Below are 57,671 nucleotides of genomic sequence, written 5' to 3' on the forward strand. Positions count from 1 at the left end.
TATTCCTGTGCTAATGCTCATTAAAATTTCAAATAGAAAGGCTCACAAAGCGCTTTATATTCATCCGTGTAATCGCCCTTTTCATTCCTTATCGTCAGTATATTTTTACTAACTATAGTGTTTTGTTCCTGCGTGTTCTTATAGCCATGCAATGAGGACGCGAGAGAAGATTTAATAAAATGAAAGGCGCAAAGATAAGGCGGCTTGGTTTTTGAATGTTTTATGTAAAGAATTCTCTGCAACTGGAGACCGTAAGTTTCTGCTACTTGCACTATGTCGGCGTCTAAAGTTGAAGGGTATAAACAATACATGCTAGCTCCTTCATTTAAGACCGCATTACTTACGCTGAAAAGTGTATCAGGGCGAAGGACTGATGTTTGCCTTGCCACATTTCGAGCTTTGCCTTGAGTTTTATAAGCGTTTGTATTTTTGAGCGCTTCATCAAAGTATGGAGGATTTGAAACGACTAAATCATAAAGGCAAGGCGGCTCAAATTGACAGATATCACAATGGTGAACAGAAAGCTGACGAGACCACTTAGCATTATCAAAATTAGAAGCCGCTTGCATTGCAGCGTTATCGTCTATCTCTATGGCGTCGATTTTCGATGAAGGTAAGGCTTTTTGCGCCATCATTAGCGCCAGAATGCCGGTGCCAGTTCCAACGTCTAAAATGCGTGCTGCTGAACCAACGTTTACCCAACTCCCTAAAATTAGGCTATCTGTATTCACTTTCATTGCGCAGCGGTCTTGGGCCACTGTAAATTGTTTGCAGCGAAACATAGAGGGGGTAAGGTACCTTAACGTTTGAACGCCGCGCATTTTATATCAAGTTCTAAAACGCTTCACGTTAAGGTTATGATAATTCACTACCAACGCTGCAGCGACATCATGTTTCTTGCTACATCGATAGCGTGAACCGGTCGATATTTTTTCAATGGTCCTTTCATCAGGCTTTGCCAGATAGGTGCGGTTTTTTGTGCTAGATCTTCTAACGTACGTGACTCATCTCTGTCACCAAGCAACAGGGATGGTTTTACCGCCGCAGCATTAGGCAGTTGTGGCATACGCATAATTGCATTTTCTAACTCACCTTTTACCTTCAAATAGAAGTTACTGCTTTTCGCATCGGCACCTACCGAAGATATCCAGACAAAGCTGTCCGCTCGTTGGGCACGGGTGAGCTGGGCTGCTACGTGGACGTATTCGAAATCGACGCGGCGAAATGCCTGTTTAGAGCCAGCCTTTTTAAGCGTTGTACCTAAACAGCAATACACGTGGTTTACGCTGAAATAGCCTTGATAATCTTGAAAGTAGTCAAAGTCGATAACCACAGGTTTTAATTTATTATGAGGGTCTTTAAACATACTCGAAGAAAGAGGCTTTCTAACTAAACAAGTGACTTCACTGTAACGCCTGTCCTGTAACAGCATATTTACAAGCGTTCGTCCTACTAAACCTGTCGCTCCTAGCACCATTGCGGATTTCATACGTCGCACCTTGTATCATAAATTGATATAACTACAATCAAACCTTCGACAGTCAAATATGCAGATAAAAATGAAAAAAGCCCTTTTAATTGGAGCCGCTATGCTCTCTACTGCTTTAAACGCTGAAACGCTCACAATTGAGCGTATTTTCTCCTCACCTTCACTGGATGGCAACGCCCCCCGTTCATTAAAAGTATCACCTGACGGTCAACGCGTTACATTTCTTAAAGGTAAACAAACTGACTACGAACGCTTAGATCTATGGGAATACCATATTGAAAGCGGTCAAACCCGCATGTTGTTCGATTCAAACGACCTTCAAAGCGGCGAAGAAGTGCTTTCTGATGAAGAAAAAGCGCGTCGCGAGCGTATGCGCTTATCAGGCAGCGGTATTGTTAGCTACCAATGGTCAGACGATGGTAAAGCGTTGTTATTCCCGCTAGGCGGCGACGTGTTTTATCACAAACTCGGTGAAAAAGGTGCCAAGCAGCTGCTTAATACAGACGCCTTTGAAACTGATATTAAATTGTCACCGAAAGGCAACTACATCTCGTTTATTCGCGACCAGAACCTTTATGTGAAACACATTGAATCGGGTAAAGAAACCGCCATTACCAAAGAAGGTGGCGGCAACATCAAGTTTGGTATGGCGGAGTTTGTGGCGCAAGAAGAAATGGGCCGCATGACTGGATATTGGTGGTCGCCTGATGAAACAAAGATTGCGTTTACAAAAGTGGATGAAAGCCCGGTAGATGTGATCACCCGCTCTGAAATTTATGCTGACGATATCAAACTTATCGAACAAAAATATCCCAAGGCGGGCACGCCGAACGTGTTGGTGGAACTTGGTATTCAAGACATCAGTTCTGGCGACCGCACATGGGTTGACTTAGGTGAAGATAAAGACATTTATTTTGCCCGTGGCAAGTGGATGCCAAACAGCACTACCTTTACCTACCAATGGCAAACACGGGATCAGCAAACATTAGAACTTCGCGCCTTCGATCTTAATAATAAAAAAGAAAACGTATTGCTTACAGAAACAAGCGATACCTGGGTGAACCTGCATGACGATCTTTATTTCTTGAAAGAAAAAGGCCAGTTTATCTGGGCGTCTGAGCGCGATGGCTTTAAACACCTTTACCTTTTCAACAATAACGGCAAGCTCGTTAAGCAATTAACCAAAGGTGACTGGGTAGTCGACAGTGTTGAAGCCATCGACACGGCAAACAACCTCCTGTACTTCTCTGGGCGCAAAGACACGCCGCTAGAAAGCCATGTATATAGTGTATCGCTAGATGGCGGTGATATAACTCGCGTGACTGAGCTTGGCGCATATCACAGCGCTGCGTTTAGCAAAGATGCCTCAATCTTTATCGATCATTTCTCAACCGTCAACTCACCTGCCCAGGTTAGCCTAAATAGTGCCACCGGTAAGCGAATTACCTGGCTTGAAGAAAACAAGGTTGAAGAAGGCCACCCCCTACACGCCTTTATGGATAGCTGGACAGCCCCTGAGTTTGGTGACATCACCACAAAAGATGGCGCAACCCTTAAATACCGTATTTATACACCTGATAGTGCCAAGCAAAACCCTGAGCAAAAACACCCTGTTATTGTTTACCTTTACGGCGGCCCTCACGCACAAGTTGTGACTAACAGCTGGGCTGGCAACCGTGGCTTGCTATTCCAACATTGGGTTGACCAGGGCTACGTGGTATTCACGTTAGATAACCGTGGCTCTAACTATCGCGGTAAAGGCTTTGAAGATCCTATTTACAAAAAAATGGGCTTTATTGAGGTTGAAGACCAAGTGGCAGGCGTAGAGTTCTTGCGTACCCTTCCCTTTGTTGATGCGAAGCGCATTGGCGTACACGGCCACAGCTACGGTGGTTACATGACCCTAATGACTATGTTCAAAGCCGGCGATTACTTCGCGGCCGGTGTATCAGGCGCACCAGTCACCGATTGGCGCTTGTACGACACCCACTATACAGAGCGCTACATGGGTAATCCCAATAGGGATGACGATGCTTATACGGCGTCTTCAGTATTCCCTTACGCAAAAGATCTTAAAGGCGACCTTTTGATTTACCACGGCATGGCGGATGACAACGTACTGTTCACCCACTCGACTATGCTGTACAAGCACCTTCAAGACTTGGCGATTCCGTTTGAGACTATGGATTACCCTGGCAAGAAGCACAGTATCCGTGGCAAGCAAACGGGCATTCACTTATACAAAACCATAACCAATTTTTTCAATAGAACATTGAAGCAACTATAAATTACTGAAATATAAGGGTATAAAGATAATTTATCTTTATACCCTTTTTTTTGGTTATTAAACTTTATAATAATTTTTTGCTACAAGGTTTGTTTAATTTTTTTTCATAGTGTAGGTTCAAAAGCGAGCATATTGCTTACCCACCACAAAAAATAATCAAAAAAGTGGGATTAAACAACAGGTGAAACAGAGTGGTACCTATGAAAAATAATAAATTTACCCCTTCTTTAATCGCGGCTGGCTTAGCACTTTCAAGCTTTGGCGCATTAGCAGACAACGACCGTTACATCATTCAGGTAGACAACAACGCAAAAGGCATTGTCAAAGCACTGGCAAAACAATCTGGGGCAGAAATTCACGTTGATGCCGATGGCTTTATCGCTGCGACGTTCAGCGGTAAATCTTTGAGTGACGTGAAAGGCTTACTTAACAACCCACACGTTAAATTAGTTGAAGCTGACCTAAAACGCGTCCCAATGGCATTATTTAACGATGACGCTGGGGACCCGACACAAACTCAATTAACGCCATATGCTGTTTATCAATCGCAGGCTGATCAAGTTGCATTTGATAGCAACGCAGGCATGAAAGTGTGTGTTATTGACTCAGGGCTAGATTCATCGAATGCTGATTTCAACTGGTCTGCAATTACCGGTGATAATGATGTTGGCACTGGTAATTGGTTTGAAAATGGTGGTCCTCACGGCACACACGTAGCCGGTACCATCGGCGCGGCTGATAACGGCTTTGGTGTAGTGGGTATGGCACCTGGTGTTGATATGCACATCATCAAGGTGTTTAACGCTTCTGGCTGGGGCTATTCATCAGATTTAGCACAAGCAGCACAGCTTTGTTCTCAGGCTGGTGCTAACATCATAAACATGAGCCTTGGTGGCGGTGGCGCAAACTCTACAGAAGAAAATGCGTTTAAAGACTTTGTTGCAGCGGGCGGCTTAGTTGTGGCTGCTGCGGGCAATGACGGCAATAGCGTTCGTTCTTATCCTGCGGGCTACTCGTCAGTGATGATGATTGGCGCAAACGATGCCGATAACAATATTGCCGACTTTTCTCAATATCCATCGTGTAGCTCGGGCCGCGGTAAGCGCGTTACTACCGACGAAACTATCTGTGTTGAGGTAACCGCAGGAGGCGTAGACACCCTTTCAACCTATCCTGCAGGCGGTGCATCTCTATCTGCAATGAGCGCTGACGGTGTTGGCTTTGCATCATCAGCGATGGAAAACACAGGCTCGGTATCAGCGGCGACTTACTTCCTAGGCTTAGGTGATGCGGTAGATGCTGGCGCAGCGGGCAAAGTTTGTGTTATTGACCGCGGTAGCGTGTCTTTCTACGACAAAGTGAACAATTGTGAACTATCTGGTGGTGTAGGTGCCGTTATTATCAACAACGAACCTGGCATGCTTTACGGCACACTAGGTGATACTAACAATACCTCAATCCCTGCTGTAGGAGCAGCGTTCGAAGATAGAAGCGCATTAGTTGCAGCATCTACTATCGACATTTCAATTGGCGCAAGTGACTACGGCTACATGAGCGGAACTTCAATGGCGACACCTGCTGTTGCAGGTATTGCTGCGCTGGTATGGTCAAATCACCCAACGTGTACAGGTGAAGAGATCCGTAGCGCGCTTAAAGCGACTGCAATGGACGCAGGCGCCGCAGGAAAAGACGACTTCTTTGGCTATGGTATCGCTCAAGCGGCCGATATGAATGCTTACCTTACGCAAAATGGCTGCGCTGGCGGCAACGGCGGTGGTGACAATGGTGGTGGTGATAATGGCGGCGGTGATACAGGCGGCACGGGTGATTTAACGCTTACAGCGACTGGTTACAAAGCTAAGGGCGCACAGTTTGTGGATCTTTCTTGGACTGATGCTACGTCGTCAAATGTTGATGTATATCGCAACGGAAGTGTTATTGCTACCACAGCAAACGACGGCGCGTATACCGATGCTCTTAGCTCAAAAGGCGGTGGCAGTTACAGTTACCAAGTGTGTGAAGCAGGCACAACCACCTGTTCAGCAAGTGTTAGCGTGGTTTTCTAAGCCTTTTATAGATTATGTTTCTGCCATGAAATTGCAATTATTTGCAAACCCTTGTTGAAACTAAATCTTAAAGAAAGAAACTAAAAAAGCGGGCAGTTTATTACACTGCCCGCTTTCTTTTTATTAGCCATAAATTAGCTTAGCAATAGTGCCTAGCTAAACATCTGGGTTGCTAGGTTTTGCTGTACCGCCTGCGCAGACGACGCACTCAGCTCAATCTCAATAGGATCGGCTTTACCCGACAACCAAATTTTAAGCTCAGCGTCGGTGTCAAAATGTCCTGCCGTCTCAACGATGAACTGCGTAATCGATTTGTAAGGAATAGAGTGATAGTTCACTTTGCGCCCAGTAAGCCCTTGCTTATCAATAAGAATTAAACGCTTGTTCGTGAATACACTTAAATCGCGCACTAATTTAAACGCAGAGGTCACGGTCTCATTAGCCGCGAGTATGGGCGTCAGCTCCTCTTGCACATCTGAAGCACTCGTCTCGCTTGCGTTACCCATAATGGTATCAAATAAACCCATAAGTATTTCCTTTTAGGCAGAGGCAAGTTTTACTCGCCATTGAACTCTATGCGCCAGCGGTTTGGGTTTATCTAGAGCAAAGCCTTGACCGTAGTCGACTTTAAGCTCTCTAAGCACTTCTGCGGTAGCATTGTCTACCACAAACTCAGCTACCGTTTGTTTACCCATACTGTGCGCAATATTATTAATCGCAGTAACTGTAGCATGATCAATTGGATCGTGAACAATGTTTCGCACAAAGGAACCGTCTATCTTCACGTAGTCTACGTCAAGGTGCTTAAGGTAAGTAAACGACGACATACCTGCACCAAAATCATCTAAGGCAAAGCGACAACCTAAATCGCGCAGCGTGGATATAAAGTGTTTAGCAGCACTTAAATTAGTTACCGCCGTTGTCTCTGTTATTTCAAAGCAAATCTTCTCTGCAGGTACCGACGTGCTTTGCATTCTTTGCGTAATTTTATGAAGAGCCATCTCATCACCTAGCGTTATGCCCGATAAGTTAATGGCCACTTTGCCAACGTTATCAATATGCGCTGGGTTGCTTTCAAGGGTTTTAAGGGTGTTATCCACTACCCACAAATCCACTTTATTCATTAAACCGTGGCGCTCAGCTAACGGGATAAATAATCCCGGGCTGATAAGACCGCCCTCTCTAGCGTTTAGACGAAGCAATATTTCATAATGTTGAAGGTGTCCCGCTTTATCTTCATTAGGCACATTAAGCGGCATGATAGCTTGGCTATACAATTCAAAGCCATCGTTTTGCAGCGCGTGGTGTAAGGCATGCAGTACTTGATTTTCGCTATCGTCGATAGCCATTTGGGAATCATTGTCATGAAAAACAAAGTAACGATTTCGCCCCAGATTCTTAGCTTTGTAGCAGGCGTTGTCGGCTGCTTTAATTAAGGCTTCTGCACTTTGTGTACTTTCGTTTATTTCTATTACGCCAATACTTGCACCGACGAAGAAGAGTTTATCATCGTATACAAAACGGTAATTGGAGATAGCCAACAATAGTTTGTCTAGACGCTTGGTCACCTCGTCTAAACTTTGATGACGAAATATAATACAGAACTCATCTCCACCTATTCGCGCTAACAAGTCTTGCCCGTTTACATATTGCCTGAATATGGTAGATATCTCTTTCAATAGCTTGTCGCCCGCGGGGTGACCGCAGCTATCGTTGACCAATTTAAAACGGTCCATGTCGATAAAGCACATCACGCTTTGTTTGTTCTGAGTACGAGGCATGTTTAGAAAGGTCACTTCATTGTAACCCGCGCGGCTTAACATCCTGTAATCTGTTAGCGCGGCGTGATTAACGTTTTTGCTACCCGCGTTTTGCTTACTTTCCCGATGGGTGTCGTCAAGGATCTCTCTTAACTTTTCATCAAAAGCATAACGGTTGAAAAGACCTGTCAACTGATCATGATTTGCTTGAAAGTGGACTTCTTCCTGAAGCGCTAACTCCTTGGTTACATCTCGCGCTATACCTTCAACCGCCACCAACATGCCTGCTTCATTGAGTATTGGCGTGTCAGAGAACTCCAGCGCCACCGTCTCTCCCACTTTGCTTTGATAATGTACAATATAAGGTTCAGGCTTCTCGCCACGAGCAATGGTTTGACGTATCTCAAAAGTCTCATCTGGTATCTGGCGTACATAGCGTGATTCATTCACGCAGAAATCATCCGCAGAAAAGCCAAGAATCTTTCCTATACCAGCACTCGCGTAGATAAAATTGTGCTCTACGGTTTTGGTATAAACAAAATGTCTATGCATTCCATCAACTAAGCGACGGTATTTTTCCTCGCTGCGTTTAAGATCATTTTGGACACGAAAGCGCTCGGTAACATCCCTTATTGTTAAAGCGATATTCTCCCCCGCTTTTACCACCTGAACTTTTATCCATTCTGGGCTGACTTCGTCACTTTCAATGGCAATATGGGCTTCATAAGGCACACCATCTTTATATACGTTTTGCGCATTGTTGTATTCGTTGCTTAATCCTAAATATCGCATTTGCTCTGACAGTGTCATAGAGCGCAGCACATCACACGCCCCGCGAAAGAGATAGCGGGTATATGAATTGGCTTCGACAAGTGAAAAGTCGTCTTCTATGGGCTGGTATATGAGCAGTGCATCAAGAGAGGCTTCGCTTGCGGTTAGGTAACGCTGCTGACTGAGCGATAAACTAACCGCCCCCTTCAACTGTTTGTACAGTACATAGCTGACCAGCGCTGACATAAGCAAACCCGTTAGTATGATGAGGAGCCCTGCGTTGTAAGGGCTTAGCTGTGACTGCATAGAAAGATAAAAGTCTCTTTCTAAAAAAGTAAAGGGAGCCAAAGAAACAACCGTGCCGTCGTCAGCAAATTCGCCGCTTTGAAATAGTGTGGCGTCGTCAGAATGAATTTGGAAATTAAACTGAGGGCCGACTAATTCACCCAGCATTACCTCTAATATGGTTTGAACATCAAAACCCGCTATTAAATAGCCGTGCGCTGGCTCTTGTGGGCTAATGGCTCTGCCTACCACGATAAAATGATGTTCAGCTTCTTGAGAATAAAGCAGTGTACTCTCTAAATCTTCAGACAGGCTGGAGACGTTCAATCCTAGCGCCTCCATTGGCTTCCCAATAAGCGTATTGTCAATGCGCGTCTTGATACCAGTATTGGGCGCTGTTACCCAAGCGATTTTTCCACTCGCATCAACAAACACTAACGAAGAAAAGCCCTGCTGCATTCCCATTAAAGATAGGGCTTGAGCATTAAACCAGTCCACTTGGTTTGGCTCAAAGGTAGGCCAGTTTTGCATAAGATTATACAGCGCCTTAATGCGTTCACTTGAAAACACTTCAAGGCTGATTTTTACTTGTTCGGCAACCGACTGGGCTTTAGAGACTCGGGCTGCACGTTCGTCGTTTTGAATAAAGGCGCCTGTGGATATGAAGATTAAAGAAAGAAGCAGAAATAACACCGCAGGCAGGGCGTAAATGCGATGGTTTATTTTGCTCAACATGTATCTATCTCCGAAAACTACACGCTGTATACTAAAGTAGAATTATGAAATAAATATGAATTGCCTTATACACGATGCGGTGAGGATACTGGCATAAGAGAAAAGTATCTGGCACTGTATAATACTAGTCCGCATAGATAATTACCCACTCAGCGAGAGTTAAAATAAACCCTGACAGAGACTTAAAGTAGCTTTTGCAATTTTGGCATAAATGCTAAAACCTTGTATGCATTGAAAAATAAAGAATAAAAGAGCATTCAGAAAATGAGAACACCTCCCAGCTTTGACAGTATTAAGCTTGCTTACGAGCGTATAAAACATAACGTAAAGAAAACTCCTATCGTGGAATCTTCGTTACTTAACCAATGGATGGGCAATCGTATTCTATTTAAAGCGGAATGTTTGCAAACCATCGGAGCGTTCAAAATTCGTGGTGCAATGAATTTTTTGGCCCGTTTAAAAGATGAAGGCCGTTTACCGAAGCATGTGGTTGCAAATAGTTCTGGGAATCATGCGCAGGCGGTAGCCTATGCAGCCGCTCACTTCGGTGTTAGAGCGACAATTTTTGCAAGCGAAACGATATCTCCTATTAAAGCCGCGGCCACACAAAGCTATGGTGCTGAATTGAAGCTATTTTCCACCCGCCTAGAAGCCGACACTGCGGTGAAAGAAGCATCGAAAGCGCCAGATACTGTCTGGATCCCCCCGTTCAATCACGAGGATATTGTGGCCGGGCAAGGCACCGTGGCGCTTGAGGCACTTAATGAGGTTGGTAAGGTAGATGCCGTCTTTGCGCCATGCGGCGGTGGCGGATTATTGTCGGGTACACTGTTGGCGACTCGCGCGCTGCAACCAGACGCCTTGGTCATTGGGGCTGAGCCGGCTGAAGCCAATGATGCATCAATGTCGCTTCAGGCCGGGGAAATTGTTGCTTTAGATCATGCACCAGACACCTTGGCAGATGGCGCCGCTACGCCTTCTGTGGGTGACGTTACTTTCCCGCTTCTCCAAGAACTTGACGATTTTTACGAAGTTGATGAGCTACAAATTGCTTACTGGACTCAATGGCTTCATCATTTACTGAAACTTCACATTGAGCCAACTTGTGCCATGACTATGGCTGCGGTTGCAGCATGGGCAGCAAACACGCCTTCTGGTCAAACTGCGTTGGTGATATTAAGCGGCGGAAACATTAGCCAGTCGAGCATGGCAAAAATATGGGAACGTGACTTTTTATTACAGCCCCCTATTCTCGATTTCAGCGACGCCGACGAGCTTGCAGAAACGAGCGAGGCGGAAGCGTAAAAAACTCAAAGTATAACGATACAAGTTACGCAGAATAACAATCTTAGAATAATTAAATGAAGGCAGAAAACTCCATGAACTCTACTTTACGTAAATCAAAAATGAGAAAACCATTAAGACTTGGCGCCATAAGCTCTGCATTATTCACTGCACTGTCTTTTGCAGCCATAGGAAGCGCTAGCGCGGCTACTCTCGTTGAAAATGTTAAAGGGTATACGCTTAATGAGGCTGGCGAACTTATTTCGTTCAAAAACCTTGTAATGGATGAGGGTAAAGTGGTCGCCCTGGACGTAAATAAAACAGCGCCTGATATTAAAGCTAGCATCGACGAGACTATTAATGGCGCTGGCAAAGTGATGCTGCCAGGGCTTATTGATGCTCACGGTCATTTGCTTGGCTTAGGAGCAAACTTACTAGAAGTAGACTTGCGTGAAAGTAAAAGTGCACAAGACGCAGCCAAAGCGGTTGCCGAATACGCCTTTGCAAATAAACAGCAAACTTGGATTACCGGACGTGGCTGGAATCAAGAATTATGGTCTGACAGGGCCTTTCCAACCGCTACAGATTTAGACAAGGTTGTGTCTGACAGGCCGGTATTCCTTACTCGGGTCGATGGCCATGCAGCCTGGGTGAATACTAAAGCCATGGAGCTAGCTGGTATCACTAAAGACACCAAATCCCCCGTTGGCGGCGAAATAATAAAAGACGCAAACGGCAACCCTACCGGCGTGTTCATTGACAACGCATCACTACTCATTGAAGAACATTTACCTAAAGCCAGCAATGCAATATATGAACAGCAACTCAATGCTGCAGGTGAGCACTTACTAGCAAATGGTATCACGTCAATGCACGATGCCGGCGTGAGCAGAGATGTTTACGATTTCTATTTGAAAGAGGCCGTGGAAGGTGATTTACCGGTGCGTATTTACGCTATGGTAAGCGCTACTGACCCTGAACTTTCAACGATGTTGGGTAATGGACCAATACGCGATGAAGACGATTTTCTGTACATTCGTTCGGTAAAAGCTTATGGCGATGGCGCACTAGGTAGCCGAGGCGCCGCATTGCTAGAACCCTACTCAGATGCGCCTCATCAACATGGCCTATTGCTGACACAACCGGAGGACATGACAGAGCTTTTCACTACCGTTATCGGCGCAGGCTTTCAGCTTAACTACCACGCCATTGGCGACAAAGCTAACCATGTTGCGTTGAATGAATTTGAGGCCACTTTTGAAAACATCGGCGGCAGCGAATTGCGCAATCGTATTGAGCACGCTCAAGTCATCGCTCCAGACGATTTAGCGCGCTTTGCATCGTTAAAAGTACTTCCCTCCATGCAACCTACTCACGCTACCAGCGATAAAAACATGGCTGAGGATCGCATTGGTAAAGACCGTATGAAAGGGGCTTACGCGTGGAAGACGCTTTTAGATTCTGGTATCGCATTGCCCTTAGGGTCTGACTTTCCGGTTGAATTAGCCAACCCGTTTTACGGTCTTCACGCGGCGGTTACCCGTCAAGACAGAAATAACCAGCCGGTAAAGGGGTGGTACGCCCATGAAGCATTAACTGTTAAACAAGCATTTAAAGGTTTTACGCTCGATGCGGCCTACTCGGGGCATATGGAGGATTCGTTAGGTACGTTAACGCCAGGCAAATGGGCAGACTTTATCCTAGTTGATCAAGATATTTTCACTATTGATGCCAAGGACATTTGGAAAACAGAAGTACACGCAACCTATGTGGCGGGTGAACAAATGTTTTCCAAGCAAGCACCGAAACAATAGCGTTGATTAAAGAGAAGCTAAGCATTAATAATGAGTAGTTCAAATAAAGGGCTTTTAACCAAAGGCATCGGCAGTATTGGCGCTGCCCTTTTGGTATTAAACGGGCTAATTGGGGCAGGTATTTTTGCGCTGCCCGCCAAAATGGCCGCAGAGCTCGGTGCCTTTAGCCCTTATATCTTTTTGATCTTTGGCGCGCTCATGCTTGCCATTGTGTGGTGCTTTGGGCAGTTGGCAGCCCTGTACCAGGAAACCGGTGGGCCTGTAGTATATGCGCGCAAAGGGTTTGGCGACGCCGCTGCGTTTCAAACCGGCTTTGTTTACTACCTCGCTCGCGCCACCGCTATAGCCGCTAATATGCATGTTTTATTGCTGTACGCAGGCTATATATGGCCGGAAATTAATACAGGGTCAGGTAAGTCATTTGCGATTATTGTACTGACAACAGCATTGATTCTCGTGAATATTGTCGGACTTAAAGCCGCCATGCGATCACTCGATACTATCTCGGTGCTTAAGCTGTTGCCCTTCGTGGCATTGATTATAGCGGGCTATTGGCAGCTAGACTTTTCTACTGCATTAACCAGCTCTGCTGCTCCAGTTATTCCAGCATTTGATACCATATCAGCCGGCGCCCTACTTACGCTTTATGCCTTTATTGGTTTTGAAACTGTGGTGGTGACAAGTGGCGAAACCAATTCACCGAAAAAAACAATACCTCGCGCGTTAATGCTTACTGTTTCAGGCATTGCCATATTTTATTTTTGCGTGCAGTGGCTTTATTGGCATACCGTCGGGCCGGAGAAGCCCGATAGCGCACCGCTTATCGCACTCGCCAATATGATATTCGGCGAAACCGGGGCGCTTGTTATGACCCTAACCGCTGTAGTCTCGGTTGCCGGAAACTTGCTGGCAAATATGATTTCCACATCCCGCCTTACCTATTCTATGGCGCAGCAGTCACTCATTCCTGGAAAGCTAGGTAATACACTGGGAAGGGTTCACAACAAGTTTGCAACGCCTTATTTGTCCATATTAGTACTTGGTCTTTTTGCTGGTGCTATGGCGCTTAGCGGCAGCTTTGTGTGGCTGGCTATTTCCAGTGTGCTTGCTCGACTTGTGGTTTATGCCATGTGTGTGGTCGTGCTGATAAAAGCGCAGCAGGCTTCTTTGCGTGGCGCGTCTGAGCAGAATACTCCTTTTCAACGCGCTGCAGGCTCAAAAGTCAGTCCTACAAACTTGTTAAAGCGTTTGATACCCTTTGTCGCATTTGCGGTTTGCGCATGGTCTATTGCACAGTCGTCAACCAACGCATGGTTGTTTTTACTCGGCGAATTAGCCGTTGGCGCACTGCTCTATTTTGCGCTTTTCCATTTCACTCCAAGCAACAAAGTATCAAAAGGTTAAACAGTGGAAATTCAAGTTATACCGGTTACGCCCTTTGCCCAAAACTGCTCGTTAATTTGGGACTCATCCACTAACAAAGGCGCGTTTGTCGACCCAGGCGGCGACATTGAAAAGCTTATTGAAGCTGCGACAAATAAGGGCGTGAGTATTGAAAAAATAATTCTCACTCATGGACACTTAGATCACGTTGGCGGCACTGTCGCCATCGCAGAACATTATGGTGTACCCATTGTTGGGCCTCACATTGGCGATAAATTCTGGTTAGATGCACTTATGCAGCAAAGCCAGATGTTTGGCTTTCCACCCGCTCAGCCCTTTGCACCTAACGAGTGGTTAAACGACAACGACACGATATCGGTAGGAAATTTGACTCTTGAGGTGCTGCATTGCCCGGGCCATACGCCAGGACATGTGGTGTTGGTAGAGCGATCAAGCAATCGCGTTATCGTGGGTGATGTAATTTTTGCGGGCTCAATCGGCAGAACCGATTTTCCACAAGGTAATCATCAGCAACTTATCGACTCTATCAAGCAAAAAATTATGGTATTGCCCGATGATATGACGATTTACCCGGGCCACGGACCAACCACTACCGTTGCGACTGAAAAGGCCTCGAATCCTTATGTGTCTGGCAGGTTTGGGTAGCCTAAGTACTAATAAAATGAAAAAGGCGAGGCGTTTAACTGCAGCGTCCTCGCCTTTTCGGTATTTCGTCGCTAGCAGCCTTCGTTAACCACAGGTGTCAACTCAAATTACGCTAGCTCAACCGCTTATTCGTAAGCACCACTTGCGTAGTGTAATTCATAGCTGTGGCTATAAATTTCAAGAATGTTGCCAAACGGGTCTTCCATGTAAATCATGCGGTAGGGCTTTTCACCGGGATAATAGTAACGCGGCGCCTTCATACGCTTCTTGCCACCAGCGGCAACAATCTTTTCGGCCAAGCCTTCTACATCTGGGTCTTGAACACAGAAATGGAAGATACCGGTTTTCCAATATTCAAAGTTGTTATCTGGGTTCTCTTGGTTGCTAAACTCGAAGATTTCAACGCCAACACGATCACCTGTTGAAAGATGCGCAATGCGGAATTTTCCCCAACCTGCGCCAAATACGTCAGTACACATTTCACCAATGGCCGAATCATCTTCAACAATCTCGGTGGGCTTCATGATGAGGTACCAGCCAAGTACTTCGGTGTAAAACTTTACGGCAGCTTCTAAGTCAGGTACTGAAATACCAATATGAGAAAACGTACGTGGATACGGTGTTTTTACTGATTCAGTCATCACTTACTCCTCTGTAGTGCAAGTTAACAAAATGGCTTAAGCGGCCGCCTTCTTGGCTGTTTGGGTGCCCAAATCAAAGCAAGACCAATGCAGGCTCAAATACGCGTTTGATATAGACGTTGTTACAAACCTTCTCGCTAGAAGACCATCTCGAACACCGCTTAAGTGAACGTGCATACATAGTAGCTAGACAAAGAAAAAACATGAAATTATGATATTTTCTAAATATGATAATTTAAAATTATACCTCAATGATAAATCCTATTTGGCTAGACACCTTCGTCACTTTAGTAGAAACGGGGAACTTTACTCGCACTGCAGAGCAACGCTTTATGACTCAGCCGGGAGTAAGTCAGCACCTTAAAAAACTTGAAGAGGTATGCCAGTGTGAATTAGTAGTCCGCTTAGGAAAAGGGATTCAGCTTACTGAACAGGGCCAGCGTGTTTACCACTACGCCAAAGAGCAGCAGTTAAAAGAACAAAATTTTATTGCCAGCTTAAAGTTTGACGCCCCTTTTGAAGGTAAGTGCGTTGTGGCCTGCTCAGGTGCAATTGCTCAGCGTATTTACCCCGCTCTTTTGGTACTGCAAAAACAGCATAGCGGGCTTAACATTCATGTGGAAGTCGCGCCTCGCCGCACAATTTTATCAGGCATATCGAACAATACGCTTGAACTTGGTATTGTGACAAACCAGCCAGAGAGCGAGGATATACATAGCGAATACTTAGGCGAGGAAGCATTAGGGATTATACTACCCCGTAGCTTATCGAGTGCGCTTGAAGAAAAGTCTTCAAACTCATCTAAAAACGAGCAACGCGCTACTCCGCTTGCTAATGCTAAGACACAACGCTTATCTAGAGATGGAAACCTTGAACTAAATGATACGAGCGCTTTAAAAGACATTATCAACACTTTAGGGCTAATCAATCACCCCGATGCGATACATTACTTACAGCGCTACTTTAATGATTGCGGAGAACCTGAATTAGCTAACGTTAACCCGAATAAGCTGCCTCATGCCGGCTACATTAACCAGCTTTCGCAAATTCTGCTGCCGGTAAGCGAAGGACTGGGTTTCACCGTGCTCCCCACCAGCACGCTAGACTTTGTTAGCTTTGCAAACAAACTCACTGTATACAACGGAACAAACGACGTAACCGAACCTCTTTACAGCGTTCAAACCGCACACAGCGAACTGCCCGCCCGCTACCAAGTAATAAAACGAGCCATCAAACAAGTATTGGGGTGAAGCCTGGGGGTCAGAGTACATTATTAAGTTGGATTGCCAACCAAGCACCAAGCTTTTTGATAGTGGAGCCATGAAAGTTACTCTGACCCCACAATTCGTAATTAGTCGTGAAGCGACGGATCGGGCGCTACCATTTCTGCTTCTCTTTTATGTTCAGGCACATCCACTTTACCCGAGGCAATGACTTCCCCCTCCTGCCATAGCTTCCACTCGCCCCGTTCGTAAATATCCCACTGCTCGTCATTCGTTAGTGGTTCGGTAGCAATAATACTTACCACATCCTTTGGCGTGGTTTCTGCTGCAAAATCAATTTCCACCTCAACATCGCTTAAACAAGCGGGCCCAAACGGTGCTCTTCGGGTAATGCTAGCTAACTTTGTACTACAGAAGGTAAATAGCCAGTCGCCGTTACTCAGTAAGCAATTAAATACTCCTTGCTGAGCATACTCCTTTGAAAGCGCCACCAGCGTTTCAGCTAACTGCTCTGGCATAGCGTCTCGGGGGAGGTTTTGCCTGACGTTATTCATAATATCGCAGAAAAGCTCTTCGCTATCGGTATCCCCAACTGCTTCGTAAACACCCGTCCGGCGCGAGAAATTAGGTAGTTGTCCGTTGTGCGCAAATACCCAATATCGCCCCCACAATTCGCGGGTGAAAGGATGTGTGTTAGCTAAATTGATGTTGCCCACATTAGCTTGCCGTATATGACAAATAGCATTTTTGCTCTTTATGGGTAGCTTAGAAACGAAGTCGGCAATAGGCGATGTGGCGCAGGGCTCAGGGTCGTGAAACATTCGCACGCCTTTACCTTCGTAAAAGGCAACACCCCAGCCATCTTTGTGCGGCCCCGTTTCACCACCGCGGCGAGTTAGACCGGTAAAGCTAAAACATAGGTCAGTGGGAGTGTTCGCACTCATACCTAAAAGTTCACACACAGCGTTTATTACCTCTAGCAGTTATCTCATAAAGTACGTTGAGAATACGCAAGCTATCACGTTGAATCAATTCGACATTGGTTAGGATTACTACTTTTTATCGAAGATACGAGAGTTATGGGGTCAGAGTACATTAGCTAGAAAAATACTCTGACCCCATTATTCAGTTTTAAGCTGATAATGCGGTGTCTTGTTGTGGCAGTCTAATTTTCATTAAGGCCGATGGTTCGTCAATGCTGAGATATAACGTATCCATTTGCTCAACAAAGGTCGCTAAACCCGCGTAATACGTTTGTTCTGAAACAAAAGTAAGCTTAACGTTTGCGTTGCCTCTACCGAAATGGAAATGTTCTTGTGTTGAAGCTGCCGTCCAACTACCTGTTTCTAGTTGTTGAATGTTTGAAAGTGGAATAACGGTCATCCCCCACCATGAATTGTTCACCATGAGCTTATCTTGTATAAGATAGACTGAGTAATGCTTGCTAACTCTGTAATTAGCAATAAACATCACGATAAGGTAAAACACCAAGGTTGCTACAACAATGGCAACTGTTTCACTCCACAGTGCAATGGCGAGATAACTTGCATACGTTGCAATGACAAGGGCGATACATACGAGTGACACATGCCACCATTGTGCAGACCATAAACGCAGGTTTGCTAAAACGGGAACATGGTTTCTACTAAAACGAGGTACGGCGTAGTACCAACTAGCTGGCTCATGAGCAAACATAAGTGCCAACTCTAGCTTCTTTGCTTCTTTTGACCCATTTTCATAAACATTATCGCCTTCGTATTGTTCCAGCATATGTATTCGCGGGTCACCAGAGAGCTTTCGAGCCCCCCATAGCGCTTTAACTATCGTTCCCAGAAGGAGAAGCTCAATTACCATCAATACGGCAATAATCGGGTATTTAAGATAAGTAATGAACTCAAAGTAATAGGCTAACTGCTCAGGGTAGTTATAGCGTGCGACCAAACTACTTAAAGAAATAATGAGTAATAATTTCCATAGCGCTTGTTTGCCAATTTGGATGATCCAGAAATAGTAAAGCGCAGGCAAAAAGACAAAATATGCCAACGTAACCAGTACGGTATTACGCCACTGTGTGTTTGCCCAAATACTTTTAAGGGAGAAGGTTATTTCAGGAAGGGTCGCAGGTAAAAATAACGTGCCCACATAAAAGCAGACAGCAGCGACTATTAGAAAAGCGATTCGGTACTTAACGGGCTTACGCATAATTCATCCTTGATGCGTTAAACAAGCTGGTTGAGAACCCAACCAGCGTTACGCTATACCATACTCGATATGTAGCAGCACAAAAAGAGTGAGTCGTAACAAAGGTGTAAGAAAATATTTAAGTCATGGAGTCAGAGCACATTGAGTAGTGAAGGAAATGTACTCTGACCCAATTTTTTAAGCGGCTTCTATTTTTGTTGTGTCTTCAAGCTCTGTATCGCTGCCTCGGGTATCGCTTTTTGTTTGGCATGACTTGTCTGTAGTTTGGCTGTCGCGTACGTTCTTTTGTACCGTGATGGCTGCAAACAGGCTAAGCGTAAACGCCATGCCGAAAAAACCTTTCTCACTTAATAAAAGCTCGGCGTTCAGCAATCCGATAACTAACAATACAATGGCTGACCCGGTAGCTACTGCTGAAGCTAAAAAATATGCCTTAGTTGTAGGTACACCTTCCATGTTATCGCGTACCGTTTTTTGTAAGCTCACCACAGAAAACAAGCCAAATAACATAATGGTGAAGTAATAACCCTTTTCATTAAGCGCCATTGGGGCATTGTAAAGGCCGATAAAATAAGCGCTTACACCCACAATTAGGGCTGCCAGTGAAGCTATGCGAAATGCTTTCGTTGGTTTATTCTGAGTCTGCATTGTTAAATTCCTCGATAATAGTTGTCTCACCGTTACTCGCAAAAATAACTGCCTTTTCCGATAAATCATATTTCTGCATGTAACGAGCAAGGCTTCCAAATGTAGTGGTTTCCACCTTACGACCGTGATCGGACAGCGTCACCCCGTCGCTGAACATACTCGCCAAGCCAAGCTTTGCACGGCTCATGTTGACTTTTTGCGGCGTAAAATGTGCTTTTGCATTAGCTTTGAGCTGGGCTGTATCTGTGGTTGAGTACACCGCAGCGTTCAGCACATCTAATGTGTACTCGGTACAGTTTTGACGTTCGCTGTTAAACGGATTAGCAACCACTGAATAGCGTGGGTTATGCAGCAATTTTGCTTTATCTTCACTGTACATGCTTATAAGCGCTTGCTGCACTGGAATCGAGGGGATAATAAGGCCCGCTTCGAGCGCATAAGCACTCCAGAAAAAATCCACAGGGTAATCGGTAACTAGATAACTTACGTCTTGTTCATCAGCGTCTTGATACAAATTATGGATTGCATAACCTTTCGCTGTCTCTCCACTATCTAGCTGTATGCTTGAATAGATAGCAATGGCAGTGTGCGTGAAGCGAATGCCCTCCGGCATGTCTTCAATAGGTCTACCTCGTCTTGCTATAATAAAAGCGCGAGCACCTTGGCTTGCCGCATACTTTTCTACTTCTTTAGAAAAAATGGCAATGGCTTCTGGTGAAAACGAAGGTTTTCCGTGCTGCTGACTACCTGCCAAAGCTTGATTAGCGTTGGCAGTAAGTAGCACCAAAGCCACAGCCATTGAATACAAAAACGTTTTCATACTCTTCCCTGCTTAGATTTTCTCGACTTGCACTGAATAAGACCCACTTAAACCGCTCACTAATTTTTATGAAGTACTAGATGCACAACGCTTCGCTGTAGCAGTTTTTTACAAAGCTACAGCAATTTTTATAGCTTCCAGTCGCACTCCAAAGCGCTAGCAATTAATCACCGTTAGCGTTTAGTTGTGGTGGTAGTTATCGTGGTCGCTGTTGTGTTAGTTGTCGCAACGACTTTGTTTGGTGCTGGGTCTGCAGTAATGATTGTTTCGGTAATCACCAACGGCTGGTTATTATTAAAAGAGGAATGATGGCTAGCTCCGTGAGAACTGCGACTACTCTCGTCAATCACACTTTCAGCAACGGCGCTTCCCGCAACTACAGCACTGCCGGTTAGTATCACGGGAACAGCGACTACTGCACTCGCTACCGATGCTGTTGTTGCCAAGCCTTCAGATGCAGCAAGCGCGCTATGCTTACTGGCTTTGCCACTGTGGTCGATGGAATCATCTGCCATTACAGAATGAGTAAGAAGCGCACTACTTAATAGTGCAGTTAACATCAATGTTGAACGCGAATTTTTCATATCACTTGCTCCTAGTATGTAAAGGCGAGATGTGCCTGAACATGTTCTACACTAGAACCAAGAATAAATTTCGTAAACCACAATCGCTGATGTAGTATTAAATTACACCACAAGTATAAATATTTAATACCATGAGCCAAATTAATCTTGTTTACGACACGCTTAAGCAATGTTTACGAGAGCAGCGATTTACTTACAAACAGATCGCACAAAAACTGAACGTAAGCGAGGCAAGCGTAAAACGAAATTTTTCTCTACAGGCTTTCAGCCTAGATAAACTGGAACAGATTTGTGAATGCCTAAATTTTTCACTAAGCGACCTTTTTAGCCTGTCGCAAAAGCAGCAGGAAAAAATTTCCCAGCTGTCTGAACAACAAGAAATGGAGCTACTTGCCAATCCAAAATTACTGCTTGCGGCAGTATGTGTGCGTGATGGCTGGCGCTTTTCGGAAATAATCAAGCACTATGATATTTCTGAGGTAGAGGGCATTAAGCTAATGACCACCTTAGACAAACTTAAGCTTATAGAACTGTTACCGAATAACCGCTACAAGCTACTTATTGCGCAAAATTTTCGCTGGATCCCCGGCGGCCCGCTAGAGAAGTTTATGGAACAGGAAGTGATGGTGAAGTTTATGGATCCGAAGAAGAACGAACCGTGGATGTTTCGCTTTTACTTGCGAGGGCGCTATTCACAGAGCTCGGTTTCTATTATTCAGCGGCGTTTAGAGCAGCTTAGGCAAGAAGCAGCTAAACTGAGTAGCGAAGATAATGACTTACCTATTGAAGAGCGCCAACATGTGGGGTTACTTATGGCCATGCGGCCTTGGGAGCCTTCGCTTTTTGAAAACATGAAGCGAAAATAACCCCTCGAAGTATATTTGGGGGTCAGAGTACATTTCGTAGAAAAGTACTCCGACCCCACGGGCTTAGAGAAATGTACCCTGCCCCCGTTATTAAGAGGCGCTTCTTGCCTGTGTGGTATCTGGTACTCTGTTGGACAGCAGCAGGTATACGACACTGGCGATTATTAACCCTACGAACCACGCGTAGGCGTAAAGCGTATCGAAAATGGCTGGTACGCTGTCTACAAACCCTGCCGCGTGCATAAAGCCGGGTATATTAGGCAAAACACCAATGACAAGTGCAGCCACACCCGCCATGTTCCAACCGTTGTTCGAACCGTATTCACCTGAATGTTGAAACAGCGCATCAATGTTTAACGTCGATTTTCTTAAGATGAAATAATCAGCAATTAAAATACCCGCAATAGGTCCAAGTAGTGCAGAATATCCCGTAAGCCAGGTAAATAAATAACCTCCCGCGGTTTCAAGTAGCTTCCAAGGGAAAATAGCCACGCCGATACCTGCTGTTATATAGCCCCCCATTCTAAAGCTAATTTTAGACGGTGCCATGTTTGAAAACCCATAGGCAGGTGCTACCATGTTAGCCGCTAAGTTGGTGGTTAACGTCGCAAGCGCTAACGCCGCTAATGCAAACACCACGCCCATGCCTCCCATTCGACCAGCGAGAGCGACAGGGTCCCAGATGGCTTCGCCATAAATGGTAACCGTTGCCGAGGTTACCGCTACCCCGATAAAGGCAAACAATGCCATAGGTAACGGCAAGCCAATGGCTTGGCCTAACATTTGGTCTTTTTGTGATTTAGCGAAGCGTGTGAAGTCAGGTATGTTGAGCGCCATGGTAGCCCAAAACCCCACCATAGAAGTAAGACCTGCGAAAAACGCTGGCCAAAACTGCCCTTCTTTGGCACCACCTTCCACAAATTGTGACGGCGTGGATAGCATTTCACCAAAACCACCCGCCTTAATGTATGCCCAAGCAAGAAGCGCTAGGCCCATTAAGATCAAAAATGGTGCAGCGAAGGTTTCGAGCCAGCGTATAGACTCGGTACCGTGTTTTATAAATACCAAGTGCATCGCCCAGAAGGCAAAGAAGCATAACGTTTGAGTGATATCTATTCCTAAAACAGGGAGTGTTTGACCTACAAAGGCATCGCCGCTAATACTGTTTAAAATAACGTAGATGGCACTTCCCCCCACCCAAGTATTTATTCCAAACCAACCACATGCGACGAGACCTCGTGCTAACGCGGGTATTTTCGCCCCCTTGGTGCCAAACGCACTGCGCAGCAATACCGGAAAAGGTAAGCCGTATTTCGCGCCCGCGTGGCCAATTAACATCATGGGAACGAGCACGATGATATTGCCTAACAGCACCGTAATCACCGCTTGATACCAATTCATGCCTTCAGATACTAGGCCGGCAGATAAGAGATAAGTAGGTACGCACACCACCATGGCGACCCACAATGCCGCATAGTCTTTCCACCCCCAGGTTCTTGTTGCTTTGCTGGTTGGCGCTAAGTCTTCGTTCCATAAATCGCCATCGTAATGGGAAGGTTTTGTCATGGGTTGATTGTTGGTGTTATCCACGATCTCTTTCCTTGTTGAGTTTGTAGTGCTCATAGTGACATTTAACAAACGTTGCTTCTTGATAAAAAGTCGCTCTTCGCGAAGTCGTTTACTCACGTTTAGCTTATTAAATACAGCGTCTTTGCCTGTAAAACTGAAAGAAAAGCAAAAACACTGCCGTTTCGCGTGCTTTGATAAAGCTATACCTACATACCGTTTTGTACTTTTAGTATCTCTCCTAGTCACGCATGTTTTTTGGAGCTAAATTTGGCGCTTTATTCAATAGGAATAAAGCGCATTACTACTCAAATTAAAAATTACGCCTTACCGTTACGCCATAGGTTCTTGGCTTCGCATAGGATATTTGGCTGGTCCCATAAAAACCCGTCACGTCAAAGCCAATCAGTTCATGGTCTGAGTCGAACAGGTTGTCTACGTAGGCAGCTAAGCTCCATTTGTCTTGTCCGTCAACCCAAGTTAAACGGGTATCGGCAGTGGCATAGCTATCAATTTCATGAGCGGTAAAATTACGCGCGTTGTGAAAGGTTTCTGATTGATAGCTAGCTGACAACTGCGCTGCCATATTGCCGTTAAAGGCATCCCAGTTATAGCGAAGCATGGCAGACGCCTGAAATTCGGGGGTAAATGGCGGCGTTGTATCGGCAAAGTAACCTGAAGCCACTTCTAAATCTTCAACCACCGCATCGGTATAAGAGAAATTCACCATGACATCTACGCTGTCTGCTGGCGTTAAAAAGACCTCTAGTTCCACACCACTAAATGACGCTTCTTCATTGGTAACCACACCCGCGTTATTTACCCACGAAAACGATTGGTAATCGCTGTAGTCATAGTAAAAGACATTGGCATTAAACACGCCACTTCCCTGCATAAAGCTGTGCTTTAAGCCAGCTTCGTATGAAGTCAGCTCTTCAGGTTCATAAAAGCTAAATCCACCTGATAATGGTGCATTGAAACTGCCCGCTTTTACACCTCGATTTATACCGGCGTAGTAAAGACTATTGCCCACGCTATACTCTAATTGGAGTTTAGCTGACCATAAGTTTTGATCGTTTTGTTCATCCATTACCTCTAACGAGGCCGTGCTAGTATCAATTTCTATAATGCGATCGTTGGTATTTTCATTTTGATAAACATTACCCAAAAAGTCTTTGTTCTCGCGGGTATAGCGCAAGCCGCCCACTAAAACAAGGTCATCGGTTAAGCTATAGTCTACCTGTCCGAATACAGAGTAAGAATCAGTTTCAAGCGATACTAACGTATTGTTTTCTTCGCCACCTAAAAAGAAGGTAGTGGGTGAACCCGCTAACCCTTGACGGTAATCCGTATCGATAGAAAGGTAATAGAGCCCCCCAACCCACTTTAAATCTGCGGTTTCACCTGAGAAACGAAGCTCTTGGCTAAACTGTTCTATGGTGCTGTTAGATTGAAAGATGAGTTCTGGCGATGCCGTTTGATCGGAATCAAGGCCAACGGTACGCTTAAATTCTTTATAATCTGTCATAGCAAAGAAGTCGAAGTCTTCGAAGGCATAGTCTAACGTTGCCGCGAGGCCTTTTGATTTGATTTTGTTTTGATCGTCAAAGGCGAAGTCTTTGTTTACCTTATTGCCCGAACCGTCAGGGTCGAAGTTACCGTTGAAATCACCACCTTGAACGGGGCGGAAGGGGTCGCCGTTAAAGTTACCGTCTACACAAACGCCGGCTTGAATAGTGTCGCAGCCTAGCGGGTCATCGGCAGCGTAAATTACATCTATCACATTGCCATCAGCATCTTTTATCTCGGTGGTATTAACCACCTGATAAGGGCCTTCACTTTTTGTGGTATCAGACCAGTTACCGCTAAGAAGCAACGAGCCTTCCTCGCCAATATCAAACAACAGCTGGGCGCGGAACGCTTTGGTATCATCGTTGTAGCCGTCTTCCCCGCCGCCCACTGACCCCAAGCGCGTATCGGGCGCTGCGCCGTCTTCATAAATATTTTCGAGTATTTCACCTTGCTGATTGGTGAACCCAGAAAGGCGACCGTAAATGCCCTCTGCAATTTCACCAGAAATAGCACCTTCAAAGCGGTATTGGTCAAAGCGAGCCGCAGTGAATTCCCCGTAACCTTCTGTATCGGCGGTAGGTTTTGCAGTAACGGTATTAACCAAGCCTCCGGTGGCGTTACGGCCAAACAAGGTGCCCTGCGGGCCTTTGAGTATTTCTATACGGGCTACATCAAATAAGCCGAAGGTTTGCGCTTGGGTACTAGCAAGATATCCTCCGTCTACATAAACCGCTACCGGCGCTTCGGCCAAATCGGCGTAGTCGTTTTGCACCACACCTCGAATATTAAAGATAGCGCGCTGGCCACCAATATCACCAGCTAGCGACACACCTGGGGTAAAGGCGATAAGCTCGGTACTGCTTTCAAGACCTAAAGCCTCTAGCTGCTCTCCTGAAAAAGCGGTGATAGCGATACCCACATCGCTTATATTCTCGTTGCGCTTTTGCGCGGTAACTTCAATACTTTCCCAAACATTCTCTGCAGCAAAGGCCGCTGGCGCACTCAACGCCATCCCAACGGTTAACGCCAGCAGACGCTTGTGTGTGTTTAACGTATGCATGTTTTACTCTCGTTTATAGTTCTTTTTAACAAGCCTTGCGGCGGTGTTGTCCCGATATTTTTATAAGAGTAACGGTCGACGTGAACTGCTTATCGATTGCCACTAGGGTGCAAACCTAAGGCAGGACTGGAGAGGAACTGCCAAAGGTTTGCGGGTTTAAATTGTTATTATTAATGGCTTAGTGTTAAGCCTGGTTCCAGGCGTAATTTGTTGTGCTTTTTCCCAGCTAACGTTAGCTTTTACGACAAGATTTACTTAGCGAACTAACCGTTTTTTCGAAAAAACGCCTTGCTAGCTAGGAAAAGAAAAGCTCACTCCTTCTCGAACGCCACTTGAAGGCCAACGCTGGGTGATAGTTTTGCGCTTGGTATAAAAGCGAACGCCGTCTGGGCCGTATGCATGAAGGTCACCAAACAGTGAACGCTTCCATCCGCCAAAACTGTGATAAGAAACGGGTACCGGCAGCGGTACGTTAATACCTACCATGCCCACTTGAATGTTGTCAGAAAAGTAACGGGCAGCTTCGCCATCCCGTGTGAATATGCAGGTGCCGTTGCCGTATTCATGCTCGTCGATGAGCTGCATGGCTTGCTCCATACTTTCAACCCGCATGACTTGCAATACAGGGCCAAAAATCTCAGCCTTGTAGCTGGTCATTTCCGGCGTGACGTTATCGATAAGGGTTGCGCCCAAGAAAAATCCGGTTTCATAGCCTTCAACGGTGGGGCTTCGTCCATCCACCACCACGTTAGCGCCTTGCTCAGCGGCACTGGTGATATAACCTTCTACTTTCTCTTTGTGCTGTAGAGTAATAAGCGGACCAAAATCGTTAGATGCATCGTCAAATGCCCCCACTTTCAAGTCTTTCATGGCTGTTTGCATTTTATCTACAATTTTGTCGGCCACCTCATCGCCCACCGCTACCACTACTGATAACGCCATACAGCGCTCGCCGGAAGAACCGAAAGCTGCGCCAAGCAACTGGTTTACCGCGTTATCAATGTCAGCATCTGGCATAACAATAGCGTGGTTTTTAGCACCGCCTAAGGCTTGGCAGCGCTTGCCGTTCGCGTTTGCTTTTGAATAGATATATTCAGCAATAGGCGTAGAGCCTACAAAACTCACTGCTTTAATGCGTTCATCATCAAGAATTTGATCAACGGCTTCTTTATCGCCATTCACCACATTAAATACGCCATCAGGTAGCCCGGCTTCTTTGAGTAGCTTAGCTAAGAAAATAGCGCAGCTTGGGTCGCGCTCTGAAGGCTTGAGTACAAATGTATTTCCGCACACTATGGCAAGCGGGAACATCCAAAGCGGCACCATAGCGGGAAAGTTGAATGGCGTAATGCCGGCAACCACACCAAGGGGCTGAAACTCACTCCACGAATCGATGCTAGGCCCAACATTCTTACTGTGCTCGCCTTTAAGCAACTGTGGTGCACCACAGGCAAACTCTACGTTCTCGATACCACGCTGCAGTTCTCCTGCCGCATCGTGGCTTATTTTTCCGTGCTCCGCGCCAATAAGCGCGGTTATCTCTTCAGCATGCTCTTCCAGTAAACTTTTGAATTTAAACATGATGCGAGCGCGCTTGCTAACCGGGGTATTCCGCCATTGAGGGAACGCTTGCTGTGCGCTCACAATGGCATCGTTCACCGTGGCTTTCGATGCCAGTAAAACCAGTTTTTCTGCTTCCCCCGTTGCCGGGTTATAGACATCTTGCATGCGCCCTTTCGGCGTGCAGGTTTCACCATTTATAAAGTGGCCTACTACTTTCATTTCAAATCTAATCCTTTAGTTATGCGTCTTTACACGCGCTGTGATAGCCACGCTGATAATATAAAAGTGCGTCGGCCTCTGGGTCTTGCTTAATGTCTACCACCTGACAGAAAAGCACATCGTGTGTGGCCACACTTTTTACATCTGTGATAATGCAGTCAAAGCTAACCGCCGCATCCGCTAACCGCGGGCAACCGGTTGCAGACTCTACCCACTCACCAATTTCAAAGCGTTCATTCATGGGCGCTTTGCCACCAAAGGTATTAGAAATAGATTGATGCTGCGAAGTCAGCGTGTTGATAACCAAGTGCGTGCTGTTTTTAAACACCTGATGCACAGAGGCGCTTCGGTTTAAGCACACTAGCAGTGTGGCGGGATTATCGCTTACGCTGCACACCGCTGTGGCGGTAAAGCCTGCTCGCCCCTCTGGGCCATTTGTTGTAACGACATTTACGGCTGCCGCTAAGCTAGACATGCCTTGACGGTATGCCTCTGGGGTTACCGGGGGAAGCACTTCTGTTACTGCGTTTTTTATTGCGGTAATAGTCATACGTATATCCTTTTTCGTTAGCGTTACAGTATTTGACAAGCTTGTTCGAAGCTTAAGCGAGGCAAACGTTTATGGACTTTCTCGCCGTCGCCATAGCCGATGTTCAGTAAGAAGTTCACCTTCCACGTGCTATCTGAAAAGAAAGTCTCGTTGAGTAATTTGGGGTTAAAGCCAGACATGGCACCGGCATCGAGCCCAAGTGCGCGGACAGCGCTAATTAAATACGCGCCCTGCATTGAGCTGTTTCGCATCGCCGTTTCATAAGCCGCTTCTGGGCTTGAGGTAAACCAGCTCTTAGCGTCTGCATAAGGAAATAGCGTAGGTAATTCTTCATAGAACTCTTCATCATAAGCCACAATAACCGTACAAGGGGCTGTCATGGTTTGCTCAACATTACCGCTTGAAAGACAAGGTTTGAGTTTCTCCCGCCCTTCATCTGACGTAATAAAAACAAAGCGCGCCGGGCTGCAGTTTGCCGATGTCGAGCCTACTTTCACTAAGTCATAAAGCCGCTTTAGCACGGCCTCATCTATCTTTTTATCTAGCCAGGTGGTGTGGGTGTGTGCATCACTAAATAGCTGGGCTAGACCACTTTCGCTAATAGGGTCTTTTGTTCCAATTTCAGTTGTCTCTGATACCGTCATTTCAAATTCTTTCCAGTGTTTTAAGTTGTTCGACAAAGTCTTAAATGACTTTGATAGCAACGCTTGTGTAGGAGCACGGCTTGCGACTACGCTACGCGCTGCAAATATTCCAATACCAATTTATTAAATGCATCAGGCACAGTAATGCTTGAGGCATGACCGCCATATTCCATCACCGACAGTTCGGCATTAGGCATGCGGTCTACTAACATCTGAGAGCGCTGCCAGGGCACTAGGGTGTCGTCTTTGTTCGCCAGCGCAAATGTTGGGGTGGTGATGCCCTTTAACTTGTCATCAATATCAAACGTGCTAAGTGCGCCAATACGAGCAAGCAAGTTATTCACGTTGGGAAAGTGGTTAAGCAAGTGTGCCTCTTCCTCTTCCAAGTGCTCGGCGTTTTGGGCTATCCAGTCAGGCGGAAACAGAAGTAACGCCTGTAGCTGTAGGTACATATCTTTTCTATCTGCTGCCAATAAGGCTTTGCGTATGTCAAAGCAGCGCAGCGTGTGCGGGTTTGGACTACTCCATGCGTTTACTAGAACCATGCTTTTAAGCAAATCAGGCTGAGTTAACGCAAGCTGAAGCCCTACCAAGCCACCAAGCGCGTGACCAACGAAGTGACATTGCTGCACCTCAAGTTTTTTCAGCAGTACATCGAGTTCATCCGCCATGTGCAAAATGCTGTATTCACTGCACAAATCAGCCTCGCTCTTATTGGTACCAAGCTGGTCGTAAGTGATTACTCGGTAGCCTTGGGTAAAGTCAGCCAATTGGGGCTGCCAAAACTTAGCTGCGCCACCTAGCCCCGAACTAAAAACAACGGTTGGCGCATCTGGCGACGTTAGCCCGTGAATTTCGTAATGTAACTTGCTGCGCATTTCGCTTTTCATACTGGTGCCGCCGGCCTGCATTTCAGAAGGCATAGAGCTCACCTACATAGAACCAGTGGGCACAGTTAGCGGGGAGTCCAAACATAACCGCTTACCCTATGTGCGCGACAGAAGCGATTTCTATTAAGGCTTCTGGCTTTACCAGGCCAACCTTAATGCAATAGCGCGCTGGCTTTTCACGCGGGAAGTATTCGGCATACACTTTGTTTACCGCCGCATAGTTGTCCCAATCCGTAATGAAGATAGAGTTAAAGGTCACATCTTCCATGGTGCCACCGGCTTCTTGAATAACGCTTTTGATGGTTTCTAACACGTGGCGTGTTTGCGCTTCGGCGTCGCCCACGTGAACCACGTCATTGTTTTCGTCAAACGGTAACGTACCCGACACATATAAAATGTTGTCAGCCATAGACCCTGGAACAAAAGGGGCTATCGGTGTAGACGTACCTGCTGGAATAATCGCTTTCTTTGGCATGTTTTCATCCTTCTCGTTGCGCTATCTATGCATAGCTACTTTGCTTAGCGCTTATAAATGGTTTCTTTCAATTTGTGCTTAGTGCTTTACCGCGCTGCTTTGTTGTACGTGGCGAGCCTTGGCCAATAAAACACCGCCTAACTCGCCCCCTCAAACACTTCACAGAACTGGGCTGTGGTAGATACCCATCCGAAGAATGTTTGAATATTAAAAAGTGAGGCCTCATGTATTTCAGGAGGGCCGGCTTGATAGGCTGCATCAGCAAGTACTACCCCAAAGTACTCTAAGTGAAATCCATCGCGTAAGGTGGATTCCACACACACATTGGTGGCAATGCCGGTAAACACCAGGTTACGGATACCGCGGGCCCGCAGCATGCTGTCTAAATTGGTGTTGTAAAAACCGCTGTAGCGGGTCTTCGGAATAACGATATCGCCCTCTTGCGGTTTTAGCGCATCCACAAGCGCATAGTCCCAAGTGCCTTTGGCAAGCAAACTACCCTTAAGTTCTGGCTGTTTGCGCATGGTTTTAAGGGCATTCGATTTGTACCAGTTCGGTGAACCGGGGCCGCCAGCCTCTTTATAATCGGCATCCCAACCGTTTTGTAAGAAGACTACCGGCATACCTGCAGCGCGAGCGGTATCCAGCACCTTGACGGTATTGGCTATCACAGGTTCGGTCGTTGACACATCAAACCCAGCCTTATCTAAATACCCGTTTTTGCTAGCGTATGCGTTTTGTAAATCCACTACGATAACGGCGGTCTCACTGGGGTTTAACGTTAAAGGTTCAGGTTTAGCGGGCAATACAGGCTGCCCGGTTTGGCGTTCCTGAAAACAGCCTGATACTTCAAACACATCACCGGTTGGCATTAAGCAGCTCCTGATGTGTTTAGCAGGTGCTGGCGCGACTTCATCAGTGGCTGAATTTTAGTACCGAAGTCATCCATACCTTTCAAGAAATCATCAAACGTGAGCAGTACCCCTTCACAACCCGGAACTGTCGCGATTTCATCGAGCATTGAAGCTACCGACTCATACGAGCCAACTAGCGTTCCCATATTCAGGTTAACTGCAGACGTGGGGTTGGTCATATCGCGAATGTTAGTGTCTTTGCCCGACTTCTTATCAGCGGCACCTTGGGTTGCCATCCAATCTAAAGCCGACTGATCTTTTCCGTCTTTATAGCTTTCCCACTTTGCCATGGCTTTTTCGTCGGTTTCATCAGCAATGACCATGATAAGTACCGCAGAACCTACGCTACGACCGTGTTTTTCAGCTGCTTCGGTTAAGCGCGCTGCAGTGGGTGCGAATGCGGTGGGCGTATTCACACCTTTGCCAAAGCAGAAGTTATAGTCGGCGTGGCGGGCAGAGAAATCCATACCCGCGGCACTTTGGCCCGCGCAGATAAGCGGTATCTTACGCTGAGGTTTAGGCAGCATTCGGCAGTCATCCATTTGGAAGTGCTCGCCTTTAAAATCACTTTTCCCTGTTTCCCACAGCTCTTTAACCACCGTGATGTATTCATCAAGGTACTCATAGCGATTACCAAAGAATTCGTCGCCAGGCCACATGCCCATTTGGGAGTACTCGGGCCGCTGCCACCCGGTAACTAAGTTCACGCCAAAGCGGCCGTTAGAAATGGAATCGATAGTGGTTGCCATACGCGCCATAATCGCTGGCGGTAAAACTAACGTGGCGGCTGTGGCATATAGCTGAATTTTTGAAGTAACGGCAGCAAGACCGGCCATTAGGGTGAACGATTCTAAGTTGTAATCCCAAAACTCCGTTTCACCCCCAAATCCTCGTAACTTGATCATCGAGAGTGCGAAATCCATATCGTACTTTTCAGCCTTCATCACAATCTCTTTATTAAGATCGAACGTTGGTTTGAACTGAGGTGAATTTTTAGAAATTAACCAGCCGTTGTTACCAATCGGAATAAATACACCAATATCCATGTTGTTCCCTCTGCTTGTATGCGTTTTGAGCGGTTTACCCCGCTTTTTTTAAGGTTGCCGAATTCAAAACAGTGAAGTGGCAGTATGCCTAGTGAACAGCATAAAGCAGGCCAATCCATTAACCTTTTATTTATCATAGGCTTAATAAAATCCCAAAATTGAAATTAGACCTGTTGGTTCATTTTGGAACATCAAGTCCAGTGCAACTGAACTTAATTGGTGCATTATTATGCAAATGGGTTTATGGCAAGGAAAACTCCGCGTAAACTAGGCTCCAGATCGCAGAAATCCGATTAAGAAGAATTGAGAAGTGAGTAAATCTGAAGGATACGTAAGTACAAAAACAGCGAGAGCATTTAGCCCTACAACCCAAAAGCGACGTGAAAAGGCGCTCTTAGAAAAGCGCACGCGCATTATGGATGCAGCGCTATCTCTGTTTGCAAAAAACGGCGTAAGCGGTACGACGGTAGAGCAAGTCTCTGAGTTAGCGAATGTCTCCAAGAGTAACTTACTCTATTACTTTAAAAGTAAAGACGGTCTTTACTTATCGGTAATCACCCACCTGCTGGATGTATGGTTAACGCCATTGCAAAGCTTTTCTGCAGATCAAGAGCCCATTGAAACACTCAGTGAATACATAAAAGTCAAACTTGAAATGTCGAGAGACAACCCCGCCGAATCAAAGCTTTTTTGTATGGAAGTGGTGCAAGGTGCCCCCCTGCTGTTAAAAGAATTAGAAACGCCGCTTAAAGCATTGCTGGATGCAAAAAGTGCCGTCATCAACGAATGGATTAATGCCGGCAAGCTAAAATCTGTCGACCCCATACATTTGATATTCAGTATTTGGGCCATTACTCAACACTACGCTGATTTCAGCGTGCAGATAAAAGCTGTTACCGGAAAAGACCTAAGCGATCCCGCTTTCTTCGATTCCACGCTGAGTAATATTCAGCATATTATCTTAGACGGGTTAAAACCCGCGTAGCGCTTGGTTAGTTAATTGTGTAGAGGTGAGAAGCCATAGTTAAGTTAGCCGTATAGGGTAAGTGCTAGGTCGTTTGGAAATCTATTTGCCGTTACTTACAATGGCAATAGTGATGAGTTCTCTTTTAGAAAACATTCAAGGCGCTCAACACATGTGATAGCCACGCCACCGTAACGCTTTTCAATCAACTGTAAATCATAGAGCTTAGTTAACGACTTATGCGCGGTAAGTACTGTAACACCTAACCTTTCCGCATAGTCGCTTTGCCGCAAGGGCATAAAAACCTGCTGAGACGTGAGGTAAGATTGATAAATAAGTTTGGCTAACTGAACGTGAGTAGGCAAACGTCGAATATCGTCTAACCTTTCTAATGCAGCGTGAAGCTTTATTGCCAGTGAACGGGTGATGAATTCAGAAATCGCGGGGTGCTGACTGATTAGCGAACGAAAAGCGGGCTCTGGCACTTGTATTATTTTGCATTCCGTTAACGCTTGTGCGTGATGCGTTCTTGCAAGTGATGCATAGAGTGTGAATTCCCCGAACGTATCCCCCTTTCTTAACACTGTAGTAATTTGATAGCTACCGTCTAAACCATAATTACCTACCTTTATCTCTCCTGATAAAACAATAGACAATCCTTTGTTTCTGCTTCCCCTATCGTGAATCGCCGAAGTAGCCGCGTAGGCTCTTACCGTTCCAAAAGATAGGCAAATTTGAATGTAATCGTCAAGCATAACGGTTTGCTGTATGCCGTGAATGTAAGACATGAAGGAAGAATCTATATAAGTATATATTCTTAAATGTTAACGCAATGTAAATTGCTCGGCAACATTCAAATAGCAGGTAATACAATAATGAATTATCAGTGGGCAATTTTGGCGGTGTTCATCACCTTTGCGCTGTTGGAAGCAAAAAACGGTAGGCTATTTAAAAAGGCCAGCGAAGTCAGTGATGATGGGAAGGTAGAGCTTATCGGTACGTTGCTTTTGTTTGTGGTAACCCAACCTTTTGTTCTGTTTAGTTCTGCCGCCATCATGGCATTAGCCTTTCCTCAGCTTCAAGGTGCACTTGCCGACTCGCCAGTCCTGATACACATCGCGTTGCTATTGATATTCGATGACATGATGCAATACTGGTGGCACAGGCTTTCGCACTCAACCCGATTTCTCTACAACTTACACCGAGCCCACCACAACGCCAAATATATGAGCGTTCGCATCATCTATAGGAACAACTTTTTCTATTACTTATTTATGCCATCGCTTTGGTTTTCTGGCGCGCTAATCTATATGGGATTGGGTTGGACCTACGCCCTTTATTTAGTGGTTAAGCTTACTGTGATAACTGGCGCTCATGCAGAATGGAAGTGGGATAGATTGCTATATCAAACACCATGGCTACATCCGATTGCTTGGGTGGTAGAGCGCACTATATCAACGCCATCTACACACAGTGCCCACCATGGCTTAAAAGGGGATGATGGCATTACCAATTACAAAGGTAATTATGGAAATCTGTTATTCTTTTGGGATGTGCTATTTGGTACCGCTAAAATCACGCGCCAATATCCTGCGCAATACGGCATAGAGGGCATGTTTTACGCTAACTGGAAAGAGCAACTGATATGGCCGCTATATAAGACGCCGAGAAAGCCAAAGCAGGTAGAAGCTCAAACCGCCAGTGAGGATTTACCTGCCCTTGACTCAGAACCGCAAACAATGCACCAGACAGCGAAGAACAATGCTTAATGTGACGTTAAAAGATTGTAGAGGTAGAGTCATAACTCTACCCCCATAATCTAATAAGTTCGTGATAAACTAACCGCTCAAATTGAGAAAGAGCAGCGATACGTTATGAACCAACAACCCAACAACCCGCTTCACGGCCTAACGCTTGAGAAAATCGTCACGCAACTTCACGAACGATATGGCTGGGATGGGTTGTACTACCGTATCAAAGTGAACTGCTTCAATAACGACCCTTCTATCAAATCATCCCTTAAATTTTTAAGAAAAACACAGTGGGCAAGAGATAAGGTCGAACAATTGTATATTCAGACCTTTGTCAATTAAGCGCTATCTCGAACTGATAGTGATAGTCTCTCCAAGGCAGTGTGTATTTGAACAATGGCGGCGTCATCCATGAGTCTGTACCCGCAACACCACGCTGCTTAAAGTCAATATTGATAAAAGCATTTGGCTTAACCGGGATTTCATGTGGGTGTAGTCCGGTTTTTTCCGTTGTGTCGTAATCCAGCCAATCTGTGTATTGCGCATTAAAGCCTATCAATGGCCTGCCTTTGAACGTAATAGACGGCGTCTCTGCATTACTTTTTTCAAAGAAACTCACTTCGTAAACATCCGCTCTATGTCCGTTTTCTTGAGGCCTCACGTAGCCATGGCTTAATTCAGCAATGGGCATTGAGTATCGCCCAAAAAATGCAGAGCTTTTGCGATCCCAGTAATTTTCGTGTGGACCACGGCCAAACCATGACGCACTCTCATAAGTGTCGACGAGCTCTAAGCGATAACCAATTCTAGGAAGCGCTGGGTAATATTGGTTTGGTGCGGCGAGAAACCATGCATCAATCAGTATATTGCCTTCATCCGTCAGGGTATATGTTGTGTGGTATTCACTTTGTACGGTAGGAAAACGGTGTTTCGTTACAACACTTATGGCCCCGTTTTCTTCTTTTTTAATTATAGAAATTAATTCAGCATGTTCAGCAACGTCAATCCAAACCTTACTTTTTTGCGGGAATCCCTCACCGAAGTCGTTGTCGGTTGGCGCTCGCCAGAACCAAGGGATCATCGGCGTTTTCAATACCTCTTTTCCTTTCTTCTGCACTGAAGAAAGCCACCCCGTATTTTTGCTCACCGTGTATTCGTAATCTTTAAAGCGAAGTATCAGTGCAGCACTTCTCTCTTCAATACCGCCATTTGACTTAACAGCCCCTTTTTCGTTATTTTGAAATGGTTGCGACAGCTGTATTTTTGCAACCACATCTCCTTTTTTACGACCTAGGGAGTCTGATTTTTTAACAAAGTACAGATTAGTGTGATAACGATTTTCATTTTTCATCTGTGAGATGTTTGGAATGGCTATTGTCGCGCTCTCGCCTGGTGGTATTGAGAGCGTTTCAACTATTCCACTTTGAAGCACCTGTCCCTGTTCAAGCCTTTCCCATCTGAGATAGACATCGTCGAGCCCGGTAAAGTAACGACCATTTCTGATAAGAACCCTGTCAGCACGACTAGAATCCCACTCTGCAAATATGTTTTGATAAATGTGTTGCACCTCATAGGCGTGAGGATGCAATTCGCGATTAGCGGTGAGTAGACCATTTGCAGAAAAGTTACCGTCGTGATACTGACCTGCTTTTTCAAAATCACCTCCATAACCTTGATATTCGATCCCTTCATTTGTTGTGGTGGTTATCGTTTGGTCTACCCAGTCCCAAATGAACCCGCCTTGTAACGATTCATGTTTATAAATGAGATCCCAGTACTCTTTTAAATTCCCAACCGAATTTCCCATAGCGTGCTGATATTCACACAGTATCATAGGCCGGTCACTGCCTATCTCAACGAAACTCTGCATGAGGTCAAGCGAAGCATACATTTGGGCGTAGACGTCGGTATGAGGACGCAGTTGCGCTTGCTCAAACATGATAGGGAGCGATGTTCGTTCTTTAAGCCAGTGATATAAGTATTCGGTGTTGTCACCATCTCCACTTTCGTTACCCGGTGACAACATCACGACAGACGCATGGTTCTTACTCGCCTCATACATATTGCGAATACGATCCACATACGCGTCTCGCCACTCAGGCATGTTGACCATGTGATTTTCAGCAATATAACTGTGCCCTTGATTTGCGGCGCCTACGCCATGCGACTCAATGTTCGCTTCATCAACAAGATACATTCCATATTCATCAGCTAAGGCGTACCATAGAGGGTGATTCGGATAATGTGAGTTGCGCACCGCATTTATATTGAGCGACTTCATTAGTGTAAGGTCTTTTCGCATCGACGCTTCTGAAATCACATGGCCGGTGAGGGGATCATGTTCATGACGATTTACCCCTTTGAACAACACAGGTTTGCCATTAATCAGGACGTTGCCTCCTTTCAGTTCGCTCGTCCTAAACCCTGCACGAAGCCACACGACCTGTGTGACCTCTTTCGCTTTATTCAGCAGCCTTAGCCTCACCGAGTAAAGTGCGGGAGACTCATGGCTCCAGAACTGTACCCCTTTTACAACCGTCGGCTGAACGATGGCGACAGACCTATTTTCTTGACTGCTAATCGGCTGGTTATCGCGTAAAACCAAATCACCGCTTTCATCATAAACAGTGAAATCAACCATGCTGTTGCTGGCTTGATTCCCTACTATAGAAACCTCTGCTCCAAATAACCCATTTTGATAATCTGTCGTGGTCGTGGTAGTTAACCTGATATCTTGGATGCGTGTTTGAGGGGTCGCATAGAGATATACATCTCGTTCAATACCGTTTAGTCGCCACATATCCTGTAGCTCTAAATAACTGCCATCCGACCATCTATAAACTTCAATAGCCATAGTGTTCTGCTTGCCTGGAACGATGAATTCTGTGATATCAAATTCAGCGGCAGTTTTACTGTCTTGAGAATATCCAACATATTGCCCATTCACCCACAGTTTAAACGCTGATTTTACAGCGCCTAAATAGGCAATAACGGTTTTTCCATTCCATTCTTCAGACACCTCAAAAACCCGTTTATATCGCCCCGTTGTATTGGTGTCACGAGGGATTTTATTAACCGTGAGCGGATTCTCATCAGGTGCAAAATCGGCTCGCATATTGACGTAATTAGGCACGCCGTAGCCGTTTAAGGACCAATTTCCGGGCACCTGTATAGTGCCCCAATCAGCTGTTAAGGCGTCGTTTTCGTAAAAACGCGTAGCACCGGTAAAAGGCGACGAAGACAGTTGAAATTGCCATACACCGTTTAAGTTCAAGTAGTTTTGGGCGTCCCATGGTGTGTAGACGAATTTATTCGGGTCTTGAAAAAAAGAAAAAAAGTGTGATCGTGCTGGAAGACGATTCTCTTGCACAATTGTGGGGTCCTCCCACAGCGCTTGAACTTCTTCGGAATAAAGATGATGAGAAAATACGCTTACAAACGTAAAAAAAAGCAGGATTACTTTCCTAGGTAACGTCTTAATTTTATTATTTTTTAGCACACGTTTTCTCCACCATTGTTTGAAATTTCATTATAGGTAAACGTTTACCCCAGGTAAAGCCAAGTGTGAAGGAAATGTAAAAAAAGCGGCCTACGCCGCTTTTCTCTTTTGATTGACACGACTACGCGTCTTTATAGAGCGTTTCTATCCACTTCTCTTCATTAATGAAGTTCCAGCTCCAGTCAGCCCATTTGTCGTCTAAGCCCATCGCTTTAACATCTTCAAGGGTTTTGCCGCCTTGTTTAAGCGCTTTGACGTAGTCAAACGTTTCGGTGATCATGCTCAAAAACGCGGTGTATTCCTGCTTGTTGCTCATATCACCGTGACCAGGAATAATGACGGTGTCATCATCAATTTTGGCTAGCAGTTGTTTAACTGAATCCATATAACCTTCTACGTTTCCACCTGCACCTTGGTCAATGTAAGGAAAGCGTCCGTTGAAGAATAGGTCTCCTGTGTGCATTACATTAGGTTGCTCAAACCACACTACACTGTCGCCATCCGTATGCCCTACTGCTAAGTGCATCACGTGAAGGGTTTCACCATTAAAGTAAATTTTAATTCCATCTTCATAAGTGATAGATGGCAGCGCTTCTGGCTTTATTTTCTCGTCATTAGCTAAGCGAACACGCACATTTTCGTGCGCCAGAATGGTCGCGCCTTTATGGCTGTGGAAAAACGCATTAGAGCCTGTGTGGTCGCCGTGATAATGCGTGTTTATCACATACTTTGGCTTGTCACTCCCGAGCTCACCAAGCTGGGCCGCTATCTTTTCTGCAAGCGGCGCAAATTGATCGTCGATGATCAAAACACCGTCTTCCCCAGCAGATACGCCGATATTTCCACCTGCACCTGTAAGCATGTGCACAGAGCCCTTAATTGCCGTCGCTTTAACTTCGACATCGGCAAACCTATCTTGTGCGTTTGCAGTGTTAATTGTTGAAAAAACAAAAGGGCTCGCAGCAATAAACCCAGCCATAATGCGTGCGCTAAAACGAGGTGCAGTTTTCATTATTATTTCCTTGAAAGAAACCTGTTTATATAAGACCTCTTACACTATGACTTAAATTCACAATTAGATCATTTTTTCATCATCGGGAATATTGCCGACATAAGCAAAACGGGGGAGTGTTTCTCCGTCTTTTTCAACCGACTCAACAAACATATCTAGGGGACGAACCCAAAGCGCTTTCTTACCGTAGCATGGGCGGTATACCACTAGCTTACTTTCATCTTCTGAATGGGTAGCCACTTCGTATACATCGTATAAGTTCCCTTTGTAGTGCTTATAGCGACCGGGGGTTTTAAGTTGTTTTGAGTCCATAATGTCCTTCGGTAAAAGTAGAGTGAAATCGTAAGGGTGTATATGTTGAACGCTTTTTTGTGTAGCACCATCGTGTTGAGTATAACAAGCGACTGGGGTAAGGCTATAGCGCATGAGTATTTAACAAAAGCCTGTGGTGTATTTCACCTAACCCTGTTCAAAAGGCAACACCAACTGCTGTGTTGATTGGTCAGCGGCAAGGCCTATATGCACGCCCACAAGTCGAATCCCCCGCCCCGTTGCCCGCTCAAAGGCTTCCTGCATGAGTGTACGAAAATACGCTTCATCGAGTGTGGCACAGCGGTGTTCTACCGTAGTTAGTTGGAAGTCGTTAAACTTAAGCTTAACGCCCTGCGTGCGAATACGTACCGGTTTACCCGTTCGCTTCTTGTGATTTTCCATTCGCTCTTGAAGCTTCTCAAACAGGTGCGGCAAAAAATCGAGGCACTGATCGAACGTGTGTATATCTTCGTTTAACGTGCGTTCTACGCCGATAGACTTGCGTTCACGAGATACGGATAGCTCACGCTCGTCGATCCCGTGAGCACGCTCCCACAGCACACTGCCAAATTTACCCAGCTCTTTTTGAATGCGCTCAAAAGGGTATTGGCGAACATCGTCGCAGGTATTAAGCCCCATACGCTGAAGCTTTTGCATGGTGACTTTGCCTACGCCCGGTATTTTCTTTAGTGGCATGTCGCGTACAAACTCATCGAGCTTATCAGGAGTAATAACACAAATTCCATCGGGCTTGTTTTCATCGCTCGCCACTTTAGCCACAAACTTACAGGGCGCCACTCCTGCTGAAGCGGTAAGGCCTAGTTCGTTTTGTATACGAGCACGTATCTCTTCAGCTATTAATGTAGCACTGCCACCACAAAACTCACTGTTGGTAACATCTAGGTAGGCTTCGTCTAATGATAGAGGCTCAATGAGGTCGGTATAGTCAGCAAATATCTTACGTATTTTTTGCGACTCAGCAGCGTATACATCCATGCGCCCTTTCACTAGAGTGAGGTTAGGACATAGCTTTAAGGCATACGCTGTAGCCATAGCTGAGCGCACACCAAATTTACGGGCGGGATAGTTACAGGTAGAAATAACCCCTCGACGGTCGGCACTGCCGCCTATCGCAATGGGAATATCGCGCAAGGCTGGGTTGTCGCGCATTTCAACTGCGGCGTAAAAACAATCCATGTCGACGTGGATAATTTTTCGCATTACCTGCCTTTGCTATATCGCTACAAACGTAAAACTGTACAAAAAGACAGTATATTACTAATTGCGTTGAATTACACTATCTCCTTGGGGACTCTAGATAGAATTAAAGATTCAAGCATATGATTAACGGCTTTATGAAAATGCATTCTGTGTCGGTTTACCTGGCTAGATAAAGCCAAATTTTACGTTTGTTTCTTTACTCCAGAAGAACATGGCCTTGCTGGTACAAGTATCGCACTGGTGAATATCTTACTGTTCAGCTCGATACTTCTGAAAACATAGTTGATGAAAGGGATAATTATCCATATTACAACGCAAATAACAGGATAATTATCCGTATTAATATACAATTTATGGGAAAATAATCCCTAGCGAGTTGAGTATGGCAAGTGTAGCTGGTCACAAAAAACTATTTCCCAAACAAAAGAAGATCCTCACCACTTTTGGTGAAGACTTATTTCTGGCTATGAAACGCCGAGAATTCACCAAATCATTGGTAGCCGAACGTACAGGCTTAGATCCTAAGACCATCACTAAAGTATTCAACGGCGACCCTGGTGTTGCTATTGGCGCTTACTTAAAAGTGATGGCGGTATTCGGCATGGAAAGTAACTTTGCTGATATAGCCGGGCACGATGAGTTGGGAAGTAAACTTCAAGACATGAAGTTATTGGAGAAAAAGCGATGAGTCGAGTAACTGCTGAAGTTTATGCTTCTTGGTTACTAATAAAAGAGCCAATTTTGGCTGGCTACCTTTTATTTCAGGAAACATCACGAGGTGGCGTTTTTAGCTTTGAATACGATAGTGATTTCTTAACGTCTCCGTTTCGCATGCAGCTCGACCCGTCATTAGCATTAACTTCGGGAAAGCATTATAACGATAGAAGTGATAAGAACTTCCGCGTGTTTCTAGATTCTTGCCCAGATCGTGGGGGCGAGTTATTGATGAAACAGCGTGCAGCTCTCGATTTTAAAAATGGCCACAGAGAAACCGCTAGGATGACTTCAATGGACTATTTACTTGGCGTTCATGATTCCTACCGGATGGGAGGTTTACGATTCAAAACATCTCCAGAAGGCAATTTCTTAGATGATAATGCTGAGTATGCCGCACCACCAATGGCATCACTTAAACAACTAGAATATGCCTCGATGATGATCGAAAACGATGAAAACATTGATAGTAACGAGTATTACCATTGGTTAAGCATGCTCATTGCGCCAGGCTCTTCATTAGGTGGTGCTCGCCCTAAAGCGTGCGTGCACGATGACAACAATGATTTGTGGATAGCCAAGTTTCCCAATAGTAACGACACTATAGATGTCGGCGCTTGGGAAATGGTCTGCCATAAGCTAGCCCTTGATGCTGGCATTGGCATGTATCCATGTGATATTCAAAAGTTTAACTCTACTCATCATACGTTTATCACTAAACGATTTGACCGAGATAAAGGTCAGCGAATACATTTTTCATCAGCCATGACTCAACTTCAATACTACGACGGCAGAGGCGAAACAGAAGACGGGAGTTACTTAGGGCTAGCAGAATTTTTAACAGTAAATGGCTCGCAAACTCAAAAAGATTTAGCGCAGTTGTGGCGCCGTATTGTGTTTAATATTGCGGTATCTAATACCGATGACCATTTACGTAATCACGGCTTCTTGCTAACAAAAAAAGGCTGGGCACTATCACCTGCCTATGATTTAAACCCGTCTATTGATAAGACCGGCTTACACCTAAATATAGATGACATGTCAAATGAGCTAGATTATGGTTTGGCATTTAGTGTCGCTGATTACTTTAACTTGAAAGAATCTGAAGCTAAGAAAATCTATGACGAAGTGATGCTCTCAGTGAAAAACTGGGAAACTGTTGCATCTGGCATCGGTATTAGCAGGCAAGAGCAACTTGGAATGCAGGAAGCATTTAGGGTTTAGAATAATTACAAGATTAAGCTTAGAGTGAACAGAAACAAAAAAGCGCTGTCGATTTACTCTAACAGCGCTTTTAAACCTTAAACCAACGATGGGTGAAGCATTACAAAATTTGGTTCTGCTTCCACTCGTTTAGTTTTTTCTGGCGGGCTTCTTCTTTTTCCATGCGCGACTTTTTACGGTCACACGGTTCTGGACAGTCACAGGCTTTTTCAATACCTAGTGCACCTAAGCCACCACAGCTTCCAGAGATTGATTTTTTCTGAAAAAGGTAACCTACGGCCATTGCCAGTACCATTGTGAGAAAGAAACCAAAAGCAAGAATGAATGTAGACATTGCTACCCCCTAATTATGAACTGTGACCAGTTTATCAAATTCTGGCGACGCATACTCTTCAAATCCGTCTTCCGTGCGACGAATGAGAAATACAGCAAGTTGTTCTTGCTCGGCAACCGCTATCGCCTGCTCCCACCCCATTACGTTAAACGCCGTAGCTAAACCGTCTGACGTCATTGAAGAAGGATGTACTACCGTGACCGAAACCAAATTATGAGAAATTGGTTTTCCCGTTGTGGGGTCGATTAGGTGCGAGTATCGAACACCGTCTTCTTCGTAGTAGTTACGATAATCGCCTGATGTGGCTACTGCGTTAGTACCAATAGACACCACTTTCTGAACAGCACGTTCAGTGGTAACCGGTTTTTCAATAGCAATAAGCCATTCACTGCCATCACCACGCTCACCTTTCACACGCATTTCACCACCTATTTCTACAAGGTAGTTTTCAATACTGTGCTTTTCAAGGATCTCAGCCACCTCATCAACGCCGAAACCTTTAGCAATGGTCGACAAATCCACATACAGCATAGGATGGCTTTTCTTTAAGCCCGTCGGCGTGGTTGATAGCTTCTTATATCCCACATACTCTCGAATCTCGTCGATATCTGCCTGGCTCGGTACTTTTTCAGGACGCTTGGTTGGGCCAAACCCCCATAAGTTGACCAATGGGCCAACGGTTACATCGAGCACGCCGCCACTAAGGGTTGCCAAGCGTAGTGCCTCGTTCACCACAGTTAGCGTATCTGGCGACACAGCAAAGTTATCGGTATAGCGATATTGATTGAACCGAGATAGTTCTGATGTTGGATCATAAGTCGACATCATTTTGTTCACCTCTACGAGGCGAGCGTCTATTTCAGCCTGTAAGCTTTCTACCGGCGTTTCAGCTACAAGGTATTTTACATTGTAGGTTGTGCCCATAGTTTGGCCCTGAAGGTGCACTATAGGCGTTTTGTCATCGCTACAGCTTGCTAGTAAAAGAATACCTATAGCAAAAAAAGCGAGAAAAATTCGAATAGCAAATCGAATCACATTGTTGTCCTTACTAACATGTACACCGCCATAAAGGAGTGATGTACGTTGCGCGTGAAGCTTATACAAAAAAGGGGCATACGCCCCTTTCTATATTGCTTGTTAGCTTGGTAGATTAACCACCGAAGTCATCCAGCATGATGTTTTCGTCCTCAACACCCATATCTTTCAGCATGTTGATTACGGCCGCGTTCATCATAGGTGGTCCACACATGTAGAACTCACAGTCTTCTGGAGCAGGGTGATCTTTCAAGTAATTCTCAAGAAGTACTTGGTGAATGAACCCTGTGTAACCTTCCCAGTTGTCCTCTGGCTGAGGATCAGAAAGTGCTACATGCCACTCAAAGTTGTCATTTTCCGCCGCTAGCTCGTCGAAGTCTTCAGTGTAGAACATTTCACGAAGTGAACGTGCACCGTACCAGAAGCTCATCTTACGCTTAGACTTCAGGCGACGAAGCTGATCGAAGATGTGTGAACGCATTGGAGCCATACCAGCACCACCACCTACGAATACCATTTCATTTTCAGTTTCTTTCGCGAAGAATTCACCGAATGGACCAGAGATAGTCGCTTTGTCACCTTCTTTCAGGCTCCAAATATACGATGACATTTTACCAGCAGGTAGGCTTAGGTTATTAGGTGGCGGCGTAGCAATACGCACGTTCAACATAATAATGCCTTCTTCTTCCGGGTAGTTCGCCATTGAGTATGCACGAATTGTCTCTTCGTCTACTTTAGACTCGATGTCAAAGAAGCCAAAACGCTCCCAGTCACCGCGGTACTCTTGAGGAATTTCAAAGTCTTTGTACTTAACATGGTGCGCTGGTGCTTCAATCTGAATATAACCACCTGCACGGAAAGGTACACTTTCACCGTTAGGAATTTTAAGCTTAAGTTCTTTGATGAAGGTTGCTTTGTTATCGTTAGAGATAACTTCACAATCCCACTTCTTAACACCAAATACCGACTCTTCAAGTTCGATTTCCATGTCTTGCTTAATAGCAACCTGACACGAAAGTCGACAGCCCTGACGCGCTTCACCTTTGGTGATGTGGTCTAGTTCAGTTGGAAGAATTTCACCGCCACCTGAGTGTACATCTACACGACACTGACCACATGAGCCACCGCCACCACAAGCAGAAGATACGAAGTAACCTGCGTCAGCTAGTGCACCAAGAAGTTTGCCACCCGGTGCAGTTTTGATTGCCTTGTCTGGGTCACCATTGATAGTGATAGTTACATCACCACTTGGTACCAATTTAGACTTGGCAAACATAATGATAAATACTAGCGCCAATACGATGGCAATAAACATGCCGACGCCAAGAAATATTTCTACGTTATTCATTTATATGCTCCCGAGCTCTATTACAGCTGAATACCAGTGAATGACTGGAAGCCAAGTGCCATTAGGCCAGCGATCATGAATACAGAACCAAGACCACGAACACCATCAGGCATATCAGCATACTTCAGCTTTTCACGTACTGCCGCTAGCAATACAATTGCTAGTGCCCAGCCCATACCACTACCAACGCCGTAAACGATGCTTTCAGTGAAGTTGTATTCACGCTGTACCGCAAACGCCACACCACCGAAGATTGCACAGTTAACGGTAATTAGCGGAAGGAAGATACCTAGTGCGTTGTAAAGCGCAGGGAAGAACTTGTCTAAGCTCATCTCTAGAATCTGTACCAACGCCGCAATAACACCGATAAACGTTAGGAAGTTAAGGAAGCTTAGGTCAGCTTCGGGGAAACCTGCCCATGCTAGTGCGCCTGGAGCAAGAATGTTTACATAAATAACTTGGTTAACAGGTACAGAGATACCTAGTACCACGATTACTGCAACACCAAGACCCATAGCAGTTTTAACTTTCTTAGATACCGCTAGGAATGTACACATACCTAAGAAAAGTGATAACGCCATGTTCTCAACGAAAATTGAGCGAACAAATAACGACAAATAATGTTCCATGACTTACTCCTTAGGCTCTACTTGCTCTGGACGGATAGTACGGATAAACCAAATCATACCGCCGATTAAGAAGAATGAGCTGAATGGTAGGATCAACAAACCGTTACCCTGATACCAGCCACCGTTTTGAACCAGTGGAAGAATTTCGAAACCCAAAATAGTACCGAAACCAAATAGCTCTTTAATTGTACCAATAACAATTAGAATGAAGGAGTAACCCAAGCCGTTACCAATACCATCAAGGAAGCTCATCAGAGGTGGGCTCTTCATGGCGTAAGCTTCAGCACGACCCATTACGATACAGTTAGTAATAATCAGACCAACGAATACCGACAGCTGCTTCGATATTTCATACGAATACGCTTTCAGAATTTGGTCAACAACGATTACCAACGATGCAATGATGGTCATCTGGATAATAATTCGAACGCTAGATGGGATCTGGTTGCGAATTAGTGAAATAAACAAGTTTGAGAACGCTACAACGCTGGTAAGCGCTAGCGACATTACCAATGCTGTTTCCAGCTTAGTGGTTATTGCCAGTGCTGAACAGATACCCAATACCTGTAGGGCGATCGGGTTGTTGTCCAGGATTGGCCCAAAGAGGGCCTTTTTCATTTCTTTAGTATCTGCCATGAGACTTCCCTTATGAACGCCATGCTTGGTTCTTCAGGAACTGGCCGAAGCCTTGCTCGCCTACCCAGTAACGTACTGTGTTTTCAACACCGTTGCTGGTTAGGGTTGCACCTGAAAGCGCATCGATAGTGTGAGGATTGCTAGGGTTAGCATTTTTCACTACGCGAATAGCAACTTCGCCATTTTCGTAAAGCTCTTTGCCGTCCCATTTGTCCTGCCAAGCAGGATTTTGCACTTCACCACCTAGTCCTGGCGTTTCTTTTTGCTGATAGTAAATAAGCTCGCGAACCGTTTGGCCGTCTGCATCTACCGCTAAGAAACCGTACATAAGATCCCAAAGGCCGCTGCCGTGTACAGGGAGGATGATACGAGAAACATCACCTGCGTCGTCGCGAACTAAGTAAACACTGGCCACGTTAGGGCGGCGTTGGAAACCAACATTGCTGTTAGTTACCTTAGTGCTGTACTCAGTTTCTTTGGCTGCTTTATACATATCGTAATCTGGCTTTGGCGCTTCAACAAACGTGCCTTCTTCAAGATTTACATAACGCTGTTCTACTCGCTCGCTGTACGTGCTTTCAATTGCGCTATTGCTCATGCCCATTTCGTAAAGGCCTGCAGCATTAAGAATGTTACTCTTTTTATCAAGAGCAGCGTTTGTTTGTTGTAAAGTGCGAAGGCCAACAGCCGCGCCAGAAACAACAATTGAACAAACTAAACATACGGCAACAACAATACCTACCGTTTTGCCTAAAGATTCTTTCTTAGCCGACACGTGCTACCCTCCGCTTGATATTGCTTTGTGCGACGAAATAGTCGAACAGTGGCGCCCACAAGTTAGCAAATAGAATTGCTAGCATTACACCTTCAGGGAAGGCTGGGTTTAGGACGCGGATTAGTACCGTCATGAAACCAATGAAGATACCGTAAGCCCACTTACCTTGGTTTGTGAACGACGCAGAAACCGGGTCTGTCGCCATAAAGAACATACCAAAAGCAAGACCACCAACAACAAAGTGCCAGTGCGCAGGCATTGCAAACATCGGATTAGTATCGCTGCCGATTAGGTTTAGCAGGGTTGCGAAGAACGCTACACCAATCGCTACACCAGCAACAATGCGCCAGCTTGCTATACGCATGTACATGATGAACAAGCCACCAAGAATAATAGCAAGTGTTGATACCTCACCCGCAGAACCTGAGATAGTACCGATGAAGCTGTTCATCCACTGATCCATGTTCGCGTAGTCAAGGTTGCCAGAAGCCGCTTGGCTTAGAGACGTTGCACCAGAATAACCATCTGCCGCTACCCATACTTGGTCACCTGAAATTTGTGCAGGATACGCAAAGTAAAGGAATGCACGGCCAGACAATGCTGGGTTAAGGAAGTTACGACCTGTACCACCGAATACTTCTTTCGCAATGACGACACCGAAGGTAATACCTAGTGCAACTTGCCATAGAGGAATAGTAGCTGGAAGTGTTAGTGCGAACAGTACCGATGTAACGAAGAAACCTTCGTTAACTTCGTGCTTGCGCACAGACGCGAACAATACTTCCCAAAAACCACCAACAATGAAGGTAGTGGCATATATAGGTAACCAGAAACATGCGCCGTAGAAGAACATGCCTAGCACGCCAGCGTTCGACAAGTCACCGCCAAGAGCAGCATACAGGCCCGCTTGCCACGTATCAGGTAGTGTTCCTGCACCAGCAGCAATTGCTTCTTGTGCTTGGAAACCGATGTTATACATACCAAAGAACATAGCTGGGAATGTTGCCATCCATACCATGATCATGATGCGCTTAAGGTCAATGCTGTCACGCACGTGCGTGTTAGCTTTGTTTACTTTACCCGGAGTATAGAAAATGGTCGCCGCAGCTTCGTAAAGCGCATACCACTTTTCATGCTTACCACCTGGTTCGAAGTTTGGTTCGATCTTTTCTAAATACGCTTTTAAACCCATGACTTAACCCTCTTTCTCTATCGTGGTCAAACAGTCGCGTAAGATAGGAGCGTAGTTGTATTTGCCAGGGCATACATAAGTACACAATGCCAAATCTTCTTCGTCCAACTCTAAGCAACCCAACGTCTGAGCACCGTCAGTATCACCAGAAATCAGGTCCCTAAGCAGAAGCGTAGGAATGATATCTAGGGGCATAACGCGTTCGTAATTACCAATTGGAACCATAGAACGTTCAGAACCATTGGTAGTTGTTGTCATATCAAATGTCTTGCTGCCACTTAGATGACCTAAGTAAGCACGAGTCACTGAGTGCTTATCTGAACCTGGAGTTATCCAGCCAAATAGCTTTTTCTCGCGACCTTCTTTTAGTAGTGAAACTTGGGTGTGGAAACGACCAAGGAAGCCGTGAACGCCCATCGCTGTAGTACCGCTAAGTACAGAACCAGAGATAACACGTACTTCACCGTCTACTTGCTCGTTTGCAGTTAGCTCGGTCAAGTCTGCGCCAATTAACGTGCGCACTAGGCGTGGATTGGTTGCTGCAGGACCTGCAAGTGAAATAACACGACGGTTATCTAGCTCGCCAGAAGTCAGCAATGCACCAATGGCCATAACGTCTTGGTAGTTGATGTGCCAAACCGTTTTGTTCATGCCGGCTGAATCAAGGAAGTGGATATGAGTACCCGGTAGGCCCGCAGGGTGAGGACCGCCAAATTCTTCAACATCAACTGCCGCATCGCCAGTAGCAACAGAAGCACCTGCCGCTTTACAAACGTAAGTCTTGCCGCCGCTCAATTGCGTTAACGCTTTAAGACCATTTACGAAATCGTCTTGGCGCTCAGCAATAATCACAGCAGGATCTGCTGCGAGTGGATTAGTATCCATTGCTGTAACGAAAATTGAACTTGGAACAGAGTCTAGCTTTGGAGATTTGCTAAATGGACGCGTACGGAACGCTGTCCACATGCCTGACTCTACAAGGATTGACTGAAGCTGCTCACGTGAAGCGTTCGCGATCTGGTCAGCTGCAATTTTTTCAAATGTCACAGCATCACTGCCGTTTACTTTGATAACTACAGACTGAAGAACACGTTTTGCACCACGGTTAACCTCTACCACTTCACCCGCTGCTGGGGCAGTGAACTTAACGCCAGGGTTCTTTTTGTCTTCAAAAAGTACCTGACCTTTCTTCACTACATCGCCAACTTGGACGTGCATGGTAGGGCGCATACCCACATATTCTTCTCCCAGAATGGCAACGCGCGTTGCAGCAGATGCATCAGCAATCTCCTGCTTTGGCGCTCCCTCAATTGGGAGGTCGAGACCTTTCTTGATTTTTATCATATGTAATCGCACTACTCTAATAGAAATACCCTTTTGCATGACCGCAGAAATCCGGCCTGTCAGCATGCAAAAACGCACTATTAACAGGTGTAGAACACCTTTTCGTTGTTGATTGATGGAACTTGCTGCAATTGCTACGGTCAGCCTGTTATGAAGCCGTAACGCATAATTCCTTTTGCGGACGTTTAATTCGCCCTTTCTTTATAGACCACCAGCAGAAATTAACACTTATTATTATTGCTATTGTACTGCAATCGCTACCGCTGTTTTGGTAGAGACAGAAAAGGCCCCTACTTAATTTCGGGATTTTAGCATTAACCCATACGTTTGTGCCACGCTATTTAAAGATAAAGACAAATTTTTCTACAATTTAATGTAAACCTTTGGTCTAACTCATTTACATTTTGTATTGCTCATTCATACAGCAACCTGTAATTAGGCGAAAAAAAGCCGTCGAATCAGACGGCCTTTTGTCCACAAACATTAAGTTAATTAATAGTAAGGTCGGGGGGGTTACCACTTAACTAATGGGTCAACATCGCTGTCGTAATCCACGTTTTCTAAATCAAAACCAAATAACTTCAAGAACTCATGGTGGTAGCCTTTATAGTCACTTAAGTCATGAAAGTTCTCTTGTGTTACTTGGTCCCATAGCGCTTTAATTTTTGCTTGGGTTGCGTCGTTAGTTTCTTTACCGTCCATACGGAAGCGATTCTTTTCATCTAACGTAGGCGTGCTGCCAAACAGGCATTGTGTGAACAATCCAAAAATCTGTTCAATGCAACCTTCGTGCGTCCCCTCTTCTTTCATCACCTTGTAAATCAGTGAAATATAGAGCGGCATGACAGGAATAGCTGAACTTGCTTGCGTTACCAGCGCTTTTAATGAACTCACATTTGCCTGGACAAACAGTTCGCTGTTTTTGCCAATGATGGCCGCGGCGGCGCGGTCTAGGTCTTCTTTCGCTTTTCCTATCGTCGCCTGACCATAGATAGGCCATGTCAACTCTTTACCGATATAGGTATATGCGGTGGTTTTACAGCCTTCAGCGAGTACATCTGCGTCGCGTAAAAAGTCCATCCAACGTTCCCAGTCTTCGCCACCCATTACTTTGATAGTATTTAGGATCTCGTCGTCATTCGCTGGCTCTAGCGACACATCGTGTACTTTATCTTTATCGGTATCGTAAGTTTTGGTGGTATATGCCTCTCCCACCGGCTTTAGGGTAGATTTGTAGGTGATACCTGTTTCTGGGTCGGTTCTGCGCGGGGAAGCAAGACTATAGATAACCAAGTCAACCTTGCCCATTTCACTTTTTATTTTTTCGATGGTTTCATTTTTAATCTCATCAGAAAACGCATCGCCATTGATGGTGTCAGCGAAAAGGCCTTTCGCTCGGGCTTTTTCGTGAAACGCTGCCGTGTTGTACCAACCCGCAGTGCCTGTTTTGCGCTCTGTTGGTTCTTTTTCGAAACACACACCCAGCGTTTTGGCACCATAGCCAAATGCAGAAGTAATGCGCGATGCTAGACCGTAACCCGTAGAACTACCAATAACGAGTACATTTTTAGGGCCTTCGCCTAAGTCACCTTTTGATTCCACATAAGCAATTTGTTCTTCAACCGCTTTTGCACAGCCTACTGGATGCGCGTTTGTACAAATGAAGCCTCTCACTTTAGGCTTGATAACCATAATAATTTTCCTTATTTGAGCGTGGGGCTATTGTAATGCCGAAGCCACTGATAACAACTCGGAGCAGATGAGACGCCAGCATATCGCATACATCTCGTCACACCAACAAAACTTGGTCACTACACGCGTTCGGATCTAAAGATGTGTAATAGATAAAGGGACATTCAACAACGACAAGACGATAGTTAGTCAGCATAGAACTTACAAGTATTTATGGGAAAGTTAAGGAAAGGAATAGGGCAAGAAACGGAGAAAGCTGAGCTTTACAGGAGTGCTGTTGAGCACTCCTGTAGTGGTGTTTTTAACCTAGAACATCGAGTAGTTCTACATCAAATACCAATGTGCTGTATGGGCCAATAGCTGCGCCAGCGCCTTGTTCACCGTATGCTAGGTCGTGTGGTACATATAAACGATACTTAGCACCTGCTTTCATAAGTTGGAGGGCTTCGGTCCAACCTTTAATCACACCACCAACAGGGAATTCAGCTGGCTGACCGCGCTCGTAAGAGCTATCAAATGTTGTACCGTCAATAAGTGTACCGTGATAGTGAACACGAACAGTACTAGATGCATTTGGTGTTTCACCGTCACCTTCTGTAATTACTTCGTATTGAAGTCCAGACTCAGTTACCGTTACTTCGTCACGCTTCGCGTTTTCTTCAAGGTATTTTGTGCCTTCTTCAATAACTGCTTTGCTCGCTTCTTCTTTAGCCGCTTGCATACGCTTATGAATTTCGCCAAACGCATCACGTAGCGTATCGTTGTCAACTTGAGGGGCCTGACCCGCAAAAGCGTCTTTTAGGCCAGCAACAACCGCATCGATCGCTAAACCGTCAAAAGGGTTTGATTGCAATTGTTGACCCATTTGAAAACCAATGCCGTAACTTGCTTGGGTTTCTACTGTATTGAATGTATCAGTCACAAGAACTCCTGAAATTAAATTACAAATGCAGTACAAATTTCAAACAAACCGCATAATGCGAAAATGTTTCTGCATTTTCCGACGCAAGAGTGTATCACACCATAAAATATCTTGCTTTGAGCAATGTTAATTAGGGTGCAAAAGTATCAAAATGTTGTAAATTATAACCGAAAGTGGTTAGACAAGTCGCAAAGGACACAGTATGGTTAGCCCATATATTTAGGAGGATAGCATGCAAACACACTACGATGCTGAACTGAAAGATACCGTTCGATACCTAGGAAAAACCTTAGGTGAAACAATCAAAAATCAATTGGGTCAAGAGTGGCTAGACCGCATTGAAAAGATTCGTAAAGGCGGCCGAGCCTCTTATCAGGGAGACGCTGCATGCAGTGAAGAACTGAAAGAAACTTTCAAAACAATGTCTGACAGCGATTTGTTGACTGTTGGCCGTGCCTTCGCACAATTCTTGAATTTGGGTAATATTGCCGAGCAAGAGTACAACGCGGCAATGAATGTCGATGCATCAATTGATGCTCTGTTCAAACACCTAGATAAAGCAGAACTTACCGCCGATAAAGTACAAGATGCGGTAGCAAAGCTAAACATTGACCTTGTACTGACAGCGCACCCAACTGAGGTAACGCGCAGAACACTTATTCACAAGCACAAAGAACTCGCCGACTGTCTTCAAGCAGTGCATCAGGCGTCGCTTAATGATGTAGAGCGTAAGAAAATTGAAACGCGCATCGCCGATTTGATTGCACAGGCTTGGCACACAGAAGAAATTCGTTCGGTGCGCCCTACGCCCGTTGATGAGGCACGCTGGGGTTTTTCTGTTATTGAAAACTCGCTATGGGAAGCCGTACCTGACTTTATGCGCGAGCTTGACGATCGCTTGAATGAAGATTACGACGTATCGCTGCCACTTGATGCGTCCCCTGTTCAGTTTAGCTCGTGGATGGGTGGAGATAGAGACGGTAACCCGTTTGTTACTTCAAAAGTCACCGAGCAAGTATTGCTGCTTGCGAGAAAACGCGCAGCTAAACTTTTCGCGTTAGATCTCGATCGTTTGCAAGTTGAACTATCAATGTACGACTGTAACGATGAGCTACGCGCCAAAGTAGGCGATGCAAACGAACCTTACCGCGCCCTACTTCGCCCGTTGGTAGATAAGTTCATTGCTACCCGCGACGGCATTGCCGACTATTTAGCCGGCAAGAATCCAGACACGTCTAACTGGATTGAAAGCGACGACGAGCTTATCGAGCCGCTAATGCTTTGCTACCAGTCGCTATTAGAATGCGGTATGCAGGTTGTAGCAAACGGCCTTCTACTGGATACTATCCGTCGTGCACGCGTATTCGGTATTCACCTTCTGCGTCTTGACGTACGTCAGGACTCTGAGCGTCACGCCGACGTATTCAGTGAACTTACTCGTTATCTTGGCCTTGGCGACTACGCACAGTGGAGCGAGGCTGACAAGCAAGCTTTCTTATTGCGAGAACTTGGCTCTAAACGCCCACTATTCCCTGCCCAATGGGACGCGTCTGATGACGTAAAAGAAGTGCTAGATACCTGTAAAGTGATTGCCAAACACAGCAAGCACGGTTTCGGTATTTATATTATCTCCATGGCCAGTGAGCCATCAGATGTATTGGCCGTTCAGTTACTACTTCAGGAAAGCGGTGTAGATTGGCCAATGCCAGTCGCGCCATTGTTTGAGACGTTAGACGACTTAAACAACTCACCTGATGTCATGCGCAAACTTCTATCAATCGACTGGTATCGCGGTTACGTGAAAGGTCGTCAGTTTGTGATGATTGGTTATTCTGATTCAGCAAAAGACGCTGGTGCACTAGCAGCAGGCTGGGCACAGTACCAGTCACAAGAAGCGCTTGTAGCCATTGCTGATGAATTTGACGTAAGCCTGACCCTATTCCACGGTCGTGGTGGTACGATTGGTCGTGGTGGTTTGCCTGCACATGCAGCTATCTACTCTCAGCCTCCTGGCTCACTAGATGGTGGCTTCCGTGTAACAGAGCAAGGGGAAACCATTCGCTACAAGTTCGGCATGCCGAAACTTGCTAAGCGCAGCTTGGGCATCTACGCCAGTGCCATTATTGAAGCCATGCTGTTCCCGCCCCCGGCACCTAAAGAAGAATGGCGAGAGCTTATTACCGCAATGGCAGCGCAAGGTCGTGATAACTACCGTGCAACTGTACGACACGATGAAGAATTCGTACCTTACTTCCGCGTGGCAACACCTGAGCAAGAGTTAGGTAAACTACCACTAGGTAGTCGCCCTGCGAAGCGTAAGCCACAAGGCGGCATTGAAAGCCTACGTGCTATCCCGTGGATTTTTGCTTGGGCACAGACTCGTTTGGTACTTCCAAGCTGGTTAGGCGTTATGCGCGCTATTGATAGCGTGAAAACGCCTGAAAACGAAAAAGTCGTTAACGAGATGTTCAGCGAATGGCCGTTCTATCGTTCACGTCTTTCAATGCTGGACATGGTATTCCACAAAGCCGACCCTCGTATTAGTGAAGCTTACGACGACCGCCTTGTACCTAAAGAGCTTAAACACTTTGGTGAAGCCCTGCGCACGGAACTTAAAGATAGCATTTCATCGTTACTGGCCATTACTGGCGAAAAAGACATTATGGCTAACGACCCGCAGGGTAAAGAGTCGATGGAAATCCGCGCTGCGTATTTACAACCTCTACATTACCTGCAAATTGAGCTTCTTGACCGTATCCGTAAGGCCGGAGATGAGTCGCAAAATACCAGCTTAGAGCGAGCAATGATGGTTACCATTGCGGGTATTGCCATCGGTATGCGTAATACAGGTTAAATACGCTTATTCAGTAAACCATAGAAGCCCGCTTAGTTTAACGTAGCGGGCTTTTTTATTGCGCTACTGAAAATGTACTGCTAACCATTTGTTGATTTCCCGTTCCACCTCATCGCGATAGAAAGTTAAGCTGTGATCGCCGTTGTCGTAAACTACAAGCTTATGCGAGTGATTATTATCTTTTAGCTGCTGTGCCGCCTTAAGTGAATGTGAAATATCGACGCGCACATCAGCACTTCCGTGCACTAACAAAATAGGCACATTCGGATTTAGCTCATTAATCCATTTTACTGCAGAGCGCTCATCGAGGGCTTTCGTTTGATTCTGCTCCATATTTGGAACAAGTTCATTAAGCAGCGCCCGCATATCTGGGCGACGTGCCACAGTGGTATGTAAATCAGAGGGGCCTGCTACAATAACCGCGCTAACAATGTCGCTTGTGTTCTTGCGAAGCGCCTGCCATGTCATCATGCCGCCACGACTAACGCCATATAGGGCTATCTTATTGGGGTCGGCATTAGGTAGCTGTTTGGCTATTTCAATCAGTCGCAAAACGTCGTTAACATCTGCGCCGCCAAACTCATCTTTCCCTTGGCTAAATTTAGCGCCGCGATAGTTACTGGCCAAGACAATATAACCCTGTTCGGCGAGCGGCATTAAACGCTCAACAACGGCTATGCGCGTTACATTATGCTTATGGTTACCACCGCGATTATAGATGATCACTGGTAACTTTTTGTCGCCAGCATGCTTTGGTAACACCATAACACCTGAAATCTTCAAACCATCCGATTCATACTCAATCCATTGCGCACTTGTTGTCTTTATAAGCGCATTGAATTTTTTAGGATTTACCGCTTTTTGCCATCTATCCACATACGCTACGTTTTGATTATTGCTTTGTGCTTGCGCAAGCCACGCCTCATAATTTTCGAAGGGCAATGCATTGCCTTTTAACGTAAGTGTTTTAGGTAATTGAGTAAAAATTTGGCCTGCTAATTGCGCTTCATCATTGGCTTTGTTAAAAGCCTCATCCGTCGCGTTGGCATTAAAACAAAATGCAAAATACATAATGTGAAGCAAAACGTTACGCATCATAGACGTCATAATACATCCTTGTTTAATTCGAATAGAACCGTTGAGAGTGACTAGTAAATAATGAAATACTTTGCGACTCAACAGAATATGAATATGATTAGTAACAAAGTTTGTCACCCTATGCATTAATGGACTAAATATGCGCACACCTCTCTTGATACTCTTCATCACTCTGCTTTCACTCAGTGGCCGCTGTTTTCCCAGTAATATGGAGTTACCTTTCGGTCTGTGGGAAGGCATTAGTGAAGATGAACTCACATTCCGATTACTTCAAATAAATGAAAGTGGCGAACACAGCTTTTTTGAAATAGCCATTCCAGGTGGCTTAAAAAGAGTGCGTCGCACGCCATTCAACAATGAAGACATTGCTTGTATAGAAAACAGGTGCACTATAAAAACTATTATTGAAGGCGATGTGACGCGCACGATTACGGTGTCTCCCTATTTAGATAGGGGCTTGAAGGCACTTGAGTCGAGTTTCAAAGGTGAAGAGAGTTACACATCTCACACGTATCACCTGGTAAAACAAGACGCAGAATCTACGCCTCGAAAATTCCTCGAAAAACGTGGGAAGCTAATTGTTGATGCAGAGCAAAATACAACTGAACACCCTTTTGGCACTTGGATTGGTGTTATGCAGTATTTGGACAAGCCTGAATTAGCATTACTGCAGCTAAATGAAAGTGAGCAAGGTTCATTACGGGTTTATAGAAAGGGCAACAAAACCTTCAATGAAGTGCAATCAAGCTTTTCTGCTAGCGATATGAGCATTGATGGCAAAGTGATTGAAATTGAAGCGTCACACACAACTTTTGCATCAAACATCATCCTGTTTGTGCAAACAGACAACATGATTTCTGGCTACACCTACGCAATTCATAAGGGCTATCCAGCAGCCATGGGCGCAATAAAGCTGTACCGCATAGAGCCAGCCAAAGCACACTAATTTTCTTAGGTGGTAAACTAATGAATAGCTGCTATGTGATGCTTTCAACAAGCACCGCTTTACGTAGCTCTCCTGTTCTGAATGTGCAGTGGCAAAGTCTATAAACACGCCACAAAAAAAAGCTGGATAGGTAAGGTCGTAACAGA

General features: G+C 45.4%; 50 protein-coding genes. 15 read left to right on the plus strand and 35 right to left on the minus strand.

Features of this window, described 5'->3' with window-relative positions:
* Positions 1 to 20 precede the first annotated feature (20 nt).
* A complete protein-coding gene (locus tag JC525_RS08135; RefSeq protein WP_332874088.1) occupies positions 21 to 821 on the minus strand; it encodes a tRNA1(Val) (adenine(37)-N6)-methyltransferase in 801 nt (266 codons plus the stop codon).
* Between the two features lie 47 nt (positions 822 to 868).
* The gene (locus JC525_RS08140) at positions 869 to 1,489 is read right to left on the minus strand and encodes an NAD(P)H-binding protein (RefSeq protein WP_198815375.1); all 621 of its coding nucleotides are present in this window, start codon (positions 1,487 to 1,489) and stop codon (positions 869 to 871) included.
* Between the two features lie 70 nt (positions 1,490 to 1,559).
* On the opposite strand from JC525_RS08140, the gene JC525_RS08145 reads away from it, so the two are divergent.
* Together JC525_RS08145 and JC525_RS08150 are read left to right on the plus strand one after the other, a co-directional pair.
* The gene (locus JC525_RS08145; protein ID WP_198815376.1) at positions 1,560 to 3,776 is read left to right on the plus strand and encodes a S9 family peptidase; all 2,217 of its coding nucleotides are present in this window, start codon (positions 1,560 to 1,562) and stop codon (positions 3,774 to 3,776) included.
* A 200-nt stretch (positions 3,777 to 3,976) separates the two neighbouring features.
* Entirely contained in the window at positions 3,977 to 5,842 is a 1,866-nt protein-coding gene (locus JC525_RS08150; RefSeq protein WP_198815377.1) for a S8 family serine peptidase, read from the plus strand.
* A gap of 152 nt (positions 5,843 to 5,994) precedes the next feature.
* Here JC525_RS08150 and JC525_RS08155 read toward each other — a convergent pair whose 3' ends face one another.
* Together JC525_RS08155 and JC525_RS08160 are read right to left on the minus strand one after the other, a co-directional pair.
* Positions 5,995 to 6,369, minus strand: coding sequence for a PH domain-containing protein (locus JC525_RS08155; RefSeq protein ID WP_014950757.1), 375 nt, complete (start codon positions 6,367 to 6,369; stop codon positions 5,995 to 5,997).
* A 12-nt stretch (positions 6,370 to 6,381) separates the two neighbouring features.
* On the minus strand, positions 6,382 to 9,393 hold the full coding sequence (locus JC525_RS08160; protein ID WP_198815378.1) for a sensor domain-containing protein: 3,012 nt from the start codon (positions 9,391 to 9,393) through the stop codon (positions 6,382 to 6,384).
* A 264-nt stretch (positions 9,394 to 9,657) separates the two neighbouring features.
* On the opposite strand from JC525_RS08160, the gene JC525_RS08165 reads away from it, so the two are divergent.
* The 4 genes from JC525_RS08165 (at position 9,658) to JC525_RS08180 (ending at position 14,540) form a co-directional block, all read left to right on the plus strand.
* Positions 9,658 to 10,698, plus strand: a complete 1,041-nt coding sequence (locus JC525_RS08165; protein ID WP_198815379.1) for a serine/threonine dehydratase — start codon at positions 9,658 to 9,660, stop codon at positions 10,696 to 10,698.
* Between the two features lie 101 nt (positions 10,699 to 10,799).
* Positions 10,800 to 12,491, plus strand: a complete 1,692-nt coding sequence (locus tag JC525_RS08170) for an amidohydrolase (protein ID WP_198815380.1) — start codon at positions 10,800 to 10,802, stop codon at positions 12,489 to 12,491.
* A gap of 30 nt (positions 12,492 to 12,521) precedes the next feature.
* Positions 12,522 to 13,895, plus strand: a complete 1,374-nt coding sequence (locus JC525_RS08175; RefSeq protein WP_198815381.1) for an APC family permease — start codon at positions 12,522 to 12,524, stop codon at positions 13,893 to 13,895.
* Positions 13,896 to 13,898: 3 nt separating this feature from the next.
* Complete coding sequence (locus JC525_RS08180) at positions 13,899 to 14,540, plus strand: MBL fold metallo-hydrolase (RefSeq protein WP_198815382.1); 642 nt, start codon at positions 13,899 to 13,901, stop codon at positions 14,538 to 14,540.
* Positions 14,541 to 14,665: 125 nt separating this feature from the next.
* On the opposite strand, the gene JC525_RS08185 is transcribed toward JC525_RS08180, so the two are convergent.
* Positions 14,666 to 15,181 (minus strand): lactoylglutathione lyase family protein, encoded by a 516-nt coding sequence (locus JC525_RS08185; protein ID WP_198815383.1) that lies wholly within the window; start codon positions 15,179 to 15,181, stop codon positions 14,666 to 14,668.
* A 251-nt stretch (positions 15,182 to 15,432) separates the two neighbouring features.
* Here JC525_RS08185 and JC525_RS08190 point away from each other — a divergent pair, with 251 nt between their 5' ends.
* The gene (locus tag JC525_RS08190; protein ID WP_198815384.1) at positions 15,433 to 16,431 is read left to right on the plus strand and encodes a LysR family transcriptional regulator; all 999 of its coding nucleotides are present in this window, start codon (positions 15,433 to 15,435) and stop codon (positions 16,429 to 16,431) included.
* Between the two features lie 101 nt (positions 16,432 to 16,532).
* Here the strand turns inward: JC525_RS08190 and JC525_RS08195 are convergent, their stop codons facing one another.
* The 5 genes from JC525_RS08195 to JC525_RS08215 all read right to left on the minus strand — a co-directional run bounded on the left by JC525_RS08195 (position 16,533) and on the right by JC525_RS08215 (position 20,658).
* Positions 16,533 to 17,366: a class II glutamine amidotransferase gene (locus JC525_RS08195; RefSeq protein ID WP_198815385.1), complete on the minus strand. Its 834-nt coding sequence runs from the start codon at positions 17,364 to 17,366 to the stop codon at positions 16,533 to 16,535.
* 169 nt (positions 17,367 to 17,535) lie between these two features.
* Complete coding sequence (locus JC525_RS08200; protein ID WP_198815386.1) at positions 17,536 to 18,606, minus strand: hypothetical protein; 1,071 nt, start codon at positions 18,604 to 18,606, stop codon at positions 17,536 to 17,538.
* 177 nt (positions 18,607 to 18,783) lie between these two features.
* The gene (gene yiaA / locus JC525_RS08205; RefSeq protein ID WP_198815387.1) at positions 18,784 to 19,254 is read right to left on the minus strand and encodes an inner membrane protein YiaA; all 471 of its coding nucleotides are present in this window, start codon (positions 19,252 to 19,254) and stop codon (positions 18,784 to 18,786) included.
* Positions 19,238 to 20,074 carry a DUF2145 domain-containing protein gene (locus JC525_RS08210; RefSeq protein WP_198815388.1) on the minus strand — a complete coding sequence of 279 codons (837 nt, stop codon included), beginning with the start codon at positions 20,072 to 20,074 and terminating at the stop codon, positions 19,238 to 19,240. Before JC525_RS08210 ends, yiaA begins: the two co-directional genes overlap by 17 nt.
* Before the next feature lie 173 nt (positions 20,075 to 20,247).
* The gene (locus tag JC525_RS08215) at positions 20,248 to 20,658 is read right to left on the minus strand and encodes a hypothetical protein (RefSeq protein WP_198815389.1); all 411 of its coding nucleotides are present in this window, start codon (positions 20,656 to 20,658) and stop codon (positions 20,248 to 20,250) included.
* A 131-nt stretch (positions 20,659 to 20,789) separates the two neighbouring features.
* On the opposite strand from JC525_RS08215, the gene JC525_RS08220 reads away from it, so the two are divergent.
* A complete protein-coding gene (locus JC525_RS08220; RefSeq protein WP_198815390.1) occupies positions 20,790 to 21,524 on the plus strand; it encodes a helix-turn-helix domain-containing protein in 735 nt (244 codons plus the stop codon).
* A gap of 90 nt (positions 21,525 to 21,614) precedes the next feature.
* Here JC525_RS08220 and JC525_RS08225 read toward each other — a convergent pair whose 3' ends face one another.
* From JC525_RS08225 to rutA, 9 genes are all read right to left on the minus strand, one after another.
* Positions 21,615 to 23,114 carry an NCS1 family nucleobase:cation symporter-1 gene (locus JC525_RS08225; protein WP_198815391.1) on the minus strand — a complete coding sequence of 500 codons (1,500 nt, stop codon included), beginning with the start codon at positions 23,112 to 23,114 and terminating at the stop codon, positions 21,615 to 21,617.
* A 289-nt stretch (positions 23,115 to 23,403) separates the two neighbouring features.
* A complete protein-coding gene (locus tag JC525_RS08230) occupies positions 23,404 to 25,722 on the minus strand; it encodes a TonB-dependent receptor (RefSeq protein WP_198815392.1) in 2,319 nt (772 codons plus the stop codon).
* A gap of 291 nt (positions 25,723 to 26,013) precedes the next feature.
* Positions 26,014 to 27,504, minus strand: coding sequence for a CoA-acylating methylmalonate-semialdehyde dehydrogenase (locus JC525_RS08235; protein ID WP_198815393.1), 1,491 nt, complete (start codon positions 27,502 to 27,504; stop codon positions 26,014 to 26,016).
* Between the two features lie 19 nt (positions 27,505 to 27,523).
* On the minus strand, positions 27,524 to 28,054 hold the full coding sequence (locus tag JC525_RS08240) for a flavin reductase (RefSeq protein ID WP_198815394.1): 531 nt from the start codon (positions 28,052 to 28,054) through the stop codon (positions 27,524 to 27,526).
* Between the two features lie 23 nt (positions 28,055 to 28,077).
* Positions 28,078 to 28,698 (minus strand): malonic semialdehyde reductase, encoded by a 621-nt coding sequence (locus JC525_RS08245; protein ID WP_198815395.1) that lies wholly within the window; start codon positions 28,696 to 28,698, stop codon positions 28,078 to 28,080.
* An 86-nt stretch (positions 28,699 to 28,784) separates the two neighbouring features.
* The gene (gene rutD, locus JC525_RS08250; protein ID WP_198815396.1) at positions 28,785 to 29,621 is read right to left on the minus strand and encodes a pyrimidine utilization protein D; all 837 of its coding nucleotides are present in this window, start codon (positions 29,619 to 29,621) and stop codon (positions 28,785 to 28,787) included.
* A 58-nt stretch (positions 29,622 to 29,679) separates the two neighbouring features.
* Positions 29,680 to 30,063 (minus strand): pyrimidine utilization protein C, encoded by a 384-nt coding sequence (rutC, locus tag JC525_RS08255; RefSeq protein ID WP_198815397.1) that lies wholly within the window; start codon positions 30,061 to 30,063, stop codon positions 29,680 to 29,682.
* Between the two features lie 137 nt (positions 30,064 to 30,200).
* Complete coding sequence (rutB, locus tag JC525_RS08260; RefSeq protein ID WP_233095067.1) at positions 30,201 to 30,935, minus strand: pyrimidine utilization protein B; 735 nt, start codon at positions 30,933 to 30,935, stop codon at positions 30,201 to 30,203.
* Positions 30,935 to 32,023, minus strand: coding sequence for a pyrimidine utilization protein A (rutA, locus tag JC525_RS08265; RefSeq protein WP_198815398.1), 1,089 nt, complete (start codon positions 32,021 to 32,023; stop codon positions 30,935 to 30,937). Before rutA ends, rutB begins: the two co-directional genes overlap by 1 nt.
* A 310-nt stretch (positions 32,024 to 32,333) precedes the next feature.
* On the opposite strand from rutA, the gene rutR reads away from it, so the two are divergent.
* Positions 32,334 to 33,008, plus strand: coding sequence for an HTH-type transcriptional regulator RutR (rutR, locus tag JC525_RS08270; protein WP_198815399.1), 675 nt, complete (start codon positions 32,334 to 32,336; stop codon positions 33,006 to 33,008).
* A 95-nt stretch (positions 33,009 to 33,103) separates the two neighbouring features.
* On the opposite strand, the gene JC525_RS08275 is transcribed toward rutR, so the two are convergent.
* The gene (locus tag JC525_RS08275; protein ID WP_198815400.1) at positions 33,104 to 33,775 is read right to left on the minus strand and encodes a Crp/Fnr family transcriptional regulator; all 672 of its coding nucleotides are present in this window, start codon (positions 33,773 to 33,775) and stop codon (positions 33,104 to 33,106) included.
* A gap of 87 nt (positions 33,776 to 33,862) precedes the next feature.
* On the opposite strand from JC525_RS08275, the gene JC525_RS08280 reads away from it, so the two are divergent.
* Positions 33,863 to 34,756 (plus strand): sterol desaturase family protein, encoded by an 894-nt coding sequence (locus JC525_RS08280; RefSeq protein ID WP_233095068.1) that lies wholly within the window; start codon positions 33,863 to 33,865, stop codon positions 34,754 to 34,756.
* Positions 34,757 to 34,861: 105 nt separating this feature from the next.
* Positions 34,862 to 35,080, plus strand: a complete 219-nt coding sequence (locus JC525_RS08285; RefSeq protein ID WP_198815401.1) for a VF530 family DNA-binding protein — start codon at positions 34,862 to 34,864, stop codon at positions 35,078 to 35,080.
* On the opposite strand, the gene JC525_RS08290 is transcribed toward JC525_RS08285, so the two are convergent.
* The 4 genes from JC525_RS08290 to dinB all read right to left on the minus strand — a co-directional run bounded on the left by JC525_RS08290 (position 35,073) and on the right by dinB (position 40,782).
* Positions 35,073 to 38,108: a glycoside hydrolase family 2 TIM barrel-domain containing protein gene (locus JC525_RS08290; protein WP_332874089.1), complete on the minus strand. Its 3,036-nt coding sequence runs from the start codon at positions 38,106 to 38,108 to the stop codon at positions 35,073 to 35,075. The two genes, JC525_RS08285 and JC525_RS08290, sit on opposite strands and share 8 nt — an antisense overlap.
* Before the next feature lie 250 nt (positions 38,109 to 38,358).
* Entirely contained in the window at positions 38,359 to 39,249 is an 891-nt protein-coding gene (locus JC525_RS08295) for an MBL fold metallo-hydrolase (protein ID WP_198815402.1), read from the minus strand.
* A gap of 63 nt (positions 39,250 to 39,312) precedes the next feature.
* Positions 39,313 to 39,561, minus strand: coding sequence for a DUF1653 domain-containing protein (locus JC525_RS08300; protein WP_198815403.1), 249 nt, complete (start codon positions 39,559 to 39,561; stop codon positions 39,313 to 39,315).
* 147 nt (positions 39,562 to 39,708) lie between these two features.
* The gene (gene dinB / locus JC525_RS08305; RefSeq protein WP_198815404.1) at positions 39,709 to 40,782 is read right to left on the minus strand and encodes a DNA polymerase IV; all 1,074 of its coding nucleotides are present in this window, start codon (positions 40,780 to 40,782) and stop codon (positions 39,709 to 39,711) included.
* Between the two features lie 382 nt (positions 40,783 to 41,164).
* Between dinB and JC525_RS08310 the strand changes: the two genes are divergently transcribed.
* Together JC525_RS08310 and JC525_RS08315 are read left to right on the plus strand one after the other, a co-directional pair.
* Positions 41,165 to 41,470: a transcriptional regulator gene (locus JC525_RS08310; protein ID WP_198815405.1), complete on the plus strand. Its 306-nt coding sequence runs from the start codon at positions 41,165 to 41,167 to the stop codon at positions 41,468 to 41,470.
* Positions 41,467 to 42,720 carry a type II toxin-antitoxin system HipA family toxin gene (locus JC525_RS08315; protein WP_198815406.1) on the plus strand — a complete coding sequence of 418 codons (1,254 nt, stop codon included), beginning with the start codon at positions 41,467 to 41,469 and terminating at the stop codon, positions 42,718 to 42,720. Before JC525_RS08310 ends, JC525_RS08315 begins: the two co-directional genes overlap by 4 nt.
* Before the next feature lie 100 nt (positions 42,721 to 42,820).
* Here the strand turns inward: JC525_RS08315 and nqrM are convergent, their stop codons facing one another.
* From nqrM to JC525_RS08365, 10 genes are all read right to left on the minus strand, one after another.
* The gene (nqrM, locus tag JC525_RS08320; RefSeq protein WP_014950791.1) at positions 42,821 to 43,054 is read right to left on the minus strand and encodes a (Na+)-NQR maturation NqrM; all 234 of its coding nucleotides are present in this window, start codon (positions 43,052 to 43,054) and stop codon (positions 42,821 to 42,823) included.
* 9 nt (positions 43,055 to 43,063) lie between these two features.
* On the minus strand, positions 43,064 to 44,089 hold the full coding sequence (locus JC525_RS08325; RefSeq protein ID WP_198815407.1) for an FAD:protein FMN transferase: 1,026 nt from the start codon (positions 44,087 to 44,089) through the stop codon (positions 43,064 to 43,066).
* A gap of 115 nt (positions 44,090 to 44,204) precedes the next feature.
* Complete coding sequence (gene nqrF, locus JC525_RS08330) at positions 44,205 to 45,437, minus strand: NADH:ubiquinone reductase (Na(+)-transporting) subunit F (protein ID WP_198815408.1); 1,233 nt, start codon at positions 45,435 to 45,437, stop codon at positions 44,205 to 44,207.
* Positions 45,438 to 45,457: 20 nt separating this feature from the next.
* Complete coding sequence (gene nqrE / locus JC525_RS08335; protein ID WP_014950794.1) at positions 45,458 to 46,066, minus strand: NADH:ubiquinone reductase (Na(+)-transporting) subunit E; 609 nt, start codon at positions 46,064 to 46,066, stop codon at positions 45,458 to 45,460.
* Positions 46,067 to 46,069: 3 nt separating this feature from the next.
* Positions 46,070 to 46,702, minus strand: coding sequence for an NADH:ubiquinone reductase (Na(+)-transporting) subunit D (locus tag JC525_RS08340; RefSeq protein ID WP_014950795.1), 633 nt, complete (start codon positions 46,700 to 46,702; stop codon positions 46,070 to 46,072).
* Positions 46,703 to 46,712: 10 nt separating this feature from the next.
* Positions 46,713 to 47,477, minus strand: a complete 765-nt coding sequence (locus JC525_RS08345) for a Na(+)-translocating NADH-quinone reductase subunit C (RefSeq protein WP_198815409.1) — start codon at positions 47,475 to 47,477, stop codon at positions 46,713 to 46,715.
* On the minus strand, positions 47,467 to 48,669 hold the full coding sequence (locus tag JC525_RS08350; protein WP_198815410.1) for an NADH:ubiquinone reductase (Na(+)-transporting) subunit B: 1,203 nt from the start codon (positions 48,667 to 48,669) through the stop codon (positions 47,467 to 47,469). The genes JC525_RS08345 and JC525_RS08350 overlap by 11 nt, the downstream gene beginning before the upstream one ends.
* Before the next feature lie 3 nt (positions 48,670 to 48,672).
* On the minus strand, positions 48,673 to 50,013 hold the full coding sequence (locus tag JC525_RS08355; RefSeq protein ID WP_198815411.1) for a Na(+)-translocating NADH-quinone reductase subunit A: 1,341 nt from the start codon (positions 50,011 to 50,013) through the stop codon (positions 48,673 to 48,675).
* Positions 50,014 to 50,526: 513 nt separating this feature from the next.
* Positions 50,527 to 51,705, minus strand: coding sequence for an enoyl-ACP reductase FabV (gene fabV / locus JC525_RS08360; RefSeq protein ID WP_198815412.1), 1,179 nt, complete (start codon positions 51,703 to 51,705; stop codon positions 50,527 to 50,529).
* Between the two features lie 301 nt (positions 51,706 to 52,006).
* Entirely contained in the window at positions 52,007 to 52,627 is a 621-nt protein-coding gene (locus JC525_RS08365) for an FKBP-type peptidyl-prolyl cis-trans isomerase (protein ID WP_198815413.1), read from the minus strand.
* Between the two features lie 232 nt (positions 52,628 to 52,859).
* On the opposite strand from JC525_RS08365, the gene ppc reads away from it, so the two are divergent.
* Positions 52,860 to 55,481 (plus strand): phosphoenolpyruvate carboxylase, encoded by a 2,622-nt coding sequence (gene ppc, locus JC525_RS08370; protein WP_198815414.1) that lies wholly within the window; start codon positions 52,860 to 52,862, stop codon positions 55,479 to 55,481.
* 63 nt (positions 55,482 to 55,544) lie between these two features.
* On the opposite strand, the gene JC525_RS08375 is transcribed toward ppc, so the two are convergent.
* Positions 55,545 to 56,588, minus strand: coding sequence for an alpha/beta hydrolase family protein (locus JC525_RS08375; RefSeq protein WP_198815415.1), 1,044 nt, complete (start codon positions 56,586 to 56,588; stop codon positions 55,545 to 55,547).
* 130 nt (positions 56,589 to 56,718) lie between these two features.
* Here JC525_RS08375 and JC525_RS08380 point away from each other — a divergent pair, with 130 nt between their 5' ends.
* Complete coding sequence (locus JC525_RS08380) at positions 56,719 to 57,525, plus strand: hypothetical protein (RefSeq protein ID WP_198815416.1); 807 nt, start codon at positions 56,719 to 56,721, stop codon at positions 57,523 to 57,525.
* Positions 57,526 to 57,671 lie beyond the last annotated feature (146 nt).

Origin of the sequence: Alteromonas sp. IB21 (assembly GCF_016405965.1) — a bacterium.
Taxonomy (GTDB): Bacteria; Pseudomonadota; Gammaproteobacteria; order Enterobacterales; family Alteromonadaceae; genus Alteromonas.

Coding starts and splice junctions, on each gene's coding strand:
- JC525_RS08140 (WP_198815375.1), bottom strand. CDS start 1,489: ATGAAATCCGCAATGGTGCTAGGAGCGACAGGTTTAGTAGGACGAACG.
- JC525_RS08355 (WP_198815411.1), bottom strand. CDS start 50,013: ATGATAAAAATCAAGAAAGGTCTCGACCTCCCAATTGAGGGAGCGCCA.
- JC525_RS08230 (WP_198815392.1), bottom strand. CDS start 25,722: ATGCATACGTTAAACACACACAAGCGTCTGCTGGCGTTAACCGTTGGG.
- JC525_RS08285 (WP_198815401.1), top strand. CDS start 34,862: ATGAACCAACAACCCAACAACCCGCTTCACGGCCTAACGCTTGAGAAA.
- JC525_RS08215 (WP_198815389.1), bottom strand. CDS start 20,658: ATGAAAAATTCGCGTTCAACATTGATGTTAACTGCACTATTAAGTAGT.
- JC525_RS08220 (WP_198815390.1), top strand. CDS start 20,790: ATGAGCCAAATTAATCTTGTTTACGACACGCTTAAGCAATGTTTACGA.
- JC525_RS08235 (WP_198815393.1), bottom strand. CDS start 27,504: ATGAAAGTAGTAGGCCACTTTATAAATGGTGAAACCTGCACGCCGAAA.
- fabV (WP_198815412.1), bottom strand. CDS start 51,705: ATGGTTATCAAGCCTAAAGTGAGAGGCTTCATTTGTACAAACGCGCAT.
- JC525_RS08350 (WP_198815410.1), bottom strand. CDS start 48,669: ATGGGTTTAAAAGCGTATTTAGAAAAGATCGAACCAAACTTCGAACCA.
- JC525_RS08210 (WP_198815388.1), bottom strand. CDS start 20,074: ATGAAAACGTTTTTGTATTCAATGGCTGTGGCTTTGGTGCTACTTACT.
- JC525_RS08310 (WP_198815405.1), top strand. CDS start 41,165: ATGGCAAGTGTAGCTGGTCACAAAAAACTATTTCCCAAACAAAAGAAG.
- nqrM (WP_014950791.1), bottom strand. CDS start 43,054: ATGTCTACATTCATTCTTGCTTTTGGTTTCTTTCTCACAATGGTACTG.
- JC525_RS08300 (WP_198815403.1), bottom strand. CDS start 39,561: ATGGACTCAAAACAACTTAAAACCCCCGGTCGCTATAAGCACTACAAA.
- JC525_RS08170 (WP_198815380.1), top strand. CDS start 10,800: ATGAGAAAACCATTAAGACTTGGCGCCATAAGCTCTGCATTATTCACT.
- ppc (WP_198815414.1), top strand. CDS start 52,860: ATGCAAACACACTACGATGCTGAACTGAAAGATACCGTTCGATACCTA.
- yiaA (WP_198815387.1), bottom strand. CDS start 19,254: ATGCAGACTCAGAATAAACCAACGAAAGCATTTCGCATAGCTTCACTG.
- JC525_RS08240 (WP_198815394.1), bottom strand. CDS start 28,054: ATGACTATTACCGCAATAAAAAACGCAGTAACAGAAGTGCTTCCCCCG.
- JC525_RS08190 (WP_198815384.1), top strand. CDS start 15,433: ATGATAAATCCTATTTGGCTAGACACCTTCGTCACTTTAGTAGAAACG.
- JC525_RS08295 (WP_198815402.1), bottom strand. CDS start 39,249: ATGAAAACTGCACCTCGTTTTAGCGCACGCATTATGGCTGGGTTTATT.
- rutD (WP_198815396.1), bottom strand. CDS start 29,621: ATGCCTTCTGAAATGCAGGCCGGCGGCACCAGTATGAAAAGCGAAATG.
- JC525_RS08165 (WP_198815379.1), top strand. CDS start 9,658: ATGAGAACACCTCCCAGCTTTGACAGTATTAAGCTTGCTTACGAGCGT.
- JC525_RS08150 (WP_198815377.1), top strand. CDS start 3,977: ATGAAAAATAATAAATTTACCCCTTCTTTAATCGCGGCTGGCTTAGCA.
- JC525_RS08340 (WP_014950795.1), bottom strand. CDS start 46,702: ATGGCAGATACTAAAGAAATGAAAAAGGCCCTCTTTGGGCCAATCCTG.
- JC525_RS08275 (WP_198815400.1), bottom strand. CDS start 33,775: ATGTCTTACATTCACGGCATACAGCAAACCGTTATGCTTGACGATTAC.
- rutC (WP_198815397.1), bottom strand. CDS start 30,063: ATGCCAAAGAAAGCGATTATTCCAGCAGGTACGTCTACACCGATAGCC.
- JC525_RS08280 (WP_233095068.1), top strand. CDS start 33,863: ATGAATTATCAGTGGGCAATTTTGGCGGTGTTCATCACCTTTGCGCTG.
- JC525_RS08380 (WP_198815416.1), top strand. CDS start 56,719: ATGCGCACACCTCTCTTGATACTCTTCATCACTCTGCTTTCACTCAGT.
- rutB (WP_233095067.1), bottom strand. CDS start 30,935: ATGCCAACCGGTGATGTGTTTGAAGTATCAGGCTGTTTTCAGGAACGC.
- JC525_RS08245 (WP_198815395.1), bottom strand. CDS start 28,698: ATGACGGTATCAGAGACAACTGAAATTGGAACAAAAGACCCTATTAGC.
- nqrE (WP_014950794.1), bottom strand. CDS start 46,066: ATGGAACATTATTTGTCGTTATTTGTTCGCTCAATTTTCGTTGAGAAC.
- nqrF (WP_198815408.1), bottom strand. CDS start 45,437: ATGAATAACGTAGAAATATTTCTTGGCGTCGGCATGTTTATTGCCATC.
- JC525_RS08160 (WP_198815378.1), bottom strand. CDS start 9,393: ATGTTGAGCAAAATAAACCATCGCATTTACGCCCTGCCTGCGGTGTTA.
- JC525_RS08175 (WP_198815381.1), top strand. CDS start 12,522: ATGAGTAGTTCAAATAAAGGGCTTTTAACCAAAGGCATCGGCAGTATT.
- JC525_RS08315 (WP_198815406.1), top strand. CDS start 41,467: ATGAGTCGAGTAACTGCTGAAGTTTATGCTTCTTGGTTACTAATAAAA.
- JC525_RS08145 (WP_198815376.1), top strand. CDS start 1,560: ATGAAAAAAGCCCTTTTAATTGGAGCCGCTATGCTCTCTACTGCTTTA.
- JC525_RS08135 (WP_332874088.1), bottom strand. CDS start 821: ATGCGCGGCGTTCAAACGTTAAGGTACCTTACCCCCTCTATGTTTCGC.
- JC525_RS08155 (WP_014950757.1), bottom strand. CDS start 6,369: ATGGGTTTATTTGATACCATTATGGGTAACGCAAGCGAGACGAGTGCT.
- JC525_RS08200 (WP_198815386.1), bottom strand. CDS start 18,606: ATGCGTAAGCCCGTTAAGTACCGAATCGCTTTTCTAATAGTCGCTGCT.
- rutA (WP_198815398.1), bottom strand. CDS start 32,023: ATGGATATTGGTGTATTTATTCCGATTGGTAACAACGGCTGGTTAATT.
- dinB (WP_198815404.1), bottom strand. CDS start 40,782: ATGCGAAAAATTATCCACGTCGACATGGATTGTTTTTACGCCGCAGTT.
- JC525_RS08185 (WP_198815383.1), bottom strand. CDS start 15,181: ATGACTGAATCAGTAAAAACACCGTATCCACGTACGTTTTCTCATATT.
- JC525_RS08375 (WP_198815415.1), bottom strand. CDS start 56,588: ATGACGTCTATGATGCGTAACGTTTTGCTTCACATTATGTATTTTGCA.